The sequence below is a fragment of the Leucothrix arctica genome (assembly GCF_003172895.1).
In the GTDB taxonomy this organism is placed as follows: Bacteria; Pseudomonadota; Gammaproteobacteria; order Thiotrichales; family Thiotrichaceae; genus Leucothrix; species Leucothrix arctica.
In genome coordinates, this window is sequence record NZ_QGKL01000035.1 from 57,672 (window position 1) to 115,342 (window position 57,671).

50 protein-coding genes, 1 tRNA gene and 1 pseudogene (2 of these 52 cut by a window edge) are annotated in these 57,671 nt (G+C 44.3%); 28 read left to right on the plus strand and 24 right to left on the minus strand.

The window, feature by feature from the left end; all coding sequences use genetic code 11:
- A protein-coding gene (locus tag DKT75_RS12615; RefSeq protein ID WP_109823799.1) for a hypothetical protein crosses the window boundary here: on the plus strand, positions 1–124 show its 3' end. The gene continues 146 nt to the left of window position 1, outside the view; only the last 124 of its 270 coding nucleotides appear in the window; its start codon lies beyond the left edge, outside the window; the stop codon is at positions 122–124.
- An 89-nt stretch (positions 125–213) separates the two neighbouring features.
- A complete protein-coding gene (locus DKT75_RS12620) occupies positions 214–1,182 on the plus strand; it encodes a hypothetical protein (protein ID WP_109823800.1) in 969 nt (322 codons plus the stop codon).
- Between the two features lie 35 nt (positions 1,183–1,217).
- Here the strand turns inward: DKT75_RS12620 and DKT75_RS12625 are convergent, their stop codons facing one another.
- Together DKT75_RS12625 and DKT75_RS12630 are read right to left on the minus strand one after the other, a co-directional pair.
- A complete protein-coding gene (locus tag DKT75_RS12625; RefSeq protein WP_109823801.1) occupies positions 1,218–2,366 on the minus strand; it encodes a GNAT family N-acetyltransferase in 1,149 nt (382 codons plus the stop codon).
- A 192-nt stretch (positions 2,367–2,558) separates the two neighbouring features.
- The gene (locus DKT75_RS12630) at positions 2,559–3,092 is read right to left on the minus strand and encodes a peroxiredoxin-like family protein (protein WP_109823802.1); all 534 of its coding nucleotides are present in this window, start codon (positions 3,090–3,092) and stop codon (positions 2,559–2,561) included.
- Positions 3,093–3,200: 108 nt separating this feature from the next.
- Between DKT75_RS12630 and DKT75_RS12635 the strand changes: the two genes are divergently transcribed.
- The gene (locus DKT75_RS12635; protein ID WP_109823803.1) at positions 3,201–4,055 is read left to right on the plus strand and encodes an AraC family transcriptional regulator; all 855 of its coding nucleotides are present in this window, start codon (positions 3,201–3,203) and stop codon (positions 4,053–4,055) included.
- 122 nt (positions 4,056–4,177) lie between these two features.
- A complete protein-coding gene (locus tag DKT75_RS12640; protein ID WP_109823804.1) occupies positions 4,178–4,618 on the plus strand; it encodes a S1 RNA-binding domain-containing protein in 441 nt (146 codons plus the stop codon).
- Positions 4,619–4,647: 29 nt separating this feature from the next.
- Here the strand turns inward: DKT75_RS12640 and DKT75_RS12645 are convergent, their stop codons facing one another.
- A complete protein-coding gene (locus DKT75_RS12645) occupies positions 4,648–8,355 on the minus strand; it encodes an AAA family ATPase (protein ID WP_109823805.1) in 3,708 nt (1,235 codons plus the stop codon).
- The gene (gene sbcD, locus DKT75_RS12650; RefSeq protein WP_211665417.1) at positions 8,352–9,665 is read right to left on the minus strand and encodes an exonuclease subunit SbcD; all 1,314 of its coding nucleotides are present in this window, start codon (positions 9,663–9,665) and stop codon (positions 8,352–8,354) included. The genes DKT75_RS12645 and sbcD overlap by 4 nt, the downstream gene beginning before the upstream one ends.
- A gap of 280 nt (positions 9,666–9,945) precedes the next feature.
- On the opposite strand from sbcD, the gene fbaA reads away from it, so the two are divergent.
- The 5 genes from fbaA to DKT75_RS12675 all read left to right on the plus strand — a co-directional run bounded on the left by fbaA (position 9,946) and on the right by DKT75_RS12675 (position 13,506).
- Positions 9,946–11,016: a class II fructose-bisphosphate aldolase gene (gene fbaA / locus DKT75_RS12655; RefSeq protein WP_109823806.1), complete on the plus strand. Its 1,071-nt coding sequence runs from the start codon at positions 9,946–9,948 to the stop codon at positions 11,014–11,016.
- Positions 11,017–11,173: 157 nt separating this feature from the next.
- Entirely contained in the window at positions 11,174–11,638 is a 465-nt protein-coding gene (locus DKT75_RS12660; RefSeq protein WP_109823807.1) for a CYTH domain-containing protein, read from the plus strand.
- Between the two features lie 6 nt (positions 11,639–11,644).
- Positions 11,645–11,953, plus strand: coding sequence for a putative signal transducing protein (locus DKT75_RS12665; RefSeq protein ID WP_109823808.1), 309 nt, complete (start codon positions 11,645–11,647; stop codon positions 11,951–11,953).
- 59 nt (positions 11,954–12,012) lie between these two features.
- Positions 12,013–12,708: a YciC family protein gene (locus DKT75_RS12670; RefSeq protein ID WP_109823809.1), complete on the plus strand. Its 696-nt coding sequence runs from the start codon at positions 12,013–12,015 to the stop codon at positions 12,706–12,708.
- A gap of 18 nt (positions 12,709–12,726) precedes the next feature.
- The gene (locus DKT75_RS12675; RefSeq protein WP_109823810.1) at positions 12,727–13,506 is read left to right on the plus strand and encodes a TSUP family transporter; all 780 of its coding nucleotides are present in this window, start codon (positions 12,727–12,729) and stop codon (positions 13,504–13,506) included.
- On the opposite strand, the gene DKT75_RS12680 is transcribed toward DKT75_RS12675, so the two are convergent.
- From DKT75_RS12680 to DKT75_RS12690, 3 genes are all read right to left on the minus strand, one after another.
- Positions 13,503–14,663 carry an MFS transporter gene (locus DKT75_RS12680; RefSeq protein ID WP_109823811.1) on the minus strand — a complete coding sequence of 387 codons (1,161 nt, stop codon included), beginning with the start codon at positions 14,661–14,663 and terminating at the stop codon, positions 13,503–13,505. The two genes, DKT75_RS12675 and DKT75_RS12680, sit on opposite strands and share 4 nt — an antisense overlap.
- A gap of 11 nt (positions 14,664–14,674) precedes the next feature.
- Positions 14,675–15,682, minus strand: a complete 1,008-nt coding sequence (locus DKT75_RS12685; RefSeq protein ID WP_109823812.1) for a GlxA family transcriptional regulator — start codon at positions 15,680–15,682, stop codon at positions 14,675–14,677.
- A 93-nt stretch (positions 15,683–15,775) separates the two neighbouring features.
- Complete coding sequence (locus tag DKT75_RS12690) at positions 15,776–15,979, minus strand: hypothetical protein (protein ID WP_109823813.1); 204 nt, start codon at positions 15,977–15,979, stop codon at positions 15,776–15,778.
- 186 nt (positions 15,980–16,165) lie between these two features.
- On the opposite strand from DKT75_RS12690, the gene DKT75_RS12695 reads away from it, so the two are divergent.
- A complete protein-coding gene (locus DKT75_RS12695) occupies positions 16,166–16,498 on the plus strand; it encodes a Kazal-type serine protease inhibitor family protein (protein ID WP_109823814.1) in 333 nt (110 codons plus the stop codon).
- 69 nt (positions 16,499–16,567) lie between these two features.
- Here DKT75_RS12695 and DKT75_RS12700 read toward each other — a convergent pair whose 3' ends face one another.
- The 4 genes from DKT75_RS12700 to DKT75_RS12715 all read right to left on the minus strand — a co-directional run bounded on the left by DKT75_RS12700 (position 16,568) and on the right by DKT75_RS12715 (position 20,063).
- Entirely contained in the window at positions 16,568–17,731 is a 1,164-nt protein-coding gene (locus DKT75_RS12700; protein ID WP_109823815.1) for a slipin family protein, read from the minus strand.
- 334 nt (positions 17,732–18,065) lie between these two features.
- Positions 18,066–18,135, minus strand: a tRNA-Ile gene (locus DKT75_RS12705).
- Positions 18,136–18,300: 165 nt separating this feature from the next.
- Positions 18,301–18,609, minus strand: coding sequence for a hypothetical protein (locus DKT75_RS12710; protein ID WP_109823816.1), 309 nt, complete (start codon positions 18,607–18,609; stop codon positions 18,301–18,303).
- A gap of 209 nt (positions 18,610–18,818) precedes the next feature.
- Positions 18,819–20,063, minus strand: coding sequence for an RtcB family protein (locus DKT75_RS12715; RefSeq protein ID WP_109823817.1), 1,245 nt, complete (start codon positions 20,061–20,063; stop codon positions 18,819–18,821).
- 312 nt (positions 20,064–20,375) lie between these two features.
- On the opposite strand from DKT75_RS12715, the pseudogene DKT75_RS22285 reads away from it, so the two are divergent.
- Positions 20,376–20,510: pseudogene (locus tag DKT75_RS22285) on the plus strand (IS3 family transposase); the annotation flags it as partial.
- 45 nt (positions 20,511–20,555) lie between these two features.
- Entirely contained in the window at positions 20,556–20,876 is a 321-nt protein-coding gene (locus DKT75_RS12725) for a hypothetical protein (protein ID WP_109823818.1), read from the plus strand.
- Positions 20,877–20,904: 28 nt separating this feature from the next.
- Here the strand turns inward: DKT75_RS12725 and rtcA are convergent, their stop codons facing one another.
- Positions 20,905–21,915 carry an RNA 3'-terminal phosphate cyclase gene (gene rtcA, locus DKT75_RS12730; RefSeq protein WP_109823819.1) on the minus strand — a complete coding sequence of 337 codons (1,011 nt, stop codon included), beginning with the start codon at positions 21,913–21,915 and terminating at the stop codon, positions 20,905–20,907.
- Positions 21,916–22,133: 218 nt separating this feature from the next.
- On the opposite strand from rtcA, the gene rtcR reads away from it, so the two are divergent.
- The 5 genes from rtcR to DKT75_RS12755 all read left to right on the plus strand — a co-directional run bounded on the left by rtcR (position 22,134) and on the right by DKT75_RS12755 (position 27,984).
- Positions 22,134–23,720: an RNA repair transcriptional activator RtcR gene (gene rtcR, locus DKT75_RS12735; protein WP_109823820.1), complete on the plus strand. Its 1,587-nt coding sequence runs from the start codon at positions 22,134–22,136 to the stop codon at positions 23,718–23,720.
- Positions 23,721–23,795: 75 nt separating this feature from the next.
- Positions 23,796–24,212, plus strand: coding sequence for a hypothetical protein (locus tag DKT75_RS12740; RefSeq protein ID WP_109823821.1), 417 nt, complete (start codon positions 23,796–23,798; stop codon positions 24,210–24,212).
- Between the two features lie 478 nt (positions 24,213–24,690).
- Positions 24,691–25,578 carry a signal peptidase I gene (gene lepB / locus DKT75_RS12745; RefSeq protein ID WP_109823822.1) on the plus strand — a complete coding sequence of 296 codons (888 nt, stop codon included), beginning with the start codon at positions 24,691–24,693 and terminating at the stop codon, positions 25,576–25,578.
- A 220-nt stretch (positions 25,579–25,798) separates the two neighbouring features.
- On the plus strand, positions 25,799–26,680 hold the full coding sequence (locus tag DKT75_RS21830) for a GNAT family N-acetyltransferase (protein ID WP_158278863.1): 882 nt from the start codon (positions 25,799–25,801) through the stop codon (positions 26,678–26,680).
- A 509-nt stretch (positions 26,681–27,189) separates the two neighbouring features.
- Entirely contained in the window at positions 27,190–27,984 is a 795-nt protein-coding gene (locus tag DKT75_RS12755) for an Ig-like domain-containing protein (RefSeq protein ID WP_109823823.1), read from the plus strand.
- 63 nt (positions 27,985–28,047) lie between these two features.
- On the opposite strand, the gene queF is transcribed toward DKT75_RS12755, so the two are convergent.
- The 5 genes from queF to DKT75_RS12780 form a co-directional block, all read right to left on the minus strand.
- A complete protein-coding gene (queF, locus tag DKT75_RS12760) occupies positions 28,048–28,512 on the minus strand; it encodes a preQ(1) synthase (protein WP_109823824.1) in 465 nt (154 codons plus the stop codon).
- Positions 28,513–28,554: 42 nt separating this feature from the next.
- Positions 28,555–29,253: a 7-carboxy-7-deazaguanine synthase QueE gene (queE, locus tag DKT75_RS12765; protein ID WP_109823825.1), complete on the minus strand. Its 699-nt coding sequence runs from the start codon at positions 29,251–29,253 to the stop codon at positions 28,555–28,557.
- The gene (gene queD, locus DKT75_RS12770; protein WP_109823826.1) at positions 29,250–29,606 is read right to left on the minus strand and encodes a 6-carboxytetrahydropterin synthase QueD; all 357 of its coding nucleotides are present in this window, start codon (positions 29,604–29,606) and stop codon (positions 29,250–29,252) included. Before queD ends, queE begins: the two co-directional genes overlap by 4 nt.
- Before the next feature lie 2 nt (positions 29,607–29,608).
- On the minus strand, positions 29,609–30,316 hold the full coding sequence (gene queC, locus DKT75_RS12775; protein WP_109823827.1) for a 7-cyano-7-deazaguanine synthase QueC: 708 nt from the start codon (positions 30,314–30,316) through the stop codon (positions 29,609–29,611).
- 86 nt (positions 30,317–30,402) lie between these two features.
- Positions 30,403–30,885 (minus strand): hypothetical protein, encoded by a 483-nt coding sequence (locus DKT75_RS12780; protein ID WP_109823828.1) that lies wholly within the window; start codon positions 30,883–30,885, stop codon positions 30,403–30,405.
- Positions 30,886–31,060: 175 nt separating this feature from the next.
- Here DKT75_RS12780 and DKT75_RS12785 point away from each other — a divergent pair, with 175 nt between their 5' ends.
- Entirely contained in the window at positions 31,061–32,626 is a 1,566-nt protein-coding gene (locus tag DKT75_RS12785) for a choice-of-anchor I family protein (RefSeq protein WP_109823829.1), read from the plus strand.
- A 64-nt stretch (positions 32,627–32,690) separates the two neighbouring features.
- On the opposite strand, the gene DKT75_RS12790 is transcribed toward DKT75_RS12785, so the two are convergent.
- On the minus strand, positions 32,691–38,861 hold the full coding sequence (locus tag DKT75_RS12790) for a GEVED domain-containing protein (protein ID WP_158278864.1): 6,171 nt from the start codon (positions 38,859–38,861) through the stop codon (positions 32,691–32,693).
- 992 nt (positions 38,862–39,853) lie between these two features.
- A complete protein-coding gene (locus DKT75_RS12795) occupies positions 39,854–40,888 on the minus strand; it encodes a LacI family DNA-binding transcriptional regulator (protein WP_109823831.1) in 1,035 nt (344 codons plus the stop codon).
- 233 nt (positions 40,889–41,121) lie between these two features.
- Here DKT75_RS12795 and DKT75_RS12800 point away from each other — a divergent pair, with 233 nt between their 5' ends.
- The 8 genes from DKT75_RS12800 to DKT75_RS12835 all read left to right on the plus strand — a co-directional run bounded on the left by DKT75_RS12800 (position 41,122) and on the right by DKT75_RS12835 (position 49,465).
- A complete protein-coding gene (locus DKT75_RS12800; RefSeq protein WP_211665420.1) occupies positions 41,122–42,354 on the plus strand; it encodes an ABC transporter substrate-binding protein in 1,233 nt (410 codons plus the stop codon).
- 80 nt (positions 42,355–42,434) lie between these two features.
- Entirely contained in the window at positions 42,435–43,298 is an 864-nt protein-coding gene (locus tag DKT75_RS12805; protein WP_109823832.1) for a carbohydrate ABC transporter permease, read from the plus strand.
- Complete coding sequence (locus DKT75_RS12810; RefSeq protein ID WP_109823833.1) at positions 43,291–44,193, plus strand: carbohydrate ABC transporter permease; 903 nt, start codon at positions 43,291–43,293, stop codon at positions 44,191–44,193. The genes DKT75_RS12805 and DKT75_RS12810 overlap by 8 nt, the downstream gene beginning before the upstream one ends.
- A 2-nt stretch (positions 44,194–44,195) precedes the next feature.
- Positions 44,196–45,293, plus strand: coding sequence for an ABC transporter ATP-binding protein (locus DKT75_RS12815; protein WP_245923202.1), 1,098 nt, complete (start codon positions 44,196–44,198; stop codon positions 45,291–45,293).
- A gap of 34 nt (positions 45,294–45,327) precedes the next feature.
- On the plus strand, positions 45,328–46,092 hold the full coding sequence (locus DKT75_RS12820; protein ID WP_109823834.1) for a sugar phosphate isomerase/epimerase family protein: 765 nt from the start codon (positions 45,328–45,330) through the stop codon (positions 46,090–46,092).
- Entirely contained in the window at positions 46,085–47,206 is a 1,122-nt protein-coding gene (locus DKT75_RS12825; protein ID WP_109823835.1) for a Gfo/Idh/MocA family protein, read from the plus strand. Before DKT75_RS12820 ends, DKT75_RS12825 begins: the two co-directional genes overlap by 8 nt.
- Before the next feature lie 31 nt (positions 47,207–47,237).
- Complete coding sequence (locus DKT75_RS12830) at positions 47,238–48,299, plus strand: sugar phosphate isomerase/epimerase family protein (protein WP_109823836.1); 1,062 nt, start codon at positions 47,238–47,240, stop codon at positions 48,297–48,299.
- Between the two features lie 11 nt (positions 48,300–48,310).
- Entirely contained in the window at positions 48,311–49,465 is a 1,155-nt protein-coding gene (locus DKT75_RS12835) for a Gfo/Idh/MocA family protein (RefSeq protein ID WP_109823837.1), read from the plus strand.
- Positions 49,466–49,804: 339 nt separating this feature from the next.
- Here DKT75_RS12835 and DKT75_RS12840 read toward each other — a convergent pair whose 3' ends face one another.
- The 5 genes from DKT75_RS12840 to arsJ form a co-directional block, all read right to left on the minus strand.
- Entirely contained in the window at positions 49,805–51,049 is a 1,245-nt protein-coding gene (locus DKT75_RS12840; protein ID WP_109823838.1) for a glycoside hydrolase family 26 protein, read from the minus strand.
- A 172-nt stretch (positions 51,050–51,221) separates the two neighbouring features.
- On the minus strand, positions 51,222–52,424 hold the full coding sequence (locus DKT75_RS12845) for an SO_0444 family Cu/Zn efflux transporter (protein ID WP_109823839.1): 1,203 nt from the start codon (positions 52,422–52,424) through the stop codon (positions 51,222–51,224).
- Positions 52,421–52,825, minus strand: a complete 405-nt coding sequence (gene zntR, locus DKT75_RS12850; protein WP_109823840.1) for a Zn(2+)-responsive transcriptional regulator — start codon at positions 52,823–52,825, stop codon at positions 52,421–52,423. The genes DKT75_RS12845 and zntR overlap by 4 nt, the downstream gene beginning before the upstream one ends.
- Positions 52,826–52,892: 67 nt before the next feature.
- Positions 52,893–54,104, minus strand: a complete 1,212-nt coding sequence (locus DKT75_RS12855) for an NADH:flavin oxidoreductase/NADH oxidase family protein (RefSeq protein WP_109823841.1) — start codon at positions 54,102–54,104, stop codon at positions 52,893–52,895.
- Between the two features lie 117 nt (positions 54,105–54,221).
- Positions 54,222–55,433: an organoarsenical effux MFS transporter ArsJ gene (gene arsJ, locus DKT75_RS12860; protein ID WP_109823842.1), complete on the minus strand. Its 1,212-nt coding sequence runs from the start codon at positions 55,431–55,433 to the stop codon at positions 54,222–54,224.
- A gap of 264 nt (positions 55,434–55,697) precedes the next feature.
- On the opposite strand from arsJ, the gene DKT75_RS12865 reads away from it, so the two are divergent.
- Both DKT75_RS12865 and DKT75_RS12870 read left to right on the plus strand, forming a co-directional pair.
- Positions 55,698–57,290, plus strand: a complete 1,593-nt coding sequence (locus DKT75_RS12865; RefSeq protein ID WP_109823843.1) for an ABC-F family ATPase — start codon at positions 55,698–55,700, stop codon at positions 57,288–57,290.
- Positions 57,287–57,671 carry the beginning of a VF530 family protein gene (locus tag DKT75_RS12870; protein ID WP_109823844.1) on the plus strand. The gene runs 482 nt beyond the window's last position, so 385 of the gene's 867 nt are visible here — the first part of the coding sequence; it begins with the start codon at positions 57,287–57,289; the stop codon falls past the right edge of the window. The genes DKT75_RS12865 and DKT75_RS12870 overlap by 4 nt, the downstream gene beginning before the upstream one ends.

Sequence of the window (57,671 nt, forward strand, 5' to 3'; positions counted from 1 at the left end):
TTTTGATGCAAGCCTGGAGACTCAAGTAGAGCTGGTTAAGTCCTTACTATTGCTCCGATGCTGTGTTGATTTGGGTAAAAAGTATTGCGCAGACTTGTTTACACCGCCTACTTCATACCACTAATCCATATATCTCTGCCGACAAGCGTGCTCTTAGCAGTAAACTGGTTATAGAACGTAATGTTTATAATTAATTAAAAAAGAGCTCAGATCATGTCTACACAGTATTCGGATTGCATTGCTTGGACTCAGGAAGAGCACCAAAACTTTGGTGTGAAACCTCAGATATCGCAGCACAAATTCCATGAGTTGGACCTATTTAGTGATGAAGCGCTAGTGACTTTGCTGGATAATTATCCACGAGAATGGTTGCAGTGTTACACCATGGGGACTAACCCTGAAAACCACAACGAGTGGACGCCTGTCCATATTGCCGAGAGCTCTGGTCGTCAGATTTTGAGTGCTTTGCAGAAAGGTCGTATGTGGGTGAATGTGATCAATATTGACCGATACAATGGCGAATATGCTGAGTTGATTGAACAAATGTACCAAGTGATCAATGCTGGATCTGACCACATCACTAATGCCAAATCATCGTTTAGTGCTTTATTGATTTCATCGCCAGGTATTCAGGTGTATTGCCATGTGGATGCGGACGCTAATATGCTTTGGCACTTGAAAGGTCGTAAGCGTGTTTGGGTTTATCCTGCACGAGACACTCGCTTTGCGCCGCAGACGTATGTCGAAGAGATTATTGGCGAGTCACGTCACGAAAATGTGCCGTTTGAGCGCTGGTACGACGACCACGCCTTTAGTCATGAGTTGAAAGCGGGCGAGGTCGTCAGTTGGCCGCAGCACTCGCCACATCGTGTTGAAAATATTGGTTTTAATGTGTCACTCACGACGAGTTATGGCTCGAAAGAAAGCCGTCGCCAACTGGGTGTGCATGGGTTTAACCATTACATTTTAAAGCCACTAGGCTTTAAGAACAGATCTATCGAGCGGGTAGGGTTGGTCGCTGAAGTTAAGTCGTTTACTTACTTTGTGCTGAAGAAACTGAAAGTACTAAAACGGGGTGAGCGAACGGCTAGTTACACGACTGATTTACAGTTGGATGATAGTCATCCAGAAGGTATGTCGAAACGTGATGAAGCTAGTTTGCCGGAGTTTGCTAAGGCCTAGTTAGCCAAAGCGTAATACTGAGGATTACCTTGGTTTTACGCTTTTCCTCTGCCAAGTAACGACTTAACCTTTTGCTTAAGTGGACCATGAACATATTGGTGTAGCTGTGTACGTCGGTTATTGGGGAAGAACTCCAAGTTGTACATAGCTTCAGTGTAAGCGCTGTAACTTAGCTTGTATGAGTTTTCATCTTCCGAAAACATAAAGTTGAAGTGATCCAGTTCAGGGTTATCAATACAGTGAGATATTTCCTGCGTAATCATCATTGTCTGAAGTGCATAGCGATGCCCTAACTCAGCTTCAAAGCCACACTGGTAAGCATGCAATATGCCCTTATCAATCAAACTATAAAGTGCCGCAACTGGCTCGTCCTTTATACGCAATACGCGAATCTCTACCTTATTCAATGGCAATAGTCGCTTAACTACTAAACGGTGAAAAGCTTCAAACTTAGGATAGTGAAAAGCACTGTCTTGCTTCATGTCTGAGCGACGTGCACGGTTTAAGTCTGCTACCGCATCAAGTGCAACATCAGCATCTAAGCCGTCTGATAAGTTTTCAATGTTGTATTCCTGTTCCGTTTCTAGGCGGGTAAGCATACGTGTGATGTTGTTGCGTTTTTTCTTCTTAAGACTCATCAAGTAGTCTTTATAAGTGTCAGGCAAGTTGATTAGCGTACGGAAGCCATACTCTTTTTTAACGGCTTTGATCGACAGATTTTGTCCTGAAAATAAATGCTCTAAATGCGAGTCAGCTAAGATTTGAGGGAAGCTTGCGGCTTGCCATAGTTTTTGCTGTTGCATGAGTGAGTGAGTAAATGCACCAATCACTGGGGAAGCATCTTCAGCCATTATTATTAGGTCTAAATACTCTGTTAGCACTAAGCCACCGTCAGTCTCGCCAGTTCCTAAAAGCATTAATTGCTTGCTGCATGGGAAGTAACGGGTTGGGTGGTTAAGTATTTGAAACGGTGCAATACCGACTAAGGTGTCGTCTTGATAGCAACATAGGATGTGCAATGAGCGTTTAGCATCATGTTGATACACTTCCCACCAGCTAAATAACCACTCCCAAGATGAGAAGAGTGTGCCTTTATCTGATGTATCATTTAATTCATTCCATTGCTGACGCATTGAACGAAACGTATCAATATCGTTTACAAGGCTAACGGTTAAGTTATGCATGGGGGTAAGTGTCCGTAGTCGCTAATTTTTTAATTATTTGATGGTTGAAGTGTACGGAGAGGCTTGGTGGTGCGGATAGCGGGACGTTTCTGAAAGGGCGGTGCTTGACGACAAACGGGTGAACCTTGACGTGCTTAATGTGAAAAAGCCGCCTACCTAAAATGAATAGGCAAGCGGCTTTAGTACTTCTACTTAGCTTAACTCACCACGTGATGGGTAGTCATTAGCAATAGCGAAGTCAATAGAGCCTAGTAGCTCTTTGAAGCTTGGGCGTGCGAAAGGCATTGTGCTGATGCAAGAGTAGAACAATGTCTGGTCTGCACGTGTCATGAATAAGCCTGGCTCGCTGAACTCAGCTGGCTCTTCGATACCGATAGACGTCTTACCGCGACCTGCAGAACGGTGTAAACCAAGTGAACGCGCTTGCTCAACCGTTAGGCCGTAAGCAACGTCGATGTTAGGTAGTTTCCAGTCAGCTTTTGCTGCTTCGCCACGTTCTTGAGTGTCGCTACTTACAGCGATTACATTAACGCCGCGCTCAGCAAAATCTTCTTTCATGCGCTCTAGTTCTTTCAACTGCATAGAGCAAACTGGGCAATGAAGACCGCGATAGAAAACCATCATTGTGAAGTTTCCAGGTGTTTGATCTTCAAGAGACCAAGTTCCACCACCAACAAGGTTAAGTTCAATATTTGGTACTACTTCGCGCGGCTTTAAAACAACCATGGTAAATTCCTAATAGGGTTTATAAATATGTAAAGTGGATCTAGTATAGTCATATAAGTTGAACTAGTGATACACTAATTATTCATTTTTTAGTGTAGATAGTTCAATATGGATCGTCTAACAACCTTATTACGTCACTTCAATCCAGAAATAGAAAACGTTCATTACTACCAGTTAGATGCGCATGAGTGTGCCGAACGTAGTAGCTCGCCAGCGGCTGATATCTACATATTAACTAGAGGTAGCTTGTTGGTGACACTGGAGAGTGGTGAGTCGAAACAGCTGACTGACCAAGGTTTGTTTTGGTTGCCATCAGGCAAAGAGCATCGAGTCGAAGCGGCCGATACCAGCACCGAATATATTCATGGAATGCTGCAGTTCGGTTCTGCCAACCTAAACCCATTAATAGACTCTCTCGGTCATATCATCTCACTAAAATCAGAAGAGATTACCACTCAAGAAATGCAGCCTGTGATCGCTATGATTACCAGTGAGTCACGCTCGCCACGATGCGGTAAAGCGCTAATCCTTAATCATTTAATGGAAGTGTTACTTGTTAAGTTGCTTCGTTTCTTAATGTCTACAATGGTGTTTGGAACAGGCTTAATGGGTGGTCTCAGTGATCCACGTTTATCGCGTTCATTAACGGCTATGCATGACAGTCCAGAAACACCTTGGACAGTGAAAAGTTTAGCGCAAGAAGCAGGGATGTCGCGGACTGCGTTTAGTATTTACTTTCGTGAAGTGGTTCACTACCCACCGATGGAATACTTGGGGCTGTGGCGTATGCGGTTAGCCAGTGACTGGCTGTCTAGCGGCACAGAATCAATTGCTCAAATAGGCGAGAAACTGGGGTATGGAAATGAGGCAGCATTTCGCCGTGCGTTTCGGAAGATCGTTGGTTGTCCACCGGGTAAGTTACGGAAGAAAGTGGTGGGGGAGGTTGTGGAGTCGTTGGTTTGAGATTGGACTGGTTTCGTGCTTTGAGAGTAATCGAACAGAAAGTTCTAGATGATTAAGATGGCACTCGATAGATATATAAGTTGTGGTAACTCTTTTATTCACACGAGCGTATAAGTTTAAAAATGGAAATTGGCGGTCTTATAAGAGTAACAGTAAACAGAGTTGAGGAAGGTTTTGCATTGGTAGATTACAAAGGCCATGAGGCAACACTTCAACAAACTGAGTTTACTTGGGATGCTGGTCTAGTTGAGCCGAGCGACTTTGTTAAGAAAGGAGATGAAATAACAGTCAAAGTTATTGCTCTCAAAAACGAACGGTTTAGCATTTCTTTAAAACAAGTGATTGAAAGTCCTTGGAATAGTTCTCCCAAAATAAACAATGAATATAACTCCCCTGTAATTATGGTGGCTGAGTATGGTTATTTCGTGAAAATAGAACAACATTGTAATGCCTTGCTTCAAATTGAAAACTCAAAGCAGAAGCACTCTCTTCACGATAGAGTTAATGTAAAAGTAATTGGTGTAGATATCTCAAAGGAAAAGGTGTTAGTGGTTGAAATATGATGCGGATAGCAGATAAATTCTTGAGAAAACTACCCGCTGAGCAAAACCTTAAAACAATCTTCCAACTGACTAATCCCGAGCCCATTCATTTTCTGCACTTTAATCTGCACAGGAATGCGCTCTTTCATTGCCTCAACATGACTGATCACGCCAATCATCTTGCCTGAGGCATTTAAGCTATCCAGCGTATTGAGTGCAGCATCCAGCGTTTCACTGTCCAGTGTCCCAAAACCTTCATCTAAGAACAGCGAATCAATACTGTTTTTGTGACTCACTAGGTCAGACAGCGCAAGCGCTAAAGACAAACTCACCAAGAAGCTTTCACCACCAGACAATGTTTTGGTGTCTCGCTCAGAGTCGGCTTGCCATGTATCAACCACCTGCAACTCCAGCGCTTCATTATCTTTACGCTTAAGTAAGTAACGACCATCTAAACGATTCAGCTGCACATTCGCCAAATGTACCAAGTGATCCAGCGTTAAACCCTGTGCAAACTTACGGAACTTGTCACCTTTTTGCGAACCGATCAGTGAGTGCAAATAAGCAATATCATCGTATTGTTGCTGACTCGTGTCGATCTCTGCAAAAAGTGAGGTTTGGTTGGCGCGACGAGTTATATCATCTGTCAGGCTGCGTTTAATCTCACCTTGTTGTTGATTGATTTGCTTTAAGTGTTGGCTTGCATCGTTTAACGCTTCGGCAACCTCTGCTTGTGGAGTTGCCGCAAAGCCTTGTTGCTCAGTGGTTGCTTGTAAACTAGCAAGGTCTTTAGCCGCTTGATCTTGTAGCGCTTTGCTGCGTGCCAGCGCGTTACTTATGCTTTCCTTTAGCTCGGTCAGTTGTTGGCGTTCTGCCTCACTTAACAGCGACTGTTCAAACGTTGCTTGGTCGCTAAATGGACTACTGCTTAGTTGAGACTGCCATGTTGTTTGCTTGTCGCTGAGGTCTTGTTGTAGCTCTGACTGTTGTGCGGTTGCAGTGGTCAGTTGACCTTTTAAGACTTGCAGCGCATCACTCGTTTGTTGACGTAATGTGTCTAAACGCTGCTTTTCTTGTTGTGCTGTTTGGCTACGTGCCTGTGCGGTTTCACGTTCCGTCGTTACCGACTTCTCCCCAAATAACTCAATACGTTTTTGTTGTTTCTCGTGAAGACTGTCGCTTATCGTTTTATGCTCGGTCATTTCTAGCGTTAGTTTCTTTTCGAGTTCGCTCTGCTTTTCTGTCAGTGTTTTGACTTCAACTTCAAGCCCTTTTAGCTGGTCATTACAACTTGATAATAGCGCTACAGACTCAGTCCATTTTTTCGCTGCCAGTTGCTTATCAGTTATCCATGAAGCCTGTTCTTCGGCAAGAGGAAGCGACATGCCCAGTGTTGATAATTGATCAGATAACTTGCTGTTTAGCGTTTGTTGTTCAGCATTTAACAGCTGAGTATCTTTAGTATTTTGCGTTAGTTTTTCAGTCCATTGCTTAGACTCTGTGTTTTGCAGGTCTAACTGATGTTGCTGGTCTTTAAGTTGCTGTTGAATAAGCGTGAGTGACTTCTCTGCCGCTTGCTTATTTGCTTCAAGCTGCTTGAGTTCGGTAAGCTTTTTAGTCAGTGTTGAGCGCTGGTTTTCTTCGTCGCTGAGGTAAGTGTCTAGTGCTTCACCGTCATTAATAGCAAGACTCAAACCTAAGGCTTTTGAGTGATGCGACCATTTAGTATTTAGCTCGTTTTGACTGGCTGTGATATTTGCCGAAGTTTCCTCAAGTGTCTCTATCTTTGCCTGTGCTTTGCTCAACAATGCTGATATTTTCCTAAGCTGCAAGTCTAGTTCATCTAGCTTTTGTTGTTGAGCATGTAAGCGTTGCTCAGTTTCTGACACGTCCAGTGCTTGATAATTGTCTATCAACGGATGTTCTTTAGAGCCACACAAAGGACATTCATCATCCGCTAGAAGCTTTGCACGCTCATCTGACAAACTACTAATCTGCCTTTCTTGAGCGATAAGCTTTTCGATATCTTTGTACTGAGTCTTGCAGGCTTGCTGCTCTTGTTCTAATTTTTCTAGCTGTAACTTGGTATCAGAAACGTACTGATGACCTTTTTCTAAAGAAGCTAGCGTCTCGCTTTTCACCGTATTTTGCTTCAAGTACTCAGCAGATAAGTGCTTTAAATGACTGTGGTGGTCGCGCTTATCATCAAGCTGTTGTAATTGCTCTGCAAACTGCTCAACGGTTTGCCCTTCAACCGCATTGGCGAGTAGGGAAGTGGCTTGATCGAATGCCTGCTGTTGCTGCTTAATCGCATCAGTAGTGACTTCTATTTCTTTGTTTTGCTCTGTCAGACTAGTTTGGATGCTTTGAAGGTTTTGCTGCTGCGTAGTGTGTTCTAAAGACAAGGTGTTCAGCTGAGTTGTTTGCTTAGCGAGTTCAGTAAACTGTGAATCCCATAAGCTTAAGTGCTCGGTTAGCTGACCATCAGTCGTATGTACTTTTTGATATTCAAGCTGTGCTGATTTTTGCTCTGTTTGTTGTTGTGTCAGCTGCTGCTTTTCCAGTAAATTGGCTTGGGTATTTTTCTGATTTTCCTGAGTCACATTGAGCTGGCTAGTTAACTTTTCTAACTGCTCAGATAGGTTTTTACGCTCACTATCTAACGGAATAACCGTGTCGATTAATAACGTTTCTAACTCGGCTCTAGTTTTTTCAGCTGCGTCGTATTGTTCTGAGGCACTTAAAAAGTATTGCTGTGACTGTTCGTTACTCTGCTGACTAGCCTCTAAAGACAGCGTCAATGCAGTCAACGCCGTACTCGACTTCGTCAACTTGTCCTCAGCTGTTTGCTGCAAACTAAACGTCGCACGCAGCTTTTCCGCTGGCTCGCTATCTGCCAAACGTTGTAAGTCAGGCTTAGCATCATCCGCTTTTTGTTGGTCACGAGTCAGCGTTTCAGTTGCAAGGTCTAGCGCTTGCTGTGCCTTACTAAAGTGCGTCCACCAGTCTTGATGTTGCTGCCATTGTTTAACTGTTTTTTCGGTGTCTTTTTCTTGTTGTTCTAGCTCCGTTTGTTGCGTGTTTAACGCCTCTAACGCCTCGCTATCTAGCAATTCCATGCCATCGGCTTTAGCTTTTAACTGCGCTAAGCTGTTCTTGCTTTCGGTAAAGCGCTCATGGACTTTTTCAGAGATCAGGCCATAAATCTCAGTGCCCGTCAGCTCTTCCAATAACTCAGCACGATCATTCGCATCCGCATTCAAGAATGCCGCAAACTGACCCTGTGACAACATCATCGACTTCGTAAAACGTGCAAAGTCGAGACCTGTTAACGACTGAATAAGCTGGCTTTTATCATTAATTTTAGAGGCAAGAATCTTGTCGTCTTCACCGTCAGCAGAAAGCTCTGCCAACTCAACCTGTGCCGCCTGCAAGTTTCCATCAATCTTGCCGCGAGAGCGTCGTTGACTCCAAAACGCACGATAAGCTTGGTTGTTTACCTGAAACTCAACTTCAGCCAAACACTCTGCGGTGCCGCGAGTCATCAGCTCGTTACTACTTGTTGAGATAGTTTTAAGGCGAGGCGTACAGTGATATAGGGCTAAACAAATAGCATCCAGAATCGTTGTCTTTCCAGCACCTGTAGGCCCAACAATCGCAAACAAACCATTCTCTGAGAAAGGCGACTGTGTGAAGTCGATCTTCCATTCACCTTTAAGCGAATTGATGTTTTTGAAGCGCAAACTAAGAATTTTCATGACGCGTCACCTGACTTAACCACTTCCACAATCTCACCGAATGTCTCTCGTATTCGCGCTAGGCGCTGCTGGTCTGACTTAGTTTCAAACGTTTCCAATGCAAGGCGACGTTCGAAAACATCTTCTACGCTCAGCTCATTTAGTGTTTCTTTTGCTTCTTGTGTGATCTGAGCCTGCCGTCCTGTGCGGGCGCGACGCAGCTGCAAAATCTCAACATTCATATCAGCAGTCATTGCTTGAACACGTTGCTGTAAGTCATCGAGATAATCTTGTGTTTCCACCTCAATACATAACCAAATGGGCAGGGCTGTCGGTTTTTCCTCGCTCGCTATTAGATCACCAAACATGTCGGCCTGCGCAGGCTCGGTTGGTAATAGTAGGAGTTGTTTTTGAATACTCTCTAAGTCACCGCGAATCACTTGCATTGGTTGAAAGCGAGGAACCAATAACGGTTCAACGCTCGTTAACTTGCCATCAGCAAACTCTGCGATTAGCACTTGTTTCTGCGTACCCAGCTCATCAAAACTCAATGGAATAGGTGAGCCGCAATAACGGATGTGCTCTGATTTTGCGACGATTTGTGGACGGTGAATATGACCCAGCGCAATGTAGTCAGCGGGTGGAAATGCCTTTGCTGGAAAGGCTTCTAAGCTACCCACATAGATATCACGCACCGAATCCGACGTTGTCACACCCATGGCCGTTAAGTGACCTGTTGCAATAATAGGTAAGGGCTGTTTAAAGTCAGCTCGCTTGGCATCTGCATAGTCATACAATTTTTTATAGTGCGTAGCAATGGCTTCACCTAATGCCTGTTGTTTGTCTGAACTAGACGCACCTGCTTGACTGCCAATCACGTCGCGTGGACGTATAAAAGGAATCGCGCAGAGGATTGCACCTGCTTCACCTTTTACATCATTCAACACAAATACTTGTTGGTCTGTGATTTCTTGCACATTGGGTATGACGTGTGTGCCGAGGGATGCGAATAACTCTTTGGACTCATCTAGCATTGACACTGAGTCGTGGTTTCCACCCAGCACAACAAGTTGGCATTTGAGTTTGCTCATTTCTACGATAAATGAGTTGTAGATTTTGCGTGCATAACTCGGTGGTGTGCCGGTATCAAATACGTCACCTGCCACGATAACCGCATCGACCTTTTGCGTTGTTACTTGCTCCAATAACCAGCTTATAAATGCTTGGTGCTCAGCAGCTCGACTTTTACTAATGAAATGTTGGCCAATGTGCCAGTCGGAGGTATGTAAAATGCGCATAACAAGCAAGAGTTCTGGTGGGTGAGTCGGCATTATACCTTAGACTTGATCAGGAAGTAGCCGCTTAGCAGAGTAATACTCTCCGTCGAATAACTGATGTTGTAATGATTTAAACGATATGGAACCATATTAGTATGGATTATTGTACTTATAGAGTTAACTCAGTAGATATCTAGTATTAAAGATATTTGAATGAGTAAAAAACCGTTACAATGATGTCCTAAATTTAGGAGCAGCCACTAAGTCCAATTAGCCAAGCTTGGTGGCCGCTGTATTTGTGATAACTCACTCCAAAAGTTGAGGTTTTATAGTTATGAGTAAATTTCGGTCTGGCGTTTTATACGGTCAAGAATTGAAGGATTTATATGCGGATGCCAAGAAAGTTGGTTACGCAATGCCAGGTGTTAATGCGATTGGAACAAGTACTGTAAACGCTATTATTGAAGCGGCTGCAAAAGTACAGTCTCCGGTCATCGTGCAGTTGTCATTCGGTGGTGGTCATTTTTACGCGGGAAAAAGCTTAAATAATGATAACTTCCAAGCATCGGCAGCAGGTTGTATTTCTGCAGCTTTGCATGTTCACCAAGTTGCTGAAATGTACGGCGTACCTGTAGTACTGCATACGGATCACTGTTCACTTGCAAATATTGAGTGGATTGACCGCTTACTAGACTTTCAAGAAGAGTATTATGCAAAGCATGGTAAGCCGTTATTTAGCTCACACATGTTGGATTTGTCGGAAGAGAGTCTTGAAGAAAATATCGAAATTTGTGAAAAGTATCTAGCGCGCATGGACAAGATCGATATTGGTCTAGAGATCGAGCTGGGTATAACAGGTGGTGAAGAAGACGGCGTTGATAACTCAAAGGTTGATGTTAGCAAGCTGTATACGGCACCATCAGAAGTTTATTACTCTTATGAAAAGCTAAGCAAGATCAGTGATAACTTCACTATCGCTGCGGCGTTTGGAAACGTACACGGTGTTTATCGTCCGGGTAATGTGAAGCTGTCTGTTGAAATTTTAGAGAACTCACAGCACTTTGTTGAAGATAAAATTGGTGCATCAGGTTCTAAGCCAGTGAGCTTTGTATTCCACGGTGGTTCTGGTTCTTCGCCTGAAGATATCGCTCGCTCTATTGAATACGGTGTTATCAAAATGAACTTGGATACGGACATGCAGTGGGCGTTTAACGCGGGTGTGCGTGACTACTATGCTGAGTTTAAAGACTACGTTGCTGAGCAAATTGGTAACCCAGATGGCTCTGATATTCCTAACAAGAAATATTATGACCCACGTAAAGTATTGCGTAAGGGTGAAGAGTCGTTCGTTGAGCGTCTTGAGCAATCATTTGCTGACTTGAACTGTATTGGACGTAATAAGTAAAACGAGTTTTTGCTTAACGTTTAAAAGGCCCGCTGATTTGTTAGTCTGCGGGCTTTTTTGTGTTTGAGTGATTCTGGGTGATTAAGTAATCGCGTAGTGTCTACATTTAGAGTGTTTACGTATACTAATCATCAGATAGCAATTCACGAGACCTATGATGGCAAAAGAAATAGAGCGTAAGTTTTTAATCGACTTAGATAAGCTTGGCCCACTAAATGACGGCACATTCATCAAGCAAGCCTATATCGCAACCCCAGATAAAACCACCGTGCGATTACGCTTAAAAGGCGAAGATGCTTACCTCACGCTCAAAGGTGCCAACAAGGGCATCTCACGCACAGAGTTTGAATATGCTATTCCTCCTGAAGACGCTAAAGCAATCATGGCAGAGTTATGCACGGGCCCTGCGATTGAAAAAACACGTTACCTCGTTGAGCATGTCGGTCACACGTGGGAAGTCGATATTTTTTACGGTGATAATGATGGCTTAGTGGTAGCAGAAATCGAGCTGTCTAGTGAAGACGAGTCTTTTGAAAAGCCAGACTGGGTCGTTAAAGAAGTAAGCGGTGACCCTAAGTATTATAATTCTAGTTTGTTAAACACCCCCTTCAACCAATGGTGATCTGATATGGAACTTGTCTACACGCACGAAAATAAAATGTTGGTTGAGAATGCTAAAAACATGCTTGAGCTAGCGGGTATTGAGCCGCACATGAAAAATGAATTTGCCCAAGGTGCCGCGGGTGATTTAGTCCCTAATGAGACATGGCCAGAGTTGTGGGTATTGAATGAGGACTTCGAAAAAGCACAGGCTGTCGTGAAAGTGCTAAACGAAAAAATGACAGGCGAAGACTGGACGTGCGCATCATGCCATGAAGCAAACGCGTCTACGTTCGAAATTTGTTGGAATTGCCAGACAGAACGTGTTATCAAGTGATTCATACGCTGGTGTCGGATGATTGCTGGCTATTTTTTTGTAAAAAATACGGACTTTAAATGCTTAAGCAATCATTGTTAGACACGTGGAACTTCTTTAAAAACCACGCTCATACGTTGTTTTTAATCGTTCTGCCAATTGTTATCCCGTTACAGATAGCATTGGCTATGATTTTCTCTGATCCACCGACATCACCAGCGGGTGCTGAAACGGTATCCCCTGAACAGTTTGCTTATATTTTCAAACGCATCTTTGTCGAATTCTTATTCGCACCGGTTTATCGTATCGCGGTGATTGTGTACTTGTCTTCAGTGATTGATGGCAATCCACTATCGCGCATGTCGTGCTGGAAGCTTGGGCTTAAGTACTGGGTACCTTACTTGGCGCTTAGCCTAATCGTTGGCTTCATTGTTTCAACGGGTATGATGTTCTTGATCCTTCCGGGTATCTTCTTCGCTGTGCGACTCGCGTTTGCAGAGTTTGATTTACTGTTTAACAACAGTTCACCATTGAAGGCAATGAAGACAAGTTTCGCTCAAACAGCGCCTCACTTTGGTGTGATTTTGCGTGGTTATTTGATCATCTTCTCTGTGCTATTCATGCCGTACTACTTGCTGTCTGGCCTTGTGCCACATGCAGTTGCGAGCGTGCTAAGTATCTTGTTTAGTGTGACGCTGTACATCGTCATGACGGTGTTTGCTTACCGAGTCTATGACTTAACGAAGTCAGGGCAAGAGTCAGAACCAAAAGTATAAAAGTAGAGTGGTTGCGTTGTGGAAAATCTAAGCTATCTTCAACTAGCGTTAATCGCTGCTGTATTTGTCTGGAGCGGCTTCGTTCGCTCCGGCTTAGGCTTTGGTGGTGCAGCACTTGCACTGCCTTTGCTACTGCTAATCACAGACGACCCACTATTATTCTTACCCTTGCTGGCGGTTCAGTTACTGATTTTTTCAGCATTAATCGGTTATAACAGTCACAAAGATAAAAAAGCGAAGCAAGAAGCCGGTGAAACTGTCACAGGTAGTATCGACTGGAAGTACTTAATCAGCTCGATGAAGGTCATGATTATCCCTAAGATTATCGGTGTATTTGGCCTGCTAACACTGCCACCGACACTCATCAGCGGCATCATCTTTGCGATCATTCTTGTTTACTCACTGACCTATATTTTCAACAAGCCCTTCACCAGTAATCATCCTTTTTTAGATAAATTATTCTTAGTGATTGGTGGTTATGTGAGTGGTACTTCTTTGGTTGGTGCACCACTTATTATCGCGGTTTACACCAGTCATGTGGCGCGTCACCAATTGCGTGACACGCTGTTTATGCTGTGGTTTATCTTGGTGTCTATCAAGTTAGTGTCGTTCTTGGTAACGGGCGTAGATATGCAACTGGAGCATCAGCTTTGGTTGTTACCTTGCGTGGCGGTTGGACATTACGCAGGGCTGTTTTTTCATAAGAAACTACAACAGGCCGACCCCGTACTGTTTTATCGGGTGTTGGGCATCGTCCTGCTGTTGATTACTAGTATCGGCTTATGGCGCTCGTTTTAAGCGATTGCCGTAGCGTTTCTTGGGCGAACGGTTAAGTTCATCACAACCGCGGCAAGCAGTATCACCAATAAACCTTGGTTGATGCTCTGCCATTCAAACCAGTTAATAAGCACACCTCCAGTGATGACCGCCGTGACGCCACCTAAGGCAACGGCTAGCTCTGCCATGCCTTGTGCTTTCCCTTTTTCGTCCTCATCAATCGACTGGGTGTAACTGGATGTACCGCCCATGTACATGAAGTTCCAACCCAGACCGAGTAGGAATAAGCTGACATAGAAGTTCATCAATATCATGCCTGACATGGCGACAAGCGTGCTGCCAATGAATATTGCTAACCCCGTTAGAATAATAACCCTTGGGCCGAAACGGTCTATCAATTTGCCACTGAAAAATGACGGTAAGAACATACCTATAATGTGCCAACCGATCACCGATACACTTTGGTTCACTGAGTAATGATGTGCGTGCATTGCCAGTGGCGTGATAGACATCATGAGTAGCATCGAGAACTGAGCAAAGGCTGTATTAAACGCGCCTAGTAGGTAGTGGTGGTTACTCAGGAAGCGTTTGCTGTCAGTGTGGTTGGCCGATTTTATAACGGTCTTATTGGCAACGTTGCCTAGTAACATGATCGCACAGGCACTAAAAATAGCGACACAGAGATAAGCACCGAGGTACTGTGGCTCACTAATCCACTGATTCATTTTTGTATTGAGGGTTGGCCCAATAATCGCTGCGATTAAACTCCCTGAAAGTACCCACCCCATGACGCTACCTTTCTTGTCGGCAGGTGCTTCATCCATTGCGGCTAAGCGATAAAACATGGCAGAGGCTTGATAAATACCCAGCAAGAAACAGGCAAAGCAGAATAGGTAAAAACTACTGAGGTACAAGGCTAGCATCGCTAGAATGGCTGACAGTGTTCCTGCTGCAGCACCAAGTATCAGGCCTGTGCGACGACCACGTTGTTGCATAATGACGGATAGCTTATAGGCAAACAGCAGTGCGCCTAAGTTGAGCAAACCGAAGGGTAGCGTGGCCAATGACTCGTGCGGCGCAAGCTTGACGCCAATGATGGACGATAGGCTGATGGAAATAAGGCCTGCAAACATGAAGCAGCTTTGCGAGAGCATTAAGGCGATGATCTTGGTCGGCATGAGTGTTCCTTTTAGGCGAAAGTTTGAAAGCGTTTACGGTATTCACTGGGTGATACATTGAGCTCGCGAATGAAGAGTCGTCGGAGTATTTCACTGCTGCTATAGCCGCATTGGTCAGCGATGCGGCTGATCGAGTGTGTGGTTTCTTCGAGTAATAATCTAGCTTTGTTGAGCCGAACTTGAGCAATGTAGCGAGAGGGTGCAATGCCCACTTCTTGGGTAAATTTACGCGAGAAGTTGCGTACGCTCATGGCTGCTTGTTCGGCTAATAATGAAACCTCGATAGGCTTGTTTAGGTTGTTCTGAACCCAGTGTTGCGCTTCGATTAAAGACTGGGTTTTGGCGGTGTCAGTGTTTTCAGTACTAGAGAACTGGTTTTGACCACCAGGTCGATGATAGAAAGCGACCATTTCTCGGGAAGCTGCAAGTGCAATGCGCCTGCCATAATCTTCCTGAACAAGGTGGAGTGCGAGATCAATACCAGATGTGACACCTGCCGAGCAGTAATATTTCCCATCCTGCGTAAATACGGCATCTATATCGAGTTTGACCTCGGGGTATTTTTTGGAGAACTCAGCGTGACGTGACCAATGTGTGGTGGCTTTACGCCCATTGAGTGCGCCTGTTGCAGCCAGTATTAATGCGCCGCTGCAGACGGATGCGACACGTGCGGTTTGTTGAATAAACGGAGCAAGTTGCTTACCTAGATCAACTCGGTTGGCAATATCTGTAGCGACTTCACCGCCTGCGATCATTAATGTATCTGGCTGAAAACTGTTTAAGCCATTAAGTAAGCCATCGCTTAATACTTTGGTATGGGTCGCGAGTGTTATCTGTTCTTTATCGAGACTGATTAGTTGGGTTTGATAGGCAGCTTGGCAGTCAGAATTTAGTCTGCGGTGAATGAGGTTGACGCTTTCAAACACTTGTAACGGCCCAAATACATCCACGGCATTGACACCGTCATAGGCAATGATGGCAACCTTCTTGGGTGCGCTTGTGGGGGTAGGGTGTTTCATGAAATGAAATCTCATTCGTGAGTGATGAGATTATTATAGACTTAAAGTTATGTCCGATAGGACGTGATAGCCACTTTTTCGGACATTTTTTGGTTATAGGATAGGGTTATTTTTGTACTGTGCTTTTCGATAATGTTTCCAGTTGCGATACTTCAAATCTCTTCGAATATAGTCATCATATTCAGTGATTAAATTTTTCGTGTTTCTACTTTTTCTAGGTATGAAATCCTGAGCAAGTGCGTCGAAGTATTTCTTATGCTCGCTATAAGTACGAGGGCTTCTATAGTAATCACCCATGTGGGTCTCCGCTTCAGTTAAAAACTAACGAAAACCTTCATTTCTGTTACTTAATATTTTTATCATGGCTTTATCCTATAATAATTTGCTGATGCCACAGTTTGTTGATTGCTTAATAATATGTGTTCAGTTATAGCTTAATGGCGTACGTTTAATTATTTTTGTAAAATTATAGTAGGGTGACGAATGAAGAATCTATTAGTACAACGTATTTTAATGACTGTTGCAGCTGGCGTGCTGGTTGCTTGTGGCGCTTCAACAAAGCCAAATGTTGTAGAGAAACCTGTTGTTGATGTTGCACCTATAAAGGTAATGGCCTGTAGCGATCCAAGGCCTGAAATTTGTACTCAGCAATATGACCCTGTTTGTGGGACGAGGCATGTACCACGTCCGTGTGGCAAGGGAATGATATGTGCAGCGGTAATGACGACAGCTAAAAAGACTTATTCAAACAGCTGTTCTGCATGCAGTAACGACGATGTTCAGAGTTATACCAAAGGAGCATGTCCTGCTTCTTGAGTTCGATCTAAAGTAAAAAGCCTCTCTTAGATGTCACTCTAAGAGGGGCTTTTTTTGATAGATGTAAAATTAACGCTTACCCGCAGAATTCGGAATACGTACCATGTCATTCATCACCCCATCTAAACCACCATACACATTCAAGGTATTGATTTGAGAGGTGATCTTCTCTAGTACTTCTAATTCCTTCAAGCGCAGTAACACAGGGTTGCCTTCCATCATTTTGGCCGTGTTATGTAACGATCTTGTCGCATTAGTTTCCTCTTTACGACGGATCAAGTTAGCTTCAGCTACTTTTTGAGCTTCAACTACCTGCGCTAAAATCGTTTTCATTTCACCCGGCAAGACAATGTCTCTCGCGCCGACGTTTTTCAACTCAACACCGTACTCAGCTGTTTTAGCGACGACGATGTCTTTGATCTGAGTATTTAGCTTATTTTTATCCGCTAATAACTCATCCAACGTTTGCGTTGAAACAATGGCACGTAAGGCCAGTTGCAATTCTCTATACAGAAAATCAGCATGATCCGCTAACTCCTCAGAGACGCGCTTTGCATCACTGATTTGCCAAGTCGCTGATAGGTTTACACGTAAGCCAACGCGGTCTTTAGTCAAAATGTCCTGACCGTTGACTTCCATGTTTTGCAATCTGCAATCCAGCTGTTTGATCTTTAGTGTACGGTTAAACTTCCACCATGCATGGATACCTGACGGTAACTGTGTTGCCTGCTCACCATCCACTTCCAAGAAGCCGACGTGACGATCCATCACTATGCTAGTAATCACCGCGTTTAATGCAGAGCTTCTCAGTAATGGCTCTTTCGCCGACATCAGTACTCTCGCGAGGGTTTTATCCAATTTGAAATCTTCTGAGATATCAACTTTGCGGATTTCAATATCAGTAAAACCTAACCAGTACGCACCTTGTTGAGCGGGTGTCTTTATTTCTTTTAGCGATTTGTTGTGGTAAATCAGGCCGACTTCATGCTCAGCGGTTTCCCATGTTTGAACATGAGCGGCTAGCTTGTCTTTGTGAAGCGTTAATAGCTTCATGACTTCGTCAGATACGCCATGCGCTAAGGTGTCACTAATATCAATCAATGACACACGAATTTGGTTTTTCCAGTCTTTTAAGTTATGCACGCCTGGCATAAGCACATCGGTAAATTGTTCGTTTGTGAACAACAAAGCACGATGTGTCTCTGGAACGATGATTTTCTTCATAAAAAACATGTTGTTCCCCTAAATAATTAAAAATGTAAACGCTCCACACTCAGACGCGCTCGTTAATTTATGCTTGAAAGGAAGGAGAGCAGGGCGGTGGAATAAACATCCAACGCCGAAGCAATCATTCGTGACAAACAAACCCATCAACAAGGGTGTGTGAATGCTAATTTCTCCGATTGATCTGACCCAGTGTTGCAGTGGTGCGCTTTGCTTTCCGAAGAAAATAAAGCGGTCATTGCTTCTCTGTTCAAATCGCTCATCCTTATCTGGAGCGTTTTACATAGGGCCCCGAAGGGCAGTTTTAAAGCACCGTGGAAGGGTGTTGTCTTTACGACAGGTTCACTAGCCAGAATCGAACTGGCTACCAATTGATTATGAGTCAACTGCTCTACCTAATGAGCTATAGTGATAATGGATTCGAACCATGCGCCCGAGGGCGTTCCATAAATTTGACCTCTAAAAACCGATACACATACACTCAGAGAGCGATGTGTCAGGCTGGTATGCAGAACCAGCACCGCAAGTTTTACGATAATCAAATGCTGTGTGGCCACCGCTTTTAGCGATGACCGAAATTAAAAAGTAATGGTGACTAGGTTTTCTAGTACTTGCAGGCTATCGCTAATGACATTGATCGTGATTTCGAAGTTTTTGTCATTTAGGGCAACCTCGACAAGACGCTCTGCAGCGGCGTTTATTTTTTCGGACTCTTGACGGATCAAGTCATTTGCAGACTTCAGTTGTACAATTTCAAACGTCGTAAGATCCATGCTTAAACGGTGTAATGTATCTAAATACTGAGTCTTGCTATCGTCAGGAATATCCTGAATATCTAATGAAAGCAGGTGGTCGTGGGACTCTTTTAGTTCTTCTCGGATGCCCATGTTATTGCCTTATCCTTTTTATCGCATTGAGCACCGTTTTAAGTGATGTGCTGCAATGTTGGTATTACGGAAATCCACCGTTTTCACAGGCTTCAATTTCTTCTCTTATTTCTTTCGTGTTGGCCATAAATTGCCTTTTAAATTGCTCGTGAGGCGGGTACTGGCTTATTCCAGCACCCTTGCTTTGACGGTTTAATACGCGCAACGCGTTATCCTTTTACACACACCACTTGTTTCAATGTATGCATGATTTCTACCAAGTCATCTTGTGCTTCCATGACCTTTTCAATCGGCTTATAAGCAGAAGGTGTCTCATCCAACACACCAATATCCTTTCTGCATTCAACGCCTTCAACTGCTTTCAAATGTTCTTCCATAGACACCTCTTTCTTCGCTTGAGTACGTGACATCACGCGTCCTGCACCATGGCTACAGCTACAAAAACTCTCTTCGTTACCCAGTCCACGAACGATGAAAGATTTCGCTCCCATACTTCCTGGAATAATTCCCATTTCACCTTTTTTCGCACTCACCGCACCTTTACGAGTGACCCACACGTTTTCGTCATAATGCTTCTCAGGGCTGATGTAGTTATGGTGACAATTCACCGCCTCAACATCCGCTTTAAACGGCATTGGCATCACCGCGCTAATCGCCTCCAACGTACGCTGCATCATCACTTCACGGTTAATGCGTGCAAAATCCTGCGCCCATGCAACCGCTGCCGTGTACTGTGCAAACTTATCGCTACCTTGCGGGATATAAGCCAGCTCTTTATCTGGTAAATGGATAAACCAACGCTCCATATCTTTCTTCGCTTCTTGGATAAAGTGCGTTCCAATCGCGTTACCGACACCACGTGATCCGCTATGCAGCATCACCCAAACATCATCGTTTTCATCCAAGCAAACCTCGACAAAGTGGTTACCCGTCCCCAGTGTTCCTAGGTGATGGATGTTGTTGGTTTTCTTCAAAAATGGATGCTTTTCAACCAGACGAGCAAAGCCATCAGCAAGAGGAGCCCATGCCGCAGACACATCAGCGGGAATCTCACTCCATGCACCTTTATCTCGGCTTCCTCTTAATTTTTTAGAACGACCATGTGGTACGACTCTTTCAATCGCGCTACGCATCGCCGCTAAGTTGTCAGGCAAATCTGTTGCTCGTAACGTGGTTTTAGCCGCCATCATTCCGCATCCTAAATCCACGCCCACCGCAGCAGGTATCACCGCACCAATAGTTGGAATGACACTTCCAATCGTCGCACCTCTACCGAGATGAACATCTGGCATTGCCGCCACCCATTTATGAATGAAAGGCATCTGCGCCAGATTTAACAATTGCTCACGTGCGTTATCATTAAATGGCACACCGCGAGTCCATGACTTAACCGGTACTTTTGACGTTTCTGGAAACATCACTTCATATTTTGTTGTTGGTTTTGTAGTTGTCATTGTATTGCTCCTTTCATTCTTGCTTTCGTCTGCATCAGCTGTCTGGTGCGCTATTCAATCGTTGTGTATTTATGGAAATAACATTGCAATGGGTGTGCCAACTTTTGAAAAAATATGGAGATTGATATTAAGCCATTGTTTTTAATAGTTTTATTTTATTTTTGATTGTTTTTAAAAAATTGTAATAACTCTATGTATTGAAATAAATTATCTTTTTAGATAGTTTATTATATAAATAGTTATGCTGTTTGTGGTTGGAGAGGAGGGGTAAAGAATAATTTTTCACAGTACGAAGGCTGTATTGCCGAGCAATATGAATCGATTGAAGACGCTAAATCAGGTATCTTTGAGTATATTGAAGTATTTTATAACCGAATAAGACGACACTCAGCCAATGGATATGTGAGTCCCGCTGAGTTTGAACGAATGACAGCAATAGCTGCATAAGTGGAGTGTCTACTTTTTATGGGTAACACCAGCGTATTATAAATAATGAAAGCACTATTTTATAAAGATGGAAAACACTTAAAAGTAGAATTCGATGGCGATTGGAATGCGCTCTCAATGTTCATCGAAACAGACGGTGAGTGGAGTGAAATTAGAAAGCATATTGAACTTAATAAGAAAGACGGCTGTGCTGGGAATACATCCTTAATAACACATATTTCCGGTAGTAAGTACTGTGTATTCTGTACTCTCGGCTTAGGGTTAAGTTCAGTGGAAATAGATCAAAAACAATTGTTGAAAATATTCGATGCTTGGGATGAATTTAATAGAGACAGGAAAAAGAAAAGTTTTATTATTGAGGTTTAATAGCGCAACGACAGTGGTTCTATTATCACTAACACCGCACCTCAAAACAATCCTCCCCAATTTCAGTAAACGTAATCTCACAATCCAAAAACGACTGAATCACGTCAATATTAGTTAGCGTGTGCAGGCTTGGTTTTAAGGTAGTAAACCGTCCACCACTACCTAACGCCATCGGCAACAATAACTGGTCACATAAGTACTCACCAACAACCGCTGTTGAGTCTAAATAACGTCGTGCATCTTTGATGGCTATATCAGCAACTCGTTCGGCTGATAAGCCCCTGCGACCGGTCGAATCAATTACTTCTGCAGTCCCATCGGTATGTTTAAATTGCACTGACAATACATTGCCGGGGCAGGCTGCTATTACCTCATTAATGTGTAAATCACTGGCTGAGATAGCTAACTTTTTCTGTACTTGTGCAAGTTCTCTTTCAGCGACATGACTCTTAACTTTTGCCTGAGTAACGATGGCAGAGTGTTGCATTTCACCACGTTCCATAAGCATGATGGGCGTGGTTTCATCCAAAGGCTTTATGGTTGCTGACCACTCTCCACCACCGACGGGAAAGAAGCCGTAAGCGTGTAGCTCGGTGCTGATATCAATATTCATTAAACGAAGTGCAGGTATAAAACTGCGTTCGATGAAGTCAAAGCTCGGTGCCATCATGTTGTGAGTACCACCACTTAAACGAAGCGTTGATTCGCGCTTAGCCAGCAATAGCGCAGGAAGCACTGTCTGAAAAACTAAGCAAGAGCTGCCCGCTGTGCTAATAGGGAATGAGTAGTCACCCGCCTGAATTTCACCGGGTTCAAACGTGAGCGTCTGAGAGCCAATCTCTGCGCCTGATACCTTGGCATTGCAGATCATTTGACTGGCTTGTACACACATCAAGTGTTGATGGCCTAAGCCTGATTTCTTGCGGCCAGCACGGATGTTTTCAATACGAATGGGCGTTTGTGTACACATGGATAGTGCCAGTGAGCTACGCAAAATTTGCCCGCCGCCTTCGCCTTGTGAGCCATCTATTATTTTCATGAGGTGTCCTTTTTGTTCAAACGCTTGTTGGGTGCTGTTTTTGCTTGTTACGCCACCAATAGTATTGCAATGCTTGTGCCAATTCTTATAAATAGTAGAGATGTTTATTTAGGTTGTTGTTTTTATTTGTTTAAAACTTATAGCTGCATTTTCGGTGGTGGAGCTTATGAAAAGTGCTTACTATTGCTTTGTATCTATTTAAATAGAGAATTATACGAATGAGTAATGTAGTAGTTAGTCTTCTTGGTCAGCGACTTGATAATGTGGGCTTTGGTGCGAAACGTTGGTTTCGCTGGCGTCCAACGTTATCGTTGCTGATGCATCATGACTTTCAGGTCGATGAGTTGGTGCTTCTTTATCAGGAAGAGGAAGAGGCGCTACTGCAAAAGACGATCAAAGATGCTGAGTCAATTTGTCTAAATATCAAAGTCACTACGCATAAAGTGACCTATAGCAACCCGTGGGATTTGGAGCAGGTATACGGCCAGTTGCATAACTTTGCGGAGAGTTATGACTTTAATCCTGAGCATAATGATTACTACTTTCATATCACAACGGGTACGCACATTGCTCAAATCTGCATTTACCTATTGGCTGAAGCGAACTACTTCCCCGGCAGGCTTATTCAAAGCTCGCCAAGTCCTGAAGGGCCGCACGGAAAATATCAGACGATCAACTTAGATCTGTCACGTTACGATCAAATTGCTAGTCGTTTTCACAAGGAAGCTCAAGAAAGTATCAGCCACCTTAAAAGTGGTATAGAAACTAAGAACGAGCGCTATAACGAACTGATTAGAGAAATAGAAAATGTCGCTGTGCGCTCGACTGCGCCGATCTTGATTACTGGGCCAACGGGGGTGGGTAAGTCTCAACTCGCGAAAAAGATCTACGAGCTAAAGAGTCACAAAAAGAAGCTTGAAGGAAAGTTGGTTGAAGTGAACTGTGCGACTTTGCGTGGTGATAACGCGATGTCTACCTTATTCGGGCATGTCAAAGGCGCGTATACAGGTGCGGTAAGTGAGCGTGCAGGCTTGTTGATGGAGGCGAATAATGGTCTGTTGTTTTTAGATGAAATCGGAGAGCTAGGGCAGGACGAACAAGCAATGTTGCTGCGTGCGGTTGAGGACAAAGTCTTCACGCCATTTGGTTCGGATAAAGAAGTGAGTAGTGACTTCCAACTGATAGCAGGGACGAATCGCAACTTGTACGAACGCGTCGAAGAGGGTGCGTTTCGAGAGGATTTGCTGGCGCGTATCAACCTGTGGAGCTACCAGTTGCCATCACTGCGTGATCGTTATGAAGACATTGAGCCGAACATTGAGTTTGAGTTAAACCGTTACGCGCAAAATACCAATCAGAAGGTGAGTTTTAATAGCACGGCTAAGTCGAAATACTTGTCGTTTTCGCTTAGCTCTTATGCTGACTGGAAGGCTAACTTTCGTGATTTGAACTCTAGCATTACACGTATGGCGACACTGTCTAATGGCGGACGAATTAATGAAGCGAACGTGGATAAAGAGATCGAGCGACTGCAGTATGATTGGAGTGGCGGAGGAGAGGTGCAAGTTAGCGCTAGCGATGTGTTGTTGGAAGAAACGTTGAGTGCTGAGGTGTATGAGAGTATTGATGCGTTTGAAAAAGCACAGTTGGCTGAGGTGATTCGTGTGTGTAAAGAGAGTAAAAGCATGGCGGATGCTGGGCGGAAATTGTTTGATAAGAGTCGGTTGCAGAAGGCGGCTAGTAATGACTCGCAGCGGTTGAAGGTTTATTTGAAGAAGTATGGTTTGGAGTTTAAATATCTGTGACAAGACGGGTAGCTTTATAGTCATTAAGGTTGGTATTAGGTTTTTTTGAAAAAAGAACGGTGGAGATAAGTGATAATGAATAGAGAGACAGAAGAATTAAAGGTCTACCTAAATAAAGTTGCAATGAAATCCTTAAATGGTGAAATACCATGGACTCAACTTAACTCCTCTGTATTTCAATGGATTCAGGGAGTTACTGGTGAGTCATTTAAAGTCACTGTACAGAGAACGGTTTCTTCAAGTTCAAGTTTGTCGCGAACTTTGGAGAAAACTCGTATGACGAACAACTCATTTTTAAAAGAGGAGGACATGGGTTTAGGATCTATATATTTGTTCCAAGTTCAAGATCGACGTACCAAAACTATATCGCTTTCTTTATCTAGCCTAGAAAGACCTGAGTTCTTTGAGCTTTTGGCTAAGATTTATCATGGAGCGGAGAAGGGTTTGGATGTTAGGGCTACAAGTATTTTAAAAAGGCTGCTAGGTCAGTAATGATGCTGGGGTATCAACAGTAAATCGTCTCTCTACTGCAATTGTTTTTCGTAGACAAAAAAATACGCCCTTTGTCGGGGGAAACAAAGGGCGCTGGGGTTGAGATTGCCGATGATCTTATTTTTATTATTAGTAGATCGATCTTCTCAGGGGCTTGCTGGTAAATCTTATTGTTATGTTGTTATTTTTATTCTGTTGTTGATTTGTATATTGCAGATGTCGTGCCAACTTTTCATTTAATTACTAAGTTGTTAATTAATAATGACTTTATTGCTTTTAAGTGGCATGGCTGTTTGTGACACAAGGTTTGGGTTTGTCAGTAATAGACGTAAATAATTGCAGTAATGTCACTTACTGTCTTTGAGGTCGTGATATCTATCGCCAGTCGAATGTCACGGCTAACTAAGTAAAATACTGTCTTGTCCTAAGGGTGCTTTCTCTAGGACAAGCGGGATGCCATTTATTCAGCAGGTATAATATGCTTGATGGTTATTTTCTTGTAACCATTGACTCTAGAGGAAGCATCTTGGACAAAGCTTGGAAACCAAAGGCTTGGATCGCAATTTTTCTAGGCGTCGTACTACAGTCTTTTACTTTTCTTTATTTGAATAGAGGGAAGTGGTTTTGTTTTTACTTTGTTGTCAGTGTGCTACTGAGCCTAATAGACTTACGATATCAGGCTTTTTATGCTGGGGCGCTGTCTCTCATCTGCCCAATCCATGCCTACTTAATAGTTAGGAAAGGCGACTTCGTCGGTAAGCGTTTTTGGTATTCCAAATGGTGGTGTATTCCAATTATTTTTATTTCTATCGCCATGTTTTCATTTACCGTTCGCTCATTCTTTTATGAACCGTTTTCTATTCCGCAAGGTTCGATGAAGCCGACGTTGGAAGTCGGCAGTCATATCTGGGTCAGTAAGCTCGGATATCGTACTTACGGGACGTATGGAATCACTCTTCTAAAGGAAGATATCGCATCACAAGATCTGATGGAGCGTGGACAAGTATACGTTTTTCGTTTTCCACAAGACGAGAGCAAATCTTTTGTCAAAAGGTTGATAGCCGTACCAGGTGACAGTATTGAGGTAAAGGGGAGCGACGTTATTGTAAATGGCATTTCTTTGCCAACTAGCTTAGTGAGTGAAACAGAACAACTTAAATACTATAAACAGCAAGTCGATGGTAATACTTTCCGTATTCAGCATATGAAAGACAGAGCCATAGGCTTTGGGCATATGTCCTCGCGTATTGTTCCTAAAAACAGCTATTTCTTCTTGGGTGACAACCGAGATAATTCAAATGACAGTCGATTTTGGGGCTTTGTTCCGAGTGACAATATAGTGGGCAAGGTGGTTTATAGTTTCTAAGCGGGAAGTGGGCTTGATTCCTCTGGGTACTTTGTAATGGAAAGTAATGTTGATTGTGCCGAAGAACTAAGTCAGCACAAACATGTTTCAGCTAAAGAAGGCTATACTAAGCAAAGTTAAATACCCAAAAACCAAGCCGCTAAAGAAAACGTTATATCCTATGGGAAAACGGTGATCTTATGCGTCCTTAGAATGTTGATAAGTAAGCAGTTGACCCCAAATGAATAGCAAAATAGTAAAAGCCACTGAGTCAGATGGTAAAGCCTTAGCAGAAATCCGCGCTGCCGCAATGGAGCCAAGCCTTCTCGCCGCTGGCCGCTTTGATGAAAATCGAGTACGTAGCCGATTTCTAGAGTCATTCGAGCCAGAAAATACCTACAAAATTTTGGTAAAAGGCGAACTGATGGGCTTCTATGCGCTTCTTAAAAAAGAAGATCATTACTACTTAGATCACCTATACATAAAACCGCAGTCCCAAAGTGTAGGACTGGGAAGAGGTGTTATTTATAACCTCTTCGGACTTGCTAAATCAGAAGGTCTTCCGATTCGCCTAGGGGCATTGAAGGGAAGTCGTTCGAATGATTTCTACTTAAAAAATGGCTTTGTAAAAACGCATGAAGATGAGTTTGATATTTACTATGAGTACGCCATTGATACTCAGCATGAAGTCGAGTTTGTCCCTTACTCAGAGCAGTACTTAAAGGCTTTGGTCAAACTGTGGCGTGATAGCTTTGAGGAAGCGGTCGGTATCGTTGACCCTAACCCTATCGATGAGCAGAGAAAGTATTTCATTGACGAAGTACTGCCAAAAAACCAAGTGTTGGTCGCATTAGATCGTTTGAAGGTCGTTGGTTTCATTGCTGCGACGAGTGATTCAATTGATGAGATTTACGTTCACACGGAATATCAAGGAAAAGGTATCGGGTCAAAGCTACTGACTTGGGCGCAAGAGCACTCTGAGGGGAGACTTGAGTTGTATACATTTGACCGTAACAAGAAGTCTCAACAGTTCTACGAACATAAAGGCTTCAAGGTGCTTGAAAGAAATAAAGCAGACGCTTGGATGTTGGATGATATTAAGTATGAGTGGGTTCGCACTTAAAGACAGGCAAAAAAATACGCCCTTTGTCGGGGGAAACAAAGGGCGCTGGGGTTGAGATTGCCGATGATCTTATTTTTATTATTAGTAGATCGATCTTCTCAGGGGCTTGCTGGTAAATCTTATTGTTATGTTGTTATTTTTATTCTGTTGTTGATTTATATATTGCAGAAGCCGTGCCAACTTTTGCATTTGTTTTTAAGTGATTGATTTTGTTTATTTATATTTTTTTTGACTATGTGACCCTGTGTTGACACAAGTCTTAAGTTGTCAGCTATCGACGTAAATAGCTGCCGAAGTGTCACATATAGCCTTCATTTTTTGAGTTTGCTAGTTGAGGGGCTGACTTTGGAGGTGGTAGCTCATGAGTACTAATGAGGCTCGCCTTACCGTTTGGTCAATTAAACACACCACTTATCGGTAAAAAGCCATTTTTAGTGAATAAAAACCACATTTACCACTCCTAAGTTAAGAAGGACTTTTTAACTCCCCATAAGGACGTGGTGAATACAATGAAAAATAATATCCTAAGCAAGTCATCGCTGCTTGCGGCAACCTTGTTGCTTCCTCTATTTGCATCTGCCCAAGCGGGTGCGCTAACCGCCAAACCTGACCGACTTAATACGACAGTAGGCCAAGCAAAGACGGTCGAAGTTTTGTGGAATGACACGGGCGGACACTTCTGGGTATCAACAGTGAATAAACACTCCGCTAAAGGCGGTCGTGCTTATGTAGTTGGCGGCAGGAAAATCCATTACACCCCTAAACCCGGTTTTAGAGGCACTGACGAATTTTGGTATCAGATTACCGATTCATACGGCCGAACGAATAGCTCAAAGGTGACGGTGCATGTTTCGGGTGGTGGACATAAACGTGTACATCAGAATCCTGTACGACATAAAAAAACGCATCAAAAGCCAAGTTATAGCGTTGAGTGGTCAAAGCCTGGGTTTAATCTGAGTTATTCAAAGCCGGGCGGTTGGCAAGCAACAGTGAGTCAGCCTAAACGCCACAAAGCAGCCGGTAAAGCACCTGTTGGACATAGCGACGCATACGTCACTTACACTGGTTCTGGGCAGATTGCGCTGGATGTTTTGACCAATGATAAAGGCGCGGGGTTGGCGGTGCATAATACTAACCCGTGGACTTCACATGGTGGGCAGGCGTGGGTTGTCAATGATCACCGCGGTTCTTACATTGCTTACACGCCGAAAGCAGGGTTTCGTGGCGTAGATGAGCTTTGGTATGTGCTAAGAGATCAGCATGGGCGCACAAATAGCACCAAGGTCAGTATCTCTGTTCACTAATTAAACTTTGGCTCTAGGTATTAATGCTAATAGATGATTAATACCTAGAGCAGAGTGGGAGTTTTAGCCGCGCCCACGATACCCAGCAACACCTTGTTCAGGCAGCCAAACACCCTTAGGCACTTCACCAAACGCATAAAACACGTCAATTGGAATTCCACCACGCGGATACCAATACCCACCAATGCGTAGCCACTTAGGGTTGATCTCATCAATCAAACGACGAGCAATACTCACCGTGCAGTCTTCATGAAAAGCACCGTGGTTACGAAACGCACCCAAGAATAATTTCAGTGACTTACTCTCAACCAATAACTGATCAGGGATGTAGTCAATCACTAAGTGAGCGAAGTCAGGCTGAGCGGTCATCGGGCACAGTGACGTAAACTCAGGCGCTGTAAAACGTACTACATAATCCACATCAGCCTGTGGGTTTTGCACGCTCTCTAAAATAGCGGTTTTAGGGTCATCAGGCAGTACCGTTGCACCACCTAATTGCTCAAGATTTTGGTAAATATTATCACTCATTGTGAGTTCCTTTAAATGTGTTACTAGCGATACACCGCTGCGTTAAACGCCTCGCTGCGTACCCCAAAGAATATTGTGTAGTTGCGGAAGTACCGTCGCGTCATGCCAACCGACACTCACCACGCGATCAATCAATTCACGCGTAGACTGCAAGCCTTGCTCTAATGTCACTTCCTCAGCGTCAAGATTGCAGGGCTGCAAGTAGAAGGGATAACTTGGGTAACGTGCTTGTACCTCACGCGCCCAACTAAAGTCTTCATCATTAGCCACAACGATTTTGATGCTAACTGCTTCATGGTTACGAGCGACATCTAAGCACTTATCAAAATTATCCCAGCGCGTTTCCATCTCAGATGAGGGTGGCTTTGGACTGAGTGTTAGATAGTCGACTTGATTAAACCAAGGCTTAGAAATACTACCCTGAGTTTCCATCGCAAAGGTGTAACCCGCTTCATGACCAATGCGAATAAGCTCAGCAAAGTCTTGTAGTGCAGGGTTCCCGCCGGATAATGTAATCAATATCGGAGTAGGGCTTAAGGCTTGAATCTGCCCCCATACTTCCTCTGTTGACAGTGTATGCCATTCATTTTTGTACTTTTTATCAACCGCATATAATGTGTCGCACCAGCTGCAACGGTAGTCACAACCGCCACTCCGAACGAATACTGTAGGCTTGCCCACTAACGCGCCTTCACCTTGTACGGTAGGGCCAAACACTTCACTAATAATCAGTGTGCTCATGGTCGGTATTCCGCCCACGTCTTAGGTGTTTCGCTGACTTTAACTGCTGTCGTTTCAGGCCAGTGAGGTTTACACCAATCAAATAGGTGCTTTGCCAATAACTCTGCCGTCGCACAGTCATCACCTAACACGTCATTCAAGTGTCTATGATCTAGCACGTCGTCGATGTAGGTTTTCAGTAACTTAAGCTCGCTGTAATCACGTACAAAGCCGTATTGATCAAGCGTCTCTGAACTTAGCTCAACGACAACGACGTAGTTGTGACCATGCAAACGCGCACACTGATGATCATCAGGCATCTGCTTGAGCTGGTGAGAGGCTGAAAATTGGAATTCTTTACTAATACGGAACATGTTTATGCCTCAGCTTCTGCGCGTTGCTTAACGGCATTTTGCCAAAAGTCGCTATCAGCATAGTCAGTCGGGTCAGTGACGCCAGCATCATAAAATGCTTCCGCACGTTCAACACAGGTGCCGCAACGGCCACAGTGTTTATCGCCGCCTTTATAGCAAGACCAAGTGTTTTTGTAAGGCACGTTTATTGCCGTACCTGCGGTAACGATATCGCCTTTAGTCCCGTGTAAAAACGGTGCGTATATTGATACGTCTGCGTATCCATCCATTGCCATTTTCTGCATTTTTGCAAACTGCTCAATGAAGTCAGGGCGACAGTCAGGGTAGATAAAGTGGTCACCACCGTGAACGGCTATCGCTACCGTATCCGCGTTTTGAGAAGCAGCCATGCCATAAGCAATGGTGAGCATAATCGCGTTGCGGTTAGGCACAACAGTCACTTTCATGCTGTCTTCTGCGTAGTGTCCGTCAGGTACGTCTATGTCGTCAGTCAGTGCAGAGCCGGTAAGCTGTGCGCCAACATGGCTAATATCGACAACGTGGTGTGGGACGTTTAAATCTTTCGCGCATAGAGCGGCATAGTTGAGTTCTTTGTCATGGCGTTGGCCATAATTGAACGAGACTAGTGAGGTAATTTCCGCTTCTACGGCAACTTTATAGGCGAGTGTGACGGAGTCGAGACCGCCTGAACAAACGATGATTGCTTTCATAGTGTTTTGACCTGGTGCTACGACAGGGGCTACAAGTAGCCGTGTTAAAATGGTGGCGTTTTATATCATAGATTCAGTAAGATAGTCTATTTTTGCTTAGCTTCGTAAGCTTTAATCGATTTAGTCAAAGTCTCTAGCTCTTCACAGCTACCAGGGCATACTTCCGTCAGGCGAGTTAATAGTTTTTTTGCACCTGCTAGGTCATCTTGCTTAAGCTTTAACTCACCATAATATTCTAATGCGCCTTTGTGGTCAGCTTTAAGCTCAACGGCTTTGATGTAGTGGTACTCTGCGGCTTCAAGGTCTGGCATATCTAACATGCGCATGGTGTAACCCATTAGGTTATTCCAGTCTGCGGAAGTGTCTGCGTTGTCTGTTTCTTCTTCGAGCAGGCGCTTGAAGGCGTTTTGATAGTATTTGCTGTCTAGCTCTGTGAGTACGTAGGTTTTCCAGTCAATTTTTTCTTCCGTCACTTCATCTTCACTGGTGCCAGCGGCAAATACAGTACTGTTTAATGCAGCCGCGATTAGCAATGTGAGTGAGTATTTTCCCAAGTTTCTAAGTGTCATTATAGTGATCGTCCTTGTCATGGTGAGAGATAATTAATCAAACACTAGATTAAGTTTTGTTCCTGCATATATCAAGACAGCTAGCATGCTTAGTTGATTAATTTTTTCAATGACACACAACTGTAATATTGTTGCTGTAGCGTTCGCATCAAATTTAATAAACAGGGTGAGCGTTATGAAAACGAAGTATATATTAACAATGGTTACACCAATTCTCTTGTCGTCGTTATTGGTTGCATGCAACAGTTCAGATGATGATAAGGCAGTGACGACTATCGAGGGCAAAGTATCTGAAGTAATCACACTAGACTTCACGAGCTTCAATGCTAGCGAAGCAACACTAGAAACCGCAGGCTTCCGCGTATTTGGCCCAGCGGCTGATGGCGGTAGCGCAAGCTTAGGTCACGATGTGGAGCCTGAGTACGTAACTGTATCAGCTGATTCAAGCACTGCATGGGTGTCACTACAGGAAAATAACGGTATTGCGCGGGTAGATTTAACGACCAATACTATTACGAATATTTTCCCACTAGGTTTTAAAGACCACGGTGCAGAAGGTAATGAACTAGATGCAAGCGATAAGGATGACGATGCAGTTATCTTGCGCTCATTCCCTAACCTGAAAGGCATGTACCAACCTGATGGTATTGCTAGCTTTGAAGAAGGTGGCGTGACCTACGTTGTTTCAGCGAATGAAGGTGATGGTCGTGAGTACGACACCTTTGAAGAAGAAGCACGAGTTGAAGACGATGAGATTGCGTTAGATGAAACAGTCTTTTTTGATGCAGACTCACTAAAAGATGAAACGATTTTAGGTCGCTTAAAAGTGACAAGAAATGTGGCTTCACCAACAGCGGCAACAAACTTCTCAGAGTTACATACCTTTGGTGCACGCTCGTTCAGTATCTGGAACGGTGCAACCGGTGAAATGGTGTTTGACAGTGGTAAACAACTTGCAGAGCAGGCCGTCATTGCAGGTGTTTATCCCGATGGTAGAAGTGACGCAAAAGGTACTGAGCCTGAAAATGTTGCAATCGGTATGGTCGATGGTAAGCGTCTTGCGTTTATCGGTTTAGAGCGTGCAAATGCTGTCGCGGTCTATGACTTGACTGACCTAGCGGACATCAAGTTTAGCGAAATGCTGGTAAATGGCGATGACGTTGGGCCTGAAGGTATCTTGTTTATTGCGGCTGATGAAAGCCCGAATGGCACTGCGTTATTGGTTGTTTCAAATGAAATCACCGGTAGCGTAACAATTTATCAAGCAGGTATAGATGGTTTGTTTGGTGACAATATTGGTCGTATAGCGCTGGAAGGTGGTGAAGCGGCTGCTGAGATTAGTGCTTATGATGCTGAGACAAAGCAACTATTTGTTTTAAATAATGGCGAAGATTTAGATGCATCACGTGTTGATATTGTTGACCTAAGCACACCTGCAACACCTACGTTTGTTTCAAGCATTGATACAAGTGCATTAGGTGGCGGCATCAACTCAGTGGCGGTTGCTAATGGTTTGCTTGCGGTTGCGATTCAGGCAAATACTAAAACTGATGATGGTGTTGTTGCGATTTACAACACAACGAGCTTAGCGCTAATTGATACGGCTGATGTGGGTGCATTGCCTGACATGGTGACATTTACTAAAGATGGTACAGCATTGATTACTGCGGACGAAGGTGAGCCGAATGATGACTACTCGATTGACCCTAAAGGATCAGTATCGATTATTCGTTTGAAGTAAGCGATCTCAAGAAAAGCCCTCTCTGCCTTAGGCCGTGAGGGCTTTTCTATTTAGGTAGCCATTGCTACTTATCTATGAGTACTTGATAACTAACCGAGCTTCCAGAGCCACCTGTGAGCGTTCCTGTCAATGTCCATTTAAGGTCATCATCTAAGCCGAAAGCACTAGTAGTACAACCCATGTTTGCTAATGTAATCCCGCAACTCGCACTTCCTTTCATGGTGGTGTAAAGAGGAACGGAGTCATTAATAACAAGGTCTGTTATTGGACCAGTGCCAGAGTTACTGTAATAGATGCGATATTCCAGTGTGTCGCCCGGAGCAGCTGAGTTAATCGTTGACGCTTCAGTGAAAGGTGCCTGACTGATATTTTTCACTGTTTTACGCAGTTCAAGCCTAGAAGGGCCGACTTCAGGCGTGACAGGTGTAGCAGCTACCGAGTCCTGAGCAGGTACTTCAGCTATCTCCGGAATATAAGGTGTGCTGGGAGTAGCAGGAACAGCGGGCTGCGCGGGTGTTACAGAAGTAGCAGGAACAGCTGGCTGTTCAGGTATGGTAGAAGTTGCAGGAACGGCAGGTTGTGCGGGTACCGCAGGAGCTGCTACCACTTCCGGTGTCGCGGGGAGTGTCGGTGTTTGAATCTGTTGAGCAGTGGTTATATCTTGCACGGTTAGGTCCAGAGTACCTGCAAAGGTATTGCCATAATCAAAGGCTGCCGTGATTTTTTGAATATAACGGTCATTCGCCGCGACGTTTGCGGGGGCGTACACTTTATTGATGACGCATACAGTGTCGACTGCGTTTATTGTATCAGCTGCGGTGACTATGAGCGGGTTAGTAATCGGAGTCGCTGCTTCACTACCATTGAGTGTGCCATCACAATTTTCATCATGGTATAAAATGTCACTCCAACCTTGGCTTTTATGACCACTATTGGCACTAGTGATGGTAACGGTTCCATTAGCTGGAGTCGTAAACTTATGGCTATAGAACACCACATTGCCCGGCAAAATTTGCTTTGCATTGTTAGGGGAGAATGTGGGTGATTTCACATCGCCAAAGTCTTGTCCTGTTATAGCACTTGTACTGACCGTAAAAGATGCGCGTACATTACTGGTTGTTGAGCGATAACTCCCAGGGTCTTTAGCCTTGCTGATATCGCAGTTGAAGGGTGTTGGAACAGACTCGCGTGATGCTTCATAAATCTGATACTTACCCGGAATAACGGGGAAGAATGTGAAGTTACCACTTCCATCAGTGCGTGTGCTGACGCAGGTATTATTGGCCGTGTTAGTTTCTATTTTTACTAAAACTACTGGTAGGGAAGTGACACCGACTTCACTGGGGTCGTTTTCGCCATCAGTATCAGTATCTCGGTAGACACGCCCACTGACTGGGAAACCACCAACTTTAATGGTGAGTGGGTAATCTTCCACTTCTCCATCACTGGCAGCACTCGTTGCTGAGCTGCTTGCCGCATCACCTGTTGCAACCGAGGCGTCGGTTGTTAAACGAATACGTAAGAATATATCTCCAGCTTTGATATCAGTTGGGATAGACCAATTAAGCGTTACGTTGCCCGTCGTAGCTGAGGAAGTTGTTGCTTCATCGCTGTCAAAGGTGCCGTTACCATCGAAGTCAATCCAGCCGACAAGTTTGGCAGAGCTAGATACTTGATTAGTGACTTCAACACTCAAGCTATAGTTTGTGTCTAGGTCATCAAGTTCGGGGAAGGCTGTAATGCTGTCTTCATCATCGGTAGAGTCATCATCATCACCTGAGGCATTGTTGCTCGTTGTTTGGCTAGACAGCTCTTGGTCTGGCAGTTCATCGCCTAAATAGAGACCTGTGCGGATTTCATGAGAAGGGTCACCAAAGCTCGCAGCATCACCAAAGTCCTGACAAAGCGGGTAGCTTGTTTTCATGGTGCTATTAAAGTCAGTCGTCCATATATATATAAACAATAGTCCATCGGCGGGAACGGTTACAGATAAATCATAGCTAGCTGTTGATGAACTATGGTGCTCACCAGCGCTTGATGGACTTCGGGTAAGTATCGTTCCCGAGCTATCTTTAATTGCGACAATGTAGTGCTCTTCATCACCAGAGTCTCTAATTGTGACAGTACGTGTTGTATTCGCAGTGCCAGTTAGGCGTGTAATAGCCAAGTGAGTTTCAGCGGCTAATCCACTAGCACTTGTGTTGAGTTCTGGAATTTCAGTATTGGTAGGAATATAAAGTGTTCCTACTTGGTTAGGTGTCGTGTCTGGACGTATCGGTAAGCTATTAGCATTGAAGCTCCAGCCTGAGTCGATCATCGCTGTACCTATATGGTCAGCATCGGTGGCTCCTGAGGCTGCCGTAATTGACCAACCAGCATAACTCATTTCACAGACGCCGCTTGGAATCGTGGGTGAATAGGGTTCTTTAATTGTTAGGTTATAGCCTTCTACCTCTCCATCTTTAGCATCAGTAGTGGCATTCAGCTCTGAGGTGCTTGACCAGCGGAAACGTGCATAAGTTAGGTTAGTTGTCGCATCGCTTGGAACCGTAAAGCTAAAGGAAATAGCGCCAGAAGTGCTGTCGATATCGTTAGTACCGCCGTCTTGGACATCGCTTGCGATTTGCTCGCCTGAGTCAAAACTTCCATTACCATTAAAGTCAACCCAGCCTTGCAAGTAACCATTTGCGCCGTTGCTGACGACACTTATTGTTGCAGTGCCTCCTTGAATAAGGGCAGGAATAGTAACGCCATCATCATCGTTAGGCGTTTTTCCGGCAATGTCATCGCCATCTGCATTTATACCTGCATCACCGCCATCACGAGGGCCACTTTCAGCATCAGCAATGGCATCACCTAGGTAGTAAGTGGTGTCTAGAGGCTGGTCATGACTCGCTGAGCCGTAATTAATGACAGGCGCGTCTGAATAGTCCTGGCATAGTCCCATGCTTACATGGAAGTCATCCCAGTAAACACTATCAGGCGATGAGGCGCCATAGAAAAGAACACGGAATTGGTAGTCGGTGTTCGGTTTTAAGTACAGAGCTTCATCGGTAGCACTATCCATCCAAGCATAACCGCTAGAGGCGGGTTGTACTGTGTAGTTATTTAGAATGTTGGTTGCGGTTGTGAAGTTATCATCTGACAGTAAAATATCTACCTTGTAGTTTTGAGTGTAGTTATGTGAAGCAAAGGCAAAACCATTAAACAACTGAGCAGGGTTCATCGCAGTATCAGTGGTAAATGAATATTCGATGAAATCGCCATAGGAAAAAGCGTTTTCAGCGGTTGATTGATCGACTCCAGATAAATGGTTAACGGTTTGTTTATCGCCATCAAATGTATGGGTTAAGCCATAACCAATGGTTTGGGCTGGTGCAGATGAAACAACGGTTTGATCGAATTGCTTGTTAGGCCACGATTGATGATCGGGTAGTAAGGTGTTTTGTGGAACGTTATAGGTCCACGCAAGACGATAGTCAGTAAAGTTAGTATCTGTTGATACTGCTGAACAGTATGAGACATCAGTATCATCCGTAGGAAATGGTGGGATCGTAATAGTTAGTGGGTAATCTTCAACCTCTCCATAATCAGCTAATCCTGTTGGTTTACTCGTGCTCGCAGTACCTGTTGCAATGCTTGTATCTGTCGTCAAACGCAAACGCATATAACTAGTGCCTGCTTTTGTTCCCTGCGGGATAGGCGACCACGTTAAGGTAACTGTGTCTTCAGTTGCATCCTGTGGAACGACAATCGTAGCTGCTTCATCAGAATCAAATGTACCGTTTCCATCGAAATCAATCCAACCAACTAGGTTGGCTGTTGAAGTTGAAGGTGATGTAACCACCACATCAACGCTATAGGTAGTGGCGTCATTTCTAAGTGCGGAAATAACTGCTACACCGTCATCATCATTATAATTGTGATTGGTCGCATCAAGGACATCATCACCCGTTCCATCAGCACCGCCATTTGCGGCATTTTGGCTTTTAGCTTCGTTGTCTATGATTTTTCCCATATAGGCATCGAGCTCGATAATATGAGAAGCATCGCCATAAGATGCTGGTGCATCACCATAGTCTGTACCGACGGCATTGACGCCAATCGCAGTATCTTCAACCTCACCATTGATGGCGACACCAATAGGGTCTGGCGAATTGTTGCTTTTAAACTCTGGATCTGAGGTTAGGCGCATACGAATAAAGGTATTAAATGCGCCAGAAAGTTTATCTAAATTTTCCCAGTAAAGAACAATGTCTTCGTTTGAGGAGCCAGTAGGGACGTTACCTTGTGTAGCATCATTCGAGGTGCTTGCGTCTACATCAGCAACGGATCGTTCACTTGGGTCATCAAACACGCCGTTTTGGTTGAAGTCAATCCAAGCAACAAGTTGTGCTGCAATATTGGTTGTATTGTTTGCTTTGACGGTTAGACAGTAACTTGTTTCGGACATGGTAATGGTGCCTTGCGTACCATCTGCAAGTAAGCCGGTACACTCTAAGTTATTTTCCCATGTAAAGGCGGATGCTGTAAGGCCGTTTTCCTCCTCTCCATCTCCAGTTACCTCTGGAACATCATCAAGACTACTACTGCCGGTTGCAGAACCGTTATTGCCATTAGAGGAAGAGCTACTAGCGTTCGCTTTTTGAGATTGTTTTGGAGCATTTCGCTCGTCTCTGTTATCGGTGAACCATGACACATTGGATGCATTGCTCGTCCACTCAGATGTCCAGGTTGTAGCATCTTGTGACTCATCGATACCAACTTCGCCTTCTCCAATGACTAACGCATTGTTAACACTGTTCTCTGAGTTGACATGTTGTGCTACACCGTAGTTAAAGTTGACACCATCATCAGGCGCATCACCATAGTCATAATCAACAACAACTTCGATAGGGTAATCTTCGACCTCTCCATCGGCAGCGGCTGTGCTTGGTTCTGCTATATCTACTGCGTTAGTCGCAATACGGATACGTGCATAAGTAGTTCCTAGACTTAAGCCACTAATCCCAGTCCATGAAAGTGTCGCGCTACCTGATTGACAGGTGCTTTCAGTTCGCTCGCTACTATCAAAAGTACCGCTATTATCAAAGTCTATCCATGACGCAACGATTGCTCCATCACCCACACAGGTGGTATTTAAGCTATAAGTTGTTGCCGCTATAATTAACTCAGGCAGCGCAGAGAAAGCATCTTCATCCGATGTGCCAACAACGTCATCCCCAGTGCCATCCAGAAGTGCTGGCATTTGTTGTTCTTTATCTGGTGCTATTGCGCCAAGATAAACGGTAGGGCTTTCTGGCACTTTGTGTGCCGCAGCTCCATAACTTAAGGGAGCATCACCATAATCACCGATCATTAAAATAGTGGAGCTTTCATAGTCGCGATAAGCAAACCACCAAGTGTTAATGGTATTTACATTACCGAAGTCAAAGTTGCTCCATGGTTGTCGAGCAATGGAGCCCAGATCGGTATTTGTTTTGGTATTAGGAGATATTCCAGGACTTTGACTGATTTTACTATCATCCCAAAATAGAACGTTTGGAGAGGTTAGGCCTGCGTCAGTTTGAGTGCGAACCACGAAACTTTCATCTAAGTACTCAACATCATAGGCGGTGAAGTGCGTCTCACCCTGAGTATAAGAAATGGTAACTGGGATCGGAAAATCATGGGGTTGGATTTTAACCCCATTGCCATTTGTCCCATCCCAAGGAATGGTATTAACCCCAGAACTTAAGTCTGCAAACAATCGTTTATCAACACTTTCCAGGTAGTTCCCTTGCGTACCAAAGTCCAATACTACTTCAACGCTACCCGGCTGAGAAACCTTAATGGTGATAACAGGATTTGCGGGGTCTTCGACTTTTAAAGGTAAGTCTTCAATATTACCATCTTTACCTAAAGGAAAAACATTTGGGTCAGGTTGATTGAGAAAGACTTTTTGTACAGGGTTACCTGATTGTGCGTTAGGAACTGACTGGCGGTCCGCGGCAACATTTCCTGTATGTCCGGTACCAGTATCGTTAAAGGAAAATTGACCAATGAAAGGCTTTATACCTGCTTCAGCAAAATTTACCTGTGTTACAAAACCTTTTTCATCTCTAGCATAAAACATTGCCTTAAGTGCAGCGGTGAAGCTACCGCAATTTACCTGCCACGCTTGGGACCATAAGCGGCCTGTTTTTTCTTGTGGTGTGGCGTCTTTTGTTGCAACTGTCACATCAAACCATGGCATCGAAATATTCGTTGAAAATTCTATAGAATAGTCACCAGAGGGTAGCCCAGAGGGGGCAAATTTAAATTTGCTATCAGTAGTAGCATAACCCGAAGAATTTAAAACATCGGGTCCGGAATAGGCTTTAGTGTATGTAGTCACATTAGGTGAACTAACATAATGAGGACCGTGTACTACATTTCCCGAAGGGCTAACTATTCTGAAGGAATAGCCTGAACCAGAAAAGCCTAGATATACCATTTCGTTGTCTGGATCATCAATATGTACGTACATTTTCATATTGTCTTGAGAATAATAACCTGCGAATGAACGCACACCTTGGGAGTTACTCGATGGCGAGGTTATATATAGATCTGATTTGACAAAGGAGTCTGGTTGCCAGGTTCTTGTTCCTTCGGCGAAAGCGGAGGAAAAACTAAGCACTAGAGCAAGTAAAATAAATGCGTAATAACGCAATAATATAGTGTATAGATGGTTATTAAGTAATCTCATTTATTATGCTGCTTTTTTTATATGGAATAAATAATGGTTGGGTTTAGCTCTCCCCGGAGCATTCGCAGAACCTACTCCATACAGAGTGTACTTATGATGAACAAGTATTAATAAATAGACAAAAAAATATTAAAATAAGTATTTTAGCGGACAATTTGTCTTGTTATTGAGTGGTTTTCGTTGTTTTTTAATGAATTTTCTTGTGTTGATCATGGTCACGGGTGTCTGTATTTACAGTTGTAGTAACAACTAAATAAGCTTTAATCTTCACTTCTATCAATGTATGAACTAGTGTGAAAGTCGGGTAATTTGTTTGCGTTGAATTGCAACTACATCGGCCGTTAGTGACGTTTATCGTGAGGCAGCACAAAACATCCGTTTTCAGGCGAAGCGATAGGCGAGGAGCTGGGATTAAAGCTTCCTTCTCGGAGTATTGAACGTTTCTATGGGTGCACTGCCGTGTGTTGAGAGTTCACCTATTTGTGTCGTGCCCTATTAACTTATTTGGGCGTAGTAATACGCTTACAGCTATTCCTTACAACTAACTCAACTTCAATTTTACATTCTTGATTACTGCCCGAAGTGATCTCATTCTTTATAAGCGCCAGCATACGCTCAGCCGCAGCAGTACCAATTCCATGGCGATTTTGACGAATCGTCGTTAGCGGTGGCACGTAAAACTCTGACAGTTCAATATCATCAAACCCCATAACAGAAATATCCTCAGGAACTCGAATACCCTCTATGTTAAATCGTGAAATGAGTCCGAATGCCATTTGGTCTGAGTCACAAAATACGCAGGTAGGGCGGTTCTTCGCTGCTAAAATCTTTTCTGCTGCACGATAACCAGACTTTAAGCTGAAGTTTCCTTCGACGACCCATTCAGGGTCCATAGTTAGTCCAAGCCTTGCTTGTTCTTCGGTCACTCCTTTTGATCTAGCAAGCGTAAGAATGTTCTCTTTAGGGCCAGTGACATGGGCTATTTTTCGATGACCCAGTGAGTGTAAATAGCGAATCGCAGTGGCAGCACCTTGGGCGTTATTACTGCGAATAATCGGTTGCTCTAAGCCATCTACCCACTCACAAGCGAAAATGACATTGTGCTTAGCGGCATGCTGGCTTAGCCATGAGTGAGCGCGGGGCGAAACTTGCCCGTCTAATATAATAATTCCATCAGCATGGTTGTTCTCTAAATGACCAGCGAGCAAGTCTTCTGACTCGTCATAGCCTAAGGAGTTAGCGATCAGGACATTGTAGTAAGTATTTTGAAATGTTTTTTCGATGCCAGAGAGTATCTCGGAGAAAAAAGGATTTCCCAAGTTTGGAACAAGCACCAATATTTCTCCAGACTGATGCATTCGCAGGTTACGGGCAGCACGATTGATTTTGTAATTTGTTTTCTCTATTGCATCCATGACTAGAGAGCGAGTCTTCTCGGAGACCTGTTCTGGGTTGCTGAGTGTGCGGCTCACTGACGCGATTGAAACGCCCGCAGCCTTTGCAACTTCTCGAATACTGTTACTACCTGACTTCATACTGAGCCTTTTCTCAAAATAATTAGAGGAACACCTTATACCAAAAAGCAAAGTAAACGTTTACTAAAAAAGGTGTTGACTGCTTTGTTTGATTAGAACTATCATAATGTAACCGTTTACATTTATATATTAATATTTTATTTTTCCTCTTTTAAATATTGATGTAAACGATTACTTATATGGTTGGTAGAGCTTTAAAAAACCATACAAATAAGTTTCTTGGAGGAAACGTTATGAAAATGATTAAGAAGTTACTAGCAGCAGCTGTACTCACAGGACTGAGCAGTTTATCTAGTGCAACTGAGCTGGAAGTTAGCCACTGGTGGACCTCAGGTGGTGAGGCAGCAGCCGTTACTGAGCTGGCTAAAGCATTTGATGCATCAGGCGATAAATGGAAAGATAGCGCGATTGCAGCAGGTGGCGGTGGAGCTGCTGCTATTATTATCAGTCGTATTCTTGGTGGTGACCCAATGGGCGCTACTCAGCTAAACCATGGGCGTGATGCTGAAGAGTTAATTAAAGCGGGTTTATTGCAAGACCTGACTGATGTTGCTGAAAAAGAAAACTGGCGTGAAATCATCAGACCTTCTTCATTATTGGACTCCTGTACCTTTGAAGGGCGTATTTATTGCGCACCGGTGAATATCCATTCACCGCAGTGGTTGTGGTTGAGTCATAAAGCATTTAAGGATGCAGGTATTCCAGTCCCTAAAAACTGGAGTGAGTTTATTGCGGCAGCGCCTGCACTCGACAAGGCGGGTAAGTTACCTTTAGCGGTTGGCCAACAAGCATGGCAAAGTAACTTAACGTTTAATGCGATCACCATTGCGATTTCTGGTTTAGAGCCTTGGAAAAAAGTATACGTTGATAAAAACGCCGAAGTTGCAGGCGGAGAGGAGTTTAAGAAAGTATTTGAAGCGGCAGATCAAGCTAGAAAAATTTCAGCAAAAGGTAAAATGCAAGACTGGAATGCTGCTACCGCGATGGTGATCAAAGGTGATGCAGGTGGTCAAATTATGGGTGATTGGGCGCAAGGCGAGTTCCAGTTAGCAGGGCAAGTTGCGGGTGAAGATTACACCTGTTTACCTGGTTTAGGCGTGACAGAGATGATCTCAACAGGGGGTGATGCATTTTACTTCCCAGTGTTAAAAGACGCTGAGCAGACCGCTGCACAAAAGCGCTTAGCAGCACTGATTATTCAAAAAGATACACAAGTGGCTTTCAACCTTAAGAAAGGCTCGTTACCTATCCGTGGTGATGTTGACTTAGAGACAGCCAATGACTGCATGAAGAAAGGTATCAAGATCTTGGCCGGAAATAATGTACTGCCAGATCTCTCGCAGGTGATATCAGCTGACACGATGAGTGATCTAGAAGACTTGATGGTGGAGTTTTGGAATGATCCATCAATGACAACTGAAGAAGCACAAGAGCGCTTTGTAAAAGTGATTGCTAGAGCAGATTAATTTACTTGCTTAAAGCAAGCTTCTGTTTGGTATGTTCAAGCAGAAGCTTATTTTTCAGATTGTTATCACATGGATGAATTATGAAAAATTTGAATGCGAAAATCGCGTCAATTCCCATGATATTCACTGCATTGGTTATTTTTGTTGGTTGTACTGCTTGGACGATTTATCACTCATTTACCAACTCACGTTTATTACCTAATAATAATTGGGTTGGTTTCGACCAATATGAGCGTTTATGGGACACCAAGCGTTGGATAGTCTCGGTAGGTAACTTAGCGATCTATGGTGTGTGTAGCTTAGTGATTAGCGTCATTATCGGTTTTGTATTAGCCGCGTTACTGGACCGTAAAATACGGTTTGAAGGTGTGTTTCGTAGCATCTTCCTATTCCCGTTTGCCTTGTCATTTATTGTAACGGGCTTGGTGTGGCAGTGGATTCTTAACCCTGAATTTGGCGTGCAGAAAGTCTTACAGAGCCTCGGTTGGGAAAACGTTACCTTTGACCCTCTTTATAACCCCGATCTTGTTATTTATGGAATATTAATCGCTGGCATTTGGCAAGGTTCGGGCTTGATCATGTGTGTCATGTTGGCAGGCTTGCGTGGTATCGATGGTGATATATGGAAAGCGACACGTGTCGATGGTATTAAAACATGGAAGACCTACATTTTTGTAATCATACCGATGATGAAGCCCGTATTTGTAACCGCGTTGGTGTTGATCGCTAGTGGCATCATTAAGGTGTATGACCTCGTTCTTGCTCAAACATCGGGTGGGCCAGGTATCGCTTCGGAAGTGCCTGCAAAGTACGTTTACGACAAGATGTTCAATGCTCAAAACTTGGGTCAAGGCTTTGCAGCATCAACCATGATGCTTGTCTCAGTCGCGATTGTTTTGATTCCTTGGGCTTATCTACAGTTTGGAGGAAAGAAAAATGACTGATGAAACTAATCTAGTTGACGGTCCTCGGGGTCCAAAGCCGAAACGTGCCTTTACACGCCGTAATATTTTTGTTTACGGCACATTGCTTTTGTTTGCAGTGTACTACTTGTTACCACTGTGGGTGATGGTGGTGACGTCGCTAAAAGGCATGCCAGAAATTCGTATGGGTAATATCTTTTCACCACCCGTTGAAGTCACCTTTCAACCATGGGTAAAAGCATGGTCAGAAGCCTGTACGGGTATCAACTGTGATGGTTTGAGTCGAGGCTTTTGGAACTCGATTAAGATCCTTATCCCTTCAACGATCGTGTCTATTCTTATTGCATCTATCAATGGCTATGCGCTGTCTAAATGGCGATTTAAAGGTTCTGAGACGTTCTTTGCAATCTTGGTACTTGGGGCATTTATCCCTTATCAAATTATGATCTACCCAATCGTGATTTTGCTAAGAGAGGCGGGGTTGTATGGGAGCCTCTGGGGGCTAGTGTTGGTTCATACCATCTTCGGTATGCCGATTATGACCTTATTGTTCCGCAATTACTTTACGGGAATACCAGACGAGTTATTTAAAGCTGCAAGAGTTGATGGTGCTGGGTTCTGGGGGATTTTCATTAAGATCATGTTGCCTATGTCACTACCGATCATTGTGGTTGCGATGATTTTACAAATCACCGGTATTTGGAATGACTTTTTATTCGGAGTTATTTACACAAAACCTGATCTTTATCCGATGACAGTACAGCTTAACAATATTGTCAACTCGGTCCAGGGAGTGAAGGAATATAACGTCAATATGGCAGCGACCTTATTAACAGGTTTAGTGCCATTAGTGATCTATTTTATATCGGGCAAACTATTTGTTCGAGGCATTGCCGCTGGCGCGGTGAAGGGTTAGGAATGAGTAATAATATGCAATCCAGTATTTCCATTCGAGACTTGAAACTAAGCTTTGGTAGTTTTGATGTCTTGAAAAACTTAAACCTAGAAATTGGTAAGGGTGAGTTTCTCGTGCTGCTTGGTTCATCAGGCTGTGGTAAGTCCACACTGTTGAACTGTATCGCAGGTTTGCTTGATGTCACTGACGGGCAAATATTTATTAATGGCAAAAATGTTACCTGGGAAGAGCCTAGTGATCGTGGCATTGGGATGGTATTTCAGTCTTATGCGCTGTACCCGCAAATGACGGTCAAAGGCAATTTAGCATTTGGTTTGAAAAATGCCAAAGTACCCAAAGCGGAGATCGAAAAGCGTATTGCAAGAACGGCGGAAGTGTTGCAGATTGAGTCGTTATTAACGCGTAAGCCTGCTGCGCTATCAGGTGGTCAGCGTCAGCGTGTAGCGATTGGTCGTGCCTTGGTTCGACATGTTGATGTGTTCTTGTTTGATGAGCCGCTATCTAACCTTGATGCCAAGCTACGTGCTGATCTGCGTGTTGAGATTAAACGTCTACATCACCAGTTGAAAAATACCATGATTTATGTGACTCATGATCAGGTGGAAGCAATGACGCTGGCAGATCGTATCGCCATTATGAAAGGTGGTGTGGTGATGCAGCTTGATAGTCCGAGCATTATCTATAACCGTCCTGCTAATAAATACGTGGCTGATTTCATTGGCTCACCGGCGATGAATTTCTATCAAGGCACATTAGATAAGGACAATAACTTCCGTGGTGATGGCTTGAGCCTTTCTGTGACAGGATACCCCTTTGAAGAGGGTCGCGTGGCACAAAATCAACAGGTTTGGTTGGGTATACGTCCAGAGCATATTAGAAGTGCTGATGCAGCTCAGCAGTGCGCGGTTCAGATGGGCGCTATTGTTGAACTGGTTGAACCAATGGGGTCCGACACTCAAATCTGGTCAGTCGTGGATAAGCAAAATTACCGTTTTCGTGTTGATGGACAAACCGAGATGACGGAAGGAGATTCTATTCGGATAGGTTTTGACCCTGAAAACTTATCATTATTTGATCGTGATTCAGAACTACGTTTGTAACTAACTACATATTACTTTTAATAAGGAGAGTGAAATGAGTATTTCATTTCAGCTATATAGCGCACGTAATTTCACACCATGGGATGGTGTTATTTCAACATTGGCACAAGTGGGTTATACCCAAGTTGAGGGCGCTGGTGATGTCTATAACGAGCCGCAAGCGTTTCGTCTGTTAATGGATACGCATGGCATCACAATGCCAAGTGGCCACTTTGGTATTGCTGACTTAGAGAAAGATTTTTCTAAGGTTGTTGAAACGGCAACGATACTGGGTATTAAGAAAATAGTATGCCCGTACTTAGTTGAAGAGGATCGTCCAACGGACTCTGTGGGGTGGCAAGCCATTGCCGATCGTTTACAGGTGATTTCTGAAAAGGTTATCGCAGCAGGTTTTAGTTTCGCTTGGCACAATCACGACTTTGAGTTTTTTGCCTGTGAAGATAATGGCGCTATTCCGATGAGTATTTTACTCAACACAGTGAGTGAAATGGAGTGGGAAGCGGATATTGCTTGGGTAGTGAGAGGCGGTCAAAACCCGCTTAACTGGATTGAGAAATACGGTAGCCGCATCACTGTTGCTCACGCGAAAGACATTGCTGCAGCAGGTGAATGTGTCGATGAAGACGGCTGGGCTGACTTCATGACAGGCACAATGGAGTGGCAGGAAATTGGTGCGGCGCTAAAGCAGGCTGGTACTAGTATGTTTGTCGTCGAGCATGATAATCCAAATGACCTGATCCGCTTTACTAGTCGTTCTTATAAAAATCTTAGCAACATGCTGGAGAGCGCAGATGTCTAATGTAATGGGCGTTGGCATTTTGGGTTGTGGAAATATCTCTACAGCCTATATGAAGCTATCTAAAATATTCAATGCAATCGAAGTACGCGCCTGCGCTGATCTCAACTTTAATACTGCGAAAAAAAAAGCGGATGAATTTTTTCTGCGTGCTTGCACCATCGATGAGTTATTAGCAGCGGATGACATCGATATTATTGTTAATTTGACGATTCCAGCGGCTCACTTTGAAGTGTCCAAATCTATATTGGAGGCAGGCAAACACGTTTACTCTGAAAAGCCGTTTGTGCTGTCTTTGGAAGAGGGGCAGATTTTAGCTGAGGTTGCTGAGAAAAATAATGTGCGTGTTGCATCAGCACCCGATACTTTCTTGGGTGGCGCACACCAGTTGGCGCGTCATTTGGTGGATAACGGTGACGTTGGAAAAATCACTTCAGGCACGTGTTTCGTACAGTCTCCAGGTATGGAAATGTGGCACCCCAATCCGGACTTTTTCTTTAAGCCGGGTGCTGGGCCAATGCTAGATTTAGGGCCTTATTACATCTCAAATCTTGTGCAGTTACTGGGTCCAGTAAAGCGTGTTGGTTCTATGACGTCGAGTGCTCAAGAGTACCGAACCATTACTTCTGAGCCGCGGAACGGTGAGAAAGTAAAAGTCGAAACACCGACTACGATACATGCTTTATTAGAGTTTCATTCAGGCGCTAGCATCATGTTTGGTGCAAGTTGGGATGTGTGGAGTCAGCAGCATAGCAATATGGAGTTGTATGGTACGGAAGGATCTATCTACCTACCTGATCCTAACTTCTTTGGTGGCGAAGTTCGCATGACCAATAAAGGTAGCTTTAGCAATGGCACACCTGCATGGCCACACCCATTTTCAGTTGCGAATGATGGCGAGAACGCAAACTATCGCGCTGCTGGTTTGGCAGACATGGCGCAAGCGATTATGGCTGATGAGCCACACCGCTGTTCATTGGAGTTTTCACTACACGTTGTTGATGTGATGACCACTATTCTGAAGTCAGGCGAGCAACAACAATTCCTGACCTTAGAAACTAGCTGTGAACGCCCAAGTGCATTGGGAATCGAGGAAGCTCAAGCATTACTTGCTTGAGTTATTCCTTACACCTTATTAGGAGATTTTTATGGCTGGAAGAATGAAAGGGCCGGGTATTTTCTTGGCTCAATTTTTAGGAAATGAAGCCCCGTTTAACTCGTTGCCTGCAATTGCACAATGGGCGGGAGACTTAGGTTACAAGGGCATTCAAGTACCTGTTGGCGCGCCAAATATTTTTGACTTAGACAAAGCCGCAACTTCTGATACTTACTGCGAAGAAGTAAAAGGCATTTGCGCTGAAGCAGGCGTGGTAATCACTGAGCTTTCAACACACTTGGAAGGTCAGCTGGTTGCGGTTAATCCAGTGTATGACACGCAGTTTGATAACTTTGCACCACAAGAGGTTCGTGGTAATCCAAAAGCGCGTCAAGAGTGGGCAGTTGGACAGTTGTATAAAGCAGCTGACGCATCACGTCGTTTAGGCTTAGATACTACGGTTTCTTTTACGGGTTCATTGGCGTTCCCGTATTTTTACCCATGGCCGCAACGCCCTGATGGTTTGATCGACGAAGCGTTTAGTGAGTTAGCAAAACGCTGGCGTCCGATTTTAGATCATTACGATGAGCTAGGGGTCAATGTTGCTTATGAGATTCATCCTGGCGAAGATGTTTTTGACGGCATCACATTCGAGATGTTCTTGGAGAAGCTGGATAATCATGCTCGCTGCACGATCAACTATGACCCGAGTCATTTCTTGTTGCAGCAGATGGATTATTTAGAGTTTATCGACATCTACCATGAGCGTATTAAAGCAGTACATGTGAAAGATGCGGAGTTTAATCCGACTGGTCGCCAAGGTGTTTACTCGGGTTATCAGTCTTGGATGAATCGAGCAGGGCGTTTCCGTAGTTTGGGTGATGGTCAGGTTGACTTTAAGGGCATTTTCTCAAAATTAGCACAGCATGGTTATGATAGTTGGGCTGTGTTGGAGTGGGAGTGTTGTCTGAAAAGTCCAGAGCAAGGGGCTGCTGAAGGCGCACCGTTTATTCGCGACCATATTATTGAAGTGACTGATAAAGCCTTTGATGATTTTGCGGGTGGTGAAACGGATAGAGCAGCGTTACGAAAGATGATGGGTATTACAGGGTAAAGGAGCAGGGCATGAACGTTAGTAGTAACACGGTCCCATTACGACTAGGAATGGTTGGCGGAGGCGAAGGTGCATTTATAGGTGGTGTACATCGCTTTGCCGCACGTTTAGATGGTCATTTTGATTTGGTAGCAGGTGCGCTCTCCTCAGATACACAGCGTAGTTTGTCATCAGGTTTGGCCTTAGGTTTAGCGGCAGACCGTTGTTATGCTAGCTTTTCGGAAATGGCGGTAGCGGAAGCAAAGCGGGATGATGGTATTCAGGTTGTTGCTATTGTCACGCCTAATCACTTACATTTTGCAGCAGCAAAGGCTTTTTTGGAGCAGGGCATTCATGTCATTTGTGACAAGCCTCTTACCTCTAATCTTGAAGATGCTTATGCACTGGCTAAGGTCGCGCGCAACTCAGACAGTTTGTTTGTGTTGAGTCATAACTACACGGCTTATCCGATGGTAAGACAAGCGCGTGAGATGGTGCAAAAAGGTGACTTAGGTTCCATCCGTTTAGTGCAGGTGGAGTATGCGCAGGACTGGTTAACTGAAAAGGTTGAGGCGTCAGGTGCGAAGCAGGCTGTTTGGCGAACAGACCCTAAGCAGTCTGGAAAAGGTGGCGCGATTGGAGACATTGGAACGCATGCCTTTAACCTAGCTAATTTCATTAGTGGCATGGTGCCAAAAGATTTATTGGCTGATCTAGACAGTTTTGTGGAAGGGCGTTTGGTCGATGACAATGCACACATCTTGATGCGCTATGCCGAAGGTGCAAAGGGAATGATATGGGCATCGCAAGTGGCACCCGGTCATGAGAACGACTTGAAAATCCGCATTTATGGTGACAAAGGCGGCTTGGAGTGGCAACAAACGGATCCTAATAAATTGTGGCATTCACCGCTCAATGAAAACCGTCAATTAATTACTCGTGGTGGCCATGGTCAGGGAGATGCTGCGGCGCGTGTTACTCGAACACCTGCGGGACACCCTGAGGGCTATTTAGAAGCTTTTGCGACGATCTATGTTGAAGCAGCACAAGCGATTCGTAGTAAGGAAGCGGGTGAGTCGGTTGATGATCTTTTATGTCCTACTGTGGGTGATGGTTTGCTGGGCATGCGCTTTATCGTTGCATGCATTGAGTCTTCTGGACAAGGGGCCGTTTGGACTAAAATCTGATGAAGTGACAGCATAGGTGAATTGATTAGCAACACCTGTGTTGTATTGTAGAGTTATAAAAAAAGCCACCAACGAATCAACGTTAGTGGCTTTTTTGTGGCGCTATTCTTCAGAGCCTTTACTCAATCGACGACGTCGCTAATATCTGCGGCGTACATTGCTTGGCTGAGTGCAAACAGGGTAGCTGCGGCGATGGTGAGTTTTACAATTTTGTTATAAGTTTTCATGTCAGTACCTTGTTGGATTGCATGCGCTTAGTCTAATTGTTATCAACACCATTTAGCAGGTCAAAGTTTCGATCACAACGGTAGCTTTAGTCTATTGAGTTAGTTACCTAGCCTACTGATCAAGTAAACGATTTAAACGCCAGCTTTGCAGGTTTTCTTTAGACATTTGTCGAATACCTTCTGCCTCACGTGCTAGTAGTTTTTGACCGACGACAGCGGGTACTCTGCTAAGCGCATTTTCGATACCTGTTAACTTAATGTCTAAGCTAGTTTTAGCGGTTGTTTTGCCTTTGTTTTTACGGCCTTTGGAAGTGTCTTCAACCACGACGGGTGCTTCAGGTGCTGCTGACTTTATGGCAAGTGGACCACCGAAGTAGTTGCCACTCACCGCGTTATTGTAAGCAGACAGACCCGTATTACCGTCAAGGTTTAATCCCCAACTCAACTCTTTATTGGTGTTAAACCAAACAATAGACTTGATCGCAGGGTAGTTGGACTCAATGCTTTGCATCATGTCAGTGACCCACGCTTCTTTGCTCTCAGCCATGTCGCTGTCATCGCCATCTTGGTTCCACGTTGCATCTGGCACGTCATGAGGCTCAGTTGAGCTCACTTCTGCCAGCATCACGGGTTTACTTGGAGCCAGCGTGACCATTTTTACATATTGCTGACTAAAGGTTTCGTCGAACGATTTCCAGCTAGTAAAGGAGTAGTTGCTTCCCCAGTTATAACCGTCTAAAGACAGCCAATCGACATAATCGTCGCCTGGATAGTATTGAGAAATGTCTGAGTAGTCGTCTACATCGACGTTGTTAGCACACCATACCCAACCCACTGCATCGTTGATGCCTGCTGCAACAAAACGGTCGTGTAAATAACGCCAAGCAGTTTTTAACTCCTCAGGTTTGTTACCCCAAGGGTACCAAGTGCCGTTAAATTCGTGACCAAAGCGCAACATAATAGAAGGCTGAGCGTCAGCAGGGTAGCTATTACGCCAGCTGATAAAACCCTCTATCCAGTTATCGATATAGGCATCTCTTTCGCCTGATGATATTGCTAACAGCACGTCCGTAGAGGCTGAAGCACTTTCATAAGGCATCCACGTGATTAGTGGGACAGCGTCACGTGAGACGATATTCGATGCAGGCTGTGACAGGTAATCCCAGTCAGAGCTAAAGGTAGAGAATATATTTACGTTAGCGGCATTACGTGCGGTGTCAGCATTAAACTGATCGATTGTCGCAACACTCCAGCCGTCATTATTTACATAAGCACCGACGCTTGTATCGGCATGAACTAGGGGAGCGCTAAGCAGGCAAGACACGGCCATGCATAGGATTTTTTTATTTAACTTCATTTTGACTCCATGAAAGTCGTTAAGCTTCGTTGTCGAAGCCAAGGCTATATGAAGTGAACAGGCATGCACTATCGGGGGGATAGCCAGCGGGAAACACCGTGCATTATCAGGCCTTGGATGCTTTATGGGGGCTGAATATGGTTATTTAATTGCGTGTTGGTGCTTTGCCGATTTACGTTTGAGGGTTTAGCTTTGCGCTAACGCTGCTCCATAATTTACTGCGTAATACCACAGCAACCAATATAGCCAGACTCCCAACTTCTAACCACATAGGCATCATTTCATGACCAGCAGTGATCTGTGTTTGAATATCAATTTTATAAATCCCAACCAGTGCATCAGTCACTAGTCCTGCAATAATCGCTGTCACAGAAACACCCAGCAGGTATAACCACATAGTGCGCTTACCGAGTTCTTTACTGATCACACCAAGTGTAGAAATATTGGTTGCCGGCCCAGTCAGTAGCAGTACCAAAGCAACCCCTGGTGAAACGCCTGCCATCAACAAACCAGCGGCTACCGGTGTTGAAGCGGTGGCGCAAATATACATCGGAATCCCCGCTGCAATCATCACTAACATTGCGGGTAGACCTTGTCCCCACTGCGCTAAAAACTCGGGTGGTAGGAACGTTTTACTCGCCGCTGCAAACAACATTCCGATCATTAACCAGAACACAATGTTGTCGAGTAGGGTGGTAAATGCATAGTTGATGCCTGACCAAGCTTTGTTGAAAAATGACGGCTCGACAGGTGGTGTTACTTCATTACTACAACAACTGCTTTCGGCTTTTGCTGGTTCTGAGTCACAACATGAGCTTGTTTCTGTAACAACGTCTTTAACCGCTTCTGTCGCGCAGCATGACTCTGTTTTTGCTTGAGGCTCAGTTGAGCAACAGCTATCCGTTTTAGTTGCAGTTGCGTGGTCATTAGCAGTCTTTTTAACAGGCTCATCGGGGTCAAAAATAGCCACTAAACTTCCCGATAAAAATGCCGAAATCAATGCGGAAATAGGGCGAACAATCGCCATAAATGGCCCCATTAACGCATACGTCACCGTAATCGAGTCAACACCCGTTTCTGGGGTTGAAACCAAGAAAGCGGCTGTTGCAGGTTTTGATGCACCTGCTTGACGTAAGCCAATTGCCGCAGGGATAACACCACACGAGCAGAGCGGCAAAGGCGCTCCAAGTAATGTCGCTTTACCAATTGAAGTAAAGCCTGATCCACTTAAATGCTTCTGCAAAAACTCAGTAGGTATCAGTGCCTTCATCAAGCCGCCTAGTGCCAACCCGACGATCAGCCACGGTGCCGCTTCTAGAGATAGATCGAGCAAGTTTTGAAAAAAACTTATAAACCAATTGTCTGGAATACTCATGTTTCACTTCCTTCAAATTTATTTAGAATTGCGCAATTAGCCGCGGACTCATCACCACCACAACAGGCATCTGAAATCGCTTTTAGAGTTTGGTGCATATTGGCCAGTGCTTGCATTTGAGTTTGTAGATCTTCGAGCTTTTGCTCAGACAGATCCTTAACTTCGGCACAGGTATGTGCATCACGAGTCACAAAAATACTGAGTAAGTTGCGGCATTCTTTTAGTGAAAAACCAACGGCCTTAGCACTCTGTATAAAACTCAGAAACGACATGCTTGCCTTAGAATATTCACGGTAGCCACTCGCGCTTCGCGGTGGTGCAGGGATTAGGCCTTCCTTTTCGTAGTAACGAATGGTTTCTACGGGAATGCCACATTGTTTTGAGAGTTCGCCTATTCGCATAGTGCTTACCTGTTTCAGAGAATATACATCGAGTATAAACCCTGAAGTTAGCTATAGGGTCAAGCGCTTATGTGTACAAATGAGCAAACTTTTCTTGCCATGTAATGCAGCGCTCTTCATCGCGCGCCTCATAGACACTGATAGCTGTGGGGAGGTCCATGTCGAAGGATTTCTCCTTATCTTCGCCCAAAGCTGTCAGTCGCATGGTGTACCAAGCGGTTATTCCGCCAGGCGGGTTGGATGCGAACTTTGGAAACTCAGGGTCTCCACCTTCTTCTGTTAACCAAGTATTTGCAAGCTGAGGGTTAAGCGCCATCGCACGGCCTAATCCCACTACATCAACCGCGCCACTCGCGAGTGCATCAATGGCTTGTGAGCGTGTTTTAAATCCGCCAGTAACTGACAGAGATATACTAGTGAGTTCTTTTGCACGTCGAGCAAAGTCTAAAAAGTAAGGCCCAGCGCTAGCATTATCGGAACTCGCTTTTGCGCCGGGGAAGTAAGTACCGCCACTAATATCGATAAGGTCGACGGAGGTTTGATCTAGTAGTCGTATAGCTTCCAAAGCATCAAGTTCGGTCAATCCACCCTCTAACTGATCGGTTGAATTGATTCTAATGCCGACGGGAAAAGACGGTCCCACTGCGTGTCTAACTTCATTGATAATCTCGATGATTATCTTGCAGCGTGAAGCGATAGATCCGCCGTAACTATCTGTTCGATGATTGAATAATGGAGAAAGAAACTGGCTTAGTAAAAAACCATGCCCTGCGTGAATTTGAACGCCACTAAACCCCATGAGCTGTGCTTGCAAAGCCGTTTTTGCAAACATGTCAGGCAGTTGTCGAACTTCATTAATAGACATGCCTTCACATTGAAGTCCTGCAAGGTGGAGGGCGGAAGGGCCTTTCGGTTGACTGATGGGCAAGTGCGATAGTGCGCCCGCGTGACCAAGCTGCGCCCATAAGTGAGCGTTATTAATTGTTGCTCGACGAGTGAGTGACTGCAAGGCTTGTTGGTCGCTATCCTGCCCGAGAGTCAAGTTGCCCGGCTTTTCTGGATAGCGCGGATCACCTTGCACTTCACCAATATAGGACAGTGCAGTTCCACCTTCTGCCCATCTTTCGTAAAGACGAATTTGTGCTTCGGTGGCATCACCCATACCATTTGAAAGCGAGTCCGACATGGGTGACTTTGCCATTCTATTTTTAAGCACTGCACCACAAGGAAGTTCGAGTGGGCTTTGAAGCAAATGAATTGATTTTGAATGGTTAGTCATAGTTGCCTGTCAATCGCTAATGAGCGGTTATTATGGTTGTGACATAGTATGCGGCTGGGATTTACTTAATGTTGTAAGCAAGTAAAAGTAACCTCAATAGTATAGTGGTGGAAATAATTATTTATGGTTTAAAGATCCCGCCTCTCCCTCAGGCAAAAACCAAGACAATCCCCAAGCCGCCGCCACAAACGCGGCCGAAATCCACAAACACCCCTGTAACCCTAACGTCTGATAGCCCAAGCCAGATAATACCGTCCCAGCCAATCTCCCACCAGCATTGGCCATATAATAAAAGCCAACGTTCATAGACACCTTATCGCCATCCGCATAAGCCAATATCAAGTAAGAATGCAGCGCAGAATTAATCGCAAACACGATGCCAAACAGCGTCAGTCCAATCAAAACCACCCATTGTGGATTCACATCTTGAGACAGTGCTACCGCCATCGTTGCGGGTATGAAGAGTAGTATCAACGCCCAAAAACGAGCGGCATCACCCTTAGGTGCTTGGTCTTTGGTTCTGAGTAGAGCTGGCGCGCTGGCTTGTACGATGCCGTAGCCAATCACCCATAGCGCCATAAAGCCACCGACTTGGGTAAAGCTCCACGCCAATACTTCGTGCAAAAACACGGGTATGGCGACCACAAACCAAACGTCACGCGCACCAAACAAAAAGAAGCGTGCCGCTGACAGCCAGTTGATGGCAGCAGAGTTGGAAAATATTTGGGTAAATTTGGGTTTAACTTTGGCCGTACCAAGCTCGTTAGGGAGCAAAAACCACGTGATGGCGAGTACTACCAATAATCCACCTGCAAGCGCGAGTAGTGCGCCCCGAAAACCAAGTACTTCTAATAAGACTGCGCCTAAGAAAAAACCAACGCCTTTCAGTGCATTTTTTGAGCCTGTGAGTATCGCTACCCATTTGAATAAACGATCATTCGCATCTTCTGGCACGAGAGTTTTGACACTGGCCTTGGCTGACATTTTGTTGAGGTCTTTGGCGATGCCTGACATGGCTTGCGCGACCATCACGTAGAGCACTGTTAGCATTTCAGGAGGCACGGTTAACATGCCTAGAGCGACGACTTGCATGGCCATCCCTATATGCATGGTCACATTTAAGCCGAGTCTTGCCGCAAGATAGCCACCAACAAGATTGGTGATGACACCGAATAGTTCGTAAAATAAGAATAGTGATGCAATGGTTAAAGCGGTGTAGCCGAGTTGATGAAAGTACAGCACTACTAACATGCGTATAGCGCCGTCTGTTAGGGTGAACGCCCAATAACCGCCTGTTACGGTTAAGTAATTTCTCAGGTCCAGACTCATAGTGTTTCACTGCATTTAAGGATGATCGAAGTATACTAAAGTCATTGTAATTTGTTGATCTTATTGCACCTTATATTAGCGCTGATTTCATGATTAGGTGGCAATAGGTTCTGGAGAAAATACGATAAGCAATTGTTACGACAAGAGAATTTTTAACCGCTTAGGAATATTTCGCTAGATAGAATAGCGTGCGCGGTATACTAAAAAACGAATACGCTGTAAACTTCGCATCCTTAATTCTTATACCACTCGGATACTATTCCATTGATCTCCACAGCAAACATCACCATGCAGTTCGGCTCAGAGCCTTTATTTGAAAACATCTCAGCTAAATTTGGCAATGGTAATCGATACGGCCTAATCGGCGCGAATGGCTGTGGCAAGTCAACATTAATGAAAATCATGAGTGGAGATCTAGAGCCTAGCGCAGGAAATATCTCTATTACACCCGGCGAAAAGCTAGGTACCTTGAGTCAGGATCAGTTCGCATTTGAAGAGTTCAGCGTTATTGATGCCGTAATAATGGGCGACAAAGAGCTTTGGGCGATCAAATGTGAGCGTGAACGTATTTACGCATTGCCTGAGATGTCTGAAGCTGACGGCATGAAAGTTGGTAACCTTGAGTCTGAGTTTGCTGAAATGGATGGTTACACTGCTGAAAGTCGTGCAGGTGACATCTTACTTAACGCAGGTATCGAAGAAGAATTACATTATGGCTTGATGAGCGAGGTTGCTCCGGGTCGTAAGTTACGTGTATTGCTAGCGCAAGCGTTGTTCTCTAATCCAGACATTTTGCTACTTGATGAACCTACCAACAACTTGGACATCGAGACGATTGGTTGGTTGAGTGACGAGCTTAACAAGCGAACTTGTACGATGGTTATCATCTCGCATGACAGACATTTCTTGAACTCTGTGTGTACTCACATGGCTGACATCGACTACGGTGAGCTACGTGTTTACCCGGGTAACTACGAGTACTTCCTAGCGGCTTCTAGCCTTATTCGTGAGCAGTTGCTGTCGGGTAATAGTAAGAAGAGTGAAGAGATTGCAGAACTCCAAGACTTCGTTAATCGTTTCGGTGCGAATGCATCTAAAGCGAAACAGGCTGCTTCTCGTGCTAAAAAGCTAGATAAGATTAAGTTAGATGATGTGAAAAACTCTAGTCGAATGACACCATCGCTTAACTTTACACAGCACAAAAAATTACACCGTAATGCGTTGGTACTGGAAGAGTTGTCCCACGGTTTTGAAGGCGAGACTCTGTTTAAGAGTAATGACTTGATCCTTGAAGCGGGTACACGTTTAGCAGTTTTGGGTGATAACGGTTCTGGTAAGACGACATTCCTTCGCTGCCTTATGGACGAGTTAACGCCAAACAGTGGTACGTATAAGTGGTCTGAAAATGCGGCGGTTGGTTATTGCCCGCAGGATAATACGATTGACTTCGGTAACGACTTAACGATTTTCGATTGGATGTCTCAGTGGCGTACACCTAAGCACGATGACATGAAAGTCCGTGCGATGCTAGGCCGTTTGTTGTTTACGGAAGATGACTTCAACAAGAAAGCGAAGGTTTGCTCAGGTGGAGAGAAAAATCGTCTGTTGTTTGGTAAGCTTATGATGCAAGACACCAATGTCTTGGTAATGGATGAGCCGACTAACCACATGGATATGGAAGCGATCGAAGCGTTGAACAACGCGCTTAAAGTGTATGAAGGTACGCTAATCTTTGTTAGCCATGACCGTGAGTTCGTTTCTACACTTGCTAACCGTGTCTTAGAAATTAAGGGTAATAAGATGATTGATTTCGAAGGTACATACGACGAATACCGAGCAAGCCGAGGTAAAGCATGAGCGAAGAAAACTTATACTTAAATAACCCGTTGCATGGCGTTGGTACAAAAACGGTTTTGAATGAGTTAGTGAGTCACTATGGTTTTGATGTGCTGTTTGCGCATTTGAATATCAATTGTTTTAGAGCGAACCCTAGTTTAGCGGCTAGTTATAAGTTCTTGAAAAAGACAGATTGGGCGCGTGAGAAGGTTGAAGTGTTTTACTTGTATAAGTATAAGAACTTGCCTGCTGTATCGTCTGAACAGTTTAAATTGCCGCCAAGAGAGCGCATCGTTCCAGAGCACCATGTGCCGGGCGAGCCTGCTGTATTAACCGTTGAAGACGGTCAGTATCAGCAAGAAAAGCGTGAAGAGCGAGCCGCTCAGAGAGATAGTTATTCTG

Excerpts from the sequence above, each read along its gene's own strand:
- DKT75_RS12640 (WP_109823804.1), top strand. The coding sequence starts at position 4,178 with ATGGAAATTGGCGGTCTTATAAGAGTAACAGTAAACAGAGTTGAGGAA.
- DKT75_RS12625 (WP_109823801.1), bottom strand. The coding sequence starts at position 2,366 with ATGCATAACTTAACCGTTAGCCTTGTAAACGATATTGATACGTTTCGT.
- fbaA (WP_109823806.1), top strand. The coding sequence starts at position 9,946 with ATGAGTAAATTTCGGTCTGGCGTTTTATACGGTCAAGAATTGAAGGAT.
- queD (WP_109823826.1), bottom strand. The coding sequence starts at position 29,606 with ATGTTCCGTATTAGTAAAGAATTCCAATTTTCAGCCTCTCACCAGCTC.
- zntR (WP_109823840.1), bottom strand. The coding sequence starts at position 52,825 with ATGCGAATAGGCGAACTCTCAAAACAATGTGGCATTCCCGTAGAAACC.
- DKT75_RS12685 (WP_109823812.1), bottom strand. The coding sequence starts at position 15,682 with ATGAAACACCCTACCCCCACAAGCGCACCCAAGAAGGTTGCCATCATT.
- queC (WP_109823827.1), bottom strand. The coding sequence starts at position 30,316 with ATGAAAGCAATCATCGTTTGTTCAGGCGGTCTCGACTCCGTCACACTC.
- DKT75_RS12645 (WP_109823805.1), bottom strand. The coding sequence starts at position 8,355 with ATGAAAATTCTTAGTTTGCGCTTCAAAAACATCAATTCGCTTAAAGGT.
- DKT75_RS12710 (WP_109823816.1), bottom strand. The coding sequence starts at position 18,609 with ATGGGCATCCGAGAAGAACTAAAAGAGTCCCACGACCACCTGCTTTCA.
- DKT75_RS12670 (WP_109823809.1), top strand. The coding sequence starts at position 12,013 with ATGCTTAAGCAATCATTGTTAGACACGTGGAACTTCTTTAAAAACCAC.
- DKT75_RS12830 (WP_109823836.1), top strand. The coding sequence starts at position 47,238 with ATGGCTGGAAGAATGAAAGGGCCGGGTATTTTCTTGGCTCAATTTTTA.
- rtcA (WP_109823819.1), bottom strand. The coding sequence starts at position 21,915 with ATGAAAATAATAGATGGCTCACAAGGCGAAGGCGGCGGGCAAATTTTG.
- DKT75_RS12795 (WP_109823831.1), bottom strand. The coding sequence starts at position 40,888 with ATGAAGTCAGGTAGTAACAGTATTCGAGAAGTTGCAAAGGCTGCGGGC.
- DKT75_RS12690 (WP_109823813.1), bottom strand. The coding sequence starts at position 15,979 with ATGGGTGATTACTATAGAAGCCCTCGTACTTATAGCGAGCATAAGAAA.
- DKT75_RS12800 (WP_211665420.1), top strand. The coding sequence starts at position 41,122 with ATGAAAATGATTAAGAAGTTACTAGCAGCAGCTGTACTCACAGGACTG.
- DKT75_RS12835 (WP_109823837.1), top strand. The coding sequence starts at position 48,311 with ATGAACGTTAGTAGTAACACGGTCCCATTACGACTAGGAATGGTTGGC.
- queF (WP_109823824.1), bottom strand. The coding sequence starts at position 28,512 with ATGAGTGATAATATTTACCAAAATCTTGAGCAATTAGGTGGTGCAACG.
- DKT75_RS12740 (WP_109823821.1), top strand. The coding sequence starts at position 23,796 with ATGAATAGAGAGACAGAAGAATTAAAGGTCTACCTAAATAAAGTTGCA.
- DKT75_RS12805 (WP_109823832.1), top strand. The coding sequence starts at position 42,435 with ATGAAAAATTTGAATGCGAAAATCGCGTCAATTCCCATGATATTCACT.
- arsJ (WP_109823842.1), bottom strand. The coding sequence starts at position 55,433 with ATGAGTCTGGACCTGAGAAATTACTTAACCGTAACAGGCGGTTATTGG.
- DKT75_RS21830 (WP_158278863.1), top strand. The coding sequence starts at position 25,799 with ATGAATAGCAAAATAGTAAAAGCCACTGAGTCAGATGGTAAAGCCTTA.
- DKT75_RS12840 (WP_109823838.1), bottom strand. The coding sequence starts at position 51,049 with ATGAAGTTAAATAAAAAAATCCTATGCATGGCCGTGTCTTGCCTGCTT.
- DKT75_RS12715 (WP_109823817.1), bottom strand. The coding sequence starts at position 20,063 with ATGACAACTACAAAACCAACAACAAAATATGAAGTGATGTTTCCAGAA.
- DKT75_RS12810 (WP_109823833.1), top strand. The coding sequence starts at position 43,291 with ATGACTGATGAAACTAATCTAGTTGACGGTCCTCGGGGTCCAAAGCCG.
- DKT75_RS12855 (WP_109823841.1), bottom strand. The coding sequence starts at position 54,104 with ATGACTAACCATTCAAAATCAATTCATTTGCTTCAAAGCCCACTCGAA.
- DKT75_RS12695 (WP_109823814.1), top strand. The coding sequence starts at position 16,166 with ATGAAGAATCTATTAGTACAACGTATTTTAATGACTGTTGCAGCTGGC.
- DKT75_RS12660 (WP_109823807.1), top strand. The coding sequence starts at position 11,174 with ATGGCAAAAGAAATAGAGCGTAAGTTTTTAATCGACTTAGATAAGCTT.
- sbcD (WP_211665417.1), bottom strand. The coding sequence starts at position 9,665 with ATGCCGACTCACCCACCAGAACTCTTGCTTGTTATGCGCATTTTACAT.
- DKT75_RS12725 (WP_109823818.1), top strand. The coding sequence starts at position 20,556 with ATGAAAGCACTATTTTATAAAGATGGAAAACACTTAAAAGTAGAATTC.
- DKT75_RS12680 (WP_109823811.1), bottom strand. The coding sequence starts at position 14,663 with ATGCCGACCAAGATCATCGCCTTAATGCTCTCGCAAAGCTGCTTCATG.
- DKT75_RS12820 (WP_109823834.1), top strand. The coding sequence starts at position 45,328 with ATGAGTATTTCATTTCAGCTATATAGCGCACGTAATTTCACACCATGG.
- DKT75_RS12790 (WP_158278864.1), bottom strand. The coding sequence starts at position 38,861 with ATGCCATGGTTTGATGTGACAGTTGCAACAAAAGACGCCACACCACAA.
- DKT75_RS12825 (WP_109823835.1), top strand. The coding sequence starts at position 46,085 with ATGTCTAATGTAATGGGCGTTGGCATTTTGGGTTGTGGAAATATCTCT.
- DKT75_RS12635 (WP_109823803.1), top strand. The coding sequence starts at position 3,201 with ATGGATCGTCTAACAACCTTATTACGTCACTTCAATCCAGAAATAGAA.
- rtcR (WP_109823820.1), top strand. The coding sequence starts at position 22,134 with ATGAGTAATGTAGTAGTTAGTCTTCTTGGTCAGCGACTTGATAATGTG.
- DKT75_RS12700 (WP_109823815.1), bottom strand. The coding sequence starts at position 17,731 with ATGTTTTTTATGAAGAAAATCATCGTTCCAGAGACACATCGTGCTTTG.
- DKT75_RS12755 (WP_109823823.1), top strand. The coding sequence starts at position 27,190 with ATGAAAAATAATATCCTAAGCAAGTCATCGCTGCTTGCGGCAACCTTG.
- queE (WP_109823825.1), bottom strand. The coding sequence starts at position 29,253 with ATGAGCACACTGATTATTAGTGAAGTGTTTGGCCCTACCGTACAAGGT.
- DKT75_RS12815 (WP_245923202.1), top strand. The coding sequence starts at position 44,196 with ATGAGTAATAATATGCAATCCAGTATTTCCATTCGAGACTTGAAACTA.
- DKT75_RS12780 (WP_109823828.1), bottom strand. The coding sequence starts at position 30,885 with ATGACACTTAGAAACTTGGGAAAATACTCACTCACATTGCTAATCGCG.
- DKT75_RS12620 (WP_109823800.1), top strand. The coding sequence starts at position 214 with ATGTCTACACAGTATTCGGATTGCATTGCTTGGACTCAGGAAGAGCAC.
- lepB (WP_109823822.1), top strand. The coding sequence starts at position 24,691 with ATGCTTGATGGTTATTTTCTTGTAACCATTGACTCTAGAGGAAGCATC.
- DKT75_RS12785 (WP_109823829.1), top strand. The coding sequence starts at position 31,061 with ATGAAAACGAAGTATATATTAACAATGGTTACACCAATTCTCTTGTCG.
- DKT75_RS12630 (WP_109823802.1), bottom strand. The coding sequence starts at position 3,092 with ATGGTTGTTTTAAAGCCGCGCGAAGTAGTACCAAATATTGAACTTAAC.
- DKT75_RS12665 (WP_109823808.1), top strand. The coding sequence starts at position 11,645 with ATGGAACTTGTCTACACGCACGAAAATAAAATGTTGGTTGAGAATGCT.
- DKT75_RS12845 (WP_109823839.1), bottom strand. The coding sequence starts at position 52,424 with ATGAGTATTCCAGACAATTGGTTTATAAGTTTTTTTCAAAACTTGCTC.